This window comes from Algoriphagus litoralis (assembly GCF_003259255.1).
Taxonomy (GTDB): Bacteria; Bacteroidota; Bacteroidia; order Cytophagales; family Cyclobacteriaceae; genus Algoriphagus; species Algoriphagus litoralis.
Genome location: NZ_QGOL01000012.1, coordinates 1 through 57671 on the forward strand (window position 1 = coordinate 1; position 57671 = coordinate 57671).

The 57671-nt window shown below is 43.7% G+C and carries 52 protein-coding genes and 1 tRNA gene (1 of these 53 running past the window's edge); 21 read left to right on the forward strand and 32 right to left on the reverse strand.

The window, feature by feature from the left end:
* Positions 1-232 precede the first annotated feature (232 nt).
* Positions 233-1138 (reverse strand): nucleotidyltransferase family protein, encoded by a 906-nt coding sequence (locus tag DK188_RS14405; RefSeq protein ID WP_111671537.1) that lies wholly within the window; start codon positions 1136-1138, stop codon positions 233-235.
* Between the two features lie 270 nt (positions 1139-1408).
* Here DK188_RS14405 and DK188_RS14410 point away from each other — a divergent pair, with 270 nt between their 5' ends.
* Together DK188_RS14410 and DK188_RS14415 are read left to right on the forward strand one after the other, a co-directional pair.
* Positions 1409-1747 (forward strand): P-II family nitrogen regulator, encoded by a 339-nt coding sequence (locus tag DK188_RS14410; protein WP_111671538.1) that lies wholly within the window; start codon positions 1409-1411, stop codon positions 1745-1747.
* A gap of 33 nt (positions 1748-1780) precedes the next feature.
* Positions 1781-3022 carry an ammonium transporter gene (locus tag DK188_RS14415; protein WP_111671539.1) on the forward strand — a complete coding sequence of 414 codons (1242 nt, stop codon included), beginning with the start codon at positions 1781-1783 and terminating at the stop codon, positions 3020-3022.
* 71 nt (positions 3023-3093) lie between these two features.
* Here DK188_RS14415 and DK188_RS14420 read toward each other — a convergent pair whose 3' ends face one another.
* Positions 3094-3282, reverse strand: a complete 189-nt coding sequence (locus DK188_RS14420) for a hypothetical protein (RefSeq protein ID WP_111671729.1) — start codon at positions 3280-3282, stop codon at positions 3094-3096.
* A gap of 116 nt (positions 3283-3398) precedes the next feature.
* Between DK188_RS14420 and DK188_RS14425 the strand changes: the two genes are divergently transcribed.
* The 3 genes from DK188_RS14425 to DK188_RS14435 are packed head-to-tail and all read left to right on the forward strand — an operon-like array spanning position 3399 to position 7288.
* Entirely contained in the window at positions 3399-4844 is a 1446-nt protein-coding gene (locus tag DK188_RS14425) for a BatD family protein (RefSeq protein ID WP_111671540.1), read from the forward strand.
* A complete protein-coding gene (aroC, locus tag DK188_RS14430) occupies positions 4844-5929 on the forward strand; it encodes a chorismate synthase (protein ID WP_111671541.1) in 1086 nt (361 codons plus the stop codon). Before DK188_RS14425 ends, aroC begins: the two co-directional genes overlap by 1 nt.
* Before the next feature lie 12 nt (positions 5930-5941).
* Complete coding sequence (locus DK188_RS14435; RefSeq protein ID WP_111671542.1) at positions 5942-7288, forward strand: dicarboxylate/amino acid:cation symporter; 1347 nt, start codon at positions 5942-5944, stop codon at positions 7286-7288.
* 279 nt (positions 7289-7567) lie between these two features.
* On the opposite strand, the gene DK188_RS14440 is transcribed toward DK188_RS14435, so the two are convergent.
* The 6 genes from DK188_RS14440 to DK188_RS14465 form a co-directional block, all read right to left on the reverse strand.
* The gene (locus tag DK188_RS14440) at positions 7568-8137 is read right to left on the reverse strand and encodes a hypothetical protein (RefSeq protein ID WP_157963243.1); all 570 of its coding nucleotides are present in this window, start codon (positions 8135-8137) and stop codon (positions 7568-7570) included.
* A gap of 511 nt (positions 8138-8648) precedes the next feature.
* Positions 8649-9128, reverse strand: a complete 480-nt coding sequence (locus tag DK188_RS14445; RefSeq protein WP_111671544.1) for a DUF4252 domain-containing protein — start codon at positions 9126-9128, stop codon at positions 8649-8651.
* A gap of 30 nt (positions 9129-9158) precedes the next feature.
* Positions 9159-9695, reverse strand: coding sequence for a DUF4252 domain-containing protein (locus DK188_RS14450; protein ID WP_111671545.1), 537 nt, complete (start codon positions 9693-9695; stop codon positions 9159-9161).
* Positions 9692-10126 (reverse strand): hypothetical protein, encoded by a 435-nt coding sequence (locus DK188_RS14455; protein WP_111671546.1) that lies wholly within the window; start codon positions 10124-10126, stop codon positions 9692-9694. The genes DK188_RS14450 and DK188_RS14455 overlap by 4 nt, the downstream gene beginning before the upstream one ends.
* A complete protein-coding gene (locus DK188_RS14460) occupies positions 10123-10617 on the reverse strand; it encodes an RNA polymerase sigma factor (protein WP_111671547.1) in 495 nt (164 codons plus the stop codon). The genes DK188_RS14455 and DK188_RS14460 overlap by 4 nt, the downstream gene beginning before the upstream one ends.
* Positions 10618-10896: 279 nt before the next feature.
* Positions 10897-10969: transfer RNA gene (locus DK188_RS14465), tRNA-Phe, on the reverse strand.
* A gap of 102 nt (positions 10970-11071) precedes the next feature.
* Between DK188_RS14465 and DK188_RS14470 the strand changes: the two genes are divergently transcribed.
* The 4 genes from DK188_RS14470 to DK188_RS21810 all read left to right on the forward strand — a co-directional run bounded on the left by DK188_RS14470 (position 11072) and on the right by DK188_RS21810 (position 15886).
* Positions 11072-12406 carry a 4Fe-4S dicluster domain-containing protein gene (locus DK188_RS14470; protein WP_111671548.1) on the forward strand — a complete coding sequence of 445 codons (1335 nt, stop codon included), beginning with the start codon at positions 11072-11074 and terminating at the stop codon, positions 12404-12406.
* Positions 12407-12560: 154 nt separating this feature from the next.
* Entirely contained in the window at positions 12561-13352 is a 792-nt protein-coding gene (locus tag DK188_RS14475) for a (Fe-S)-binding protein (RefSeq protein WP_111671549.1), read from the forward strand.
* 76 nt (positions 13353-13428) lie between these two features.
* A complete protein-coding gene (locus DK188_RS14480) occupies positions 13429-13917 on the forward strand; it encodes a hypothetical protein (RefSeq protein ID WP_111671550.1) in 489 nt (162 codons plus the stop codon).
* 37 nt (positions 13918-13954) lie between these two features.
* On the forward strand, positions 13955-15886 hold the full coding sequence (locus DK188_RS21810; RefSeq protein ID WP_111671551.1) for an OmpA family protein: 1932 nt from the start codon (positions 13955-13957) through the stop codon (positions 15884-15886).
* A 145-nt stretch (positions 15887-16031) separates the two neighbouring features.
* Here the strand turns inward: DK188_RS21810 and dnaN are convergent, their stop codons facing one another.
* The 10 genes from dnaN to ccsA (DK188_RS14535) all read right to left on the reverse strand — a co-directional run bounded on the left by dnaN (position 16032) and on the right by ccsA (DK188_RS14535) (position 26116).
* Positions 16032-17156 carry a DNA polymerase III subunit beta gene (gene dnaN / locus DK188_RS14490; RefSeq protein WP_111671552.1) on the reverse strand — a complete coding sequence of 375 codons (1125 nt, stop codon included), beginning with the start codon at positions 17154-17156 and terminating at the stop codon, positions 16032-16034.
* 213 nt (positions 17157-17369) lie between these two features.
* Complete coding sequence (gldG, locus tag DK188_RS14495; RefSeq protein WP_111671553.1) at positions 17370-19052, reverse strand: gliding motility-associated ABC transporter substrate-binding protein GldG; 1683 nt, start codon at positions 19050-19052, stop codon at positions 17370-17372.
* Positions 19049-19768 (reverse strand): gliding motility-associated ABC transporter permease subunit GldF, encoded by a 720-nt coding sequence (gldF, locus tag DK188_RS14500; RefSeq protein WP_111671554.1) that lies wholly within the window; start codon positions 19766-19768, stop codon positions 19049-19051. Before gldF ends, gldG begins: the two co-directional genes overlap by 4 nt.
* A gap of 110 nt (positions 19769-19878) precedes the next feature.
* Positions 19879-20790: a gliding motility-associated ABC transporter ATP-binding subunit GldA gene (gene gldA / locus DK188_RS14505; protein WP_111671555.1), complete on the reverse strand. Its 912-nt coding sequence runs from the start codon at positions 20788-20790 to the stop codon at positions 19879-19881.
* Between the two features lie 146 nt (positions 20791-20936).
* Positions 20937-21392 (reverse strand): ribonuclease HI, encoded by a 456-nt coding sequence (rnhA, locus tag DK188_RS14510; RefSeq protein WP_111671556.1) that lies wholly within the window; start codon positions 21390-21392, stop codon positions 20937-20939.
* Between the two features lie 41 nt (positions 21393-21433).
* Positions 21434-22018, reverse strand: coding sequence for a MarC family protein (locus DK188_RS14515; RefSeq protein WP_111671557.1), 585 nt, complete (start codon positions 22016-22018; stop codon positions 21434-21436).
* Between the two features lie 70 nt (positions 22019-22088).
* The gene (ccsA, locus tag DK188_RS14520) at positions 22089-24608 is read right to left on the reverse strand and encodes a cytochrome c biogenesis protein CcsA (protein WP_111671558.1); all 2520 of its coding nucleotides are present in this window, start codon (positions 24606-24608) and stop codon (positions 22089-22091) included.
* A 29-nt stretch (positions 24609-24637) separates the two neighbouring features.
* Positions 24638-25054 (reverse strand): cytochrome c maturation protein CcmE domain-containing protein, encoded by a 417-nt coding sequence (locus DK188_RS14525; protein ID WP_111671559.1) that lies wholly within the window; start codon positions 25052-25054, stop codon positions 24638-24640.
* Positions 25055-25066: 12 nt separating this feature from the next.
* Complete coding sequence (locus DK188_RS14530; RefSeq protein ID WP_111671560.1) at positions 25067-25309, reverse strand: CcmD family protein; 243 nt, start codon at positions 25307-25309, stop codon at positions 25067-25069.
* Positions 25310-25441: 132 nt separating this feature from the next.
* Positions 25442-26116, reverse strand: coding sequence for a cytochrome c biogenesis protein CcsA (ccsA, locus tag DK188_RS14535; RefSeq protein ID WP_111671561.1), 675 nt, complete (start codon positions 26114-26116; stop codon positions 25442-25444).
* Between the two features lie 264 nt (positions 26117-26380).
* Between ccsA (DK188_RS14535) and rlmN the strand changes: the two genes are divergently transcribed.
* The 3 genes from rlmN (at position 26381) to DK188_RS14550 (ending at position 30718) form a co-directional block, all read left to right on the forward strand.
* The gene (rlmN, locus tag DK188_RS14540) at positions 26381-27445 is read left to right on the forward strand and encodes a 23S rRNA (adenine(2503)-C(2))-methyltransferase RlmN (protein WP_111671562.1); all 1065 of its coding nucleotides are present in this window, start codon (positions 26381-26383) and stop codon (positions 27443-27445) included.
* Between the two features lie 72 nt (positions 27446-27517).
* Complete coding sequence (locus DK188_RS14545; protein WP_111671563.1) at positions 27518-30190, forward strand: TonB-dependent receptor plug domain-containing protein; 2673 nt, start codon at positions 27518-27520, stop codon at positions 30188-30190.
* A 57-nt stretch (positions 30191-30247) separates the two neighbouring features.
* Positions 30248-30718: a hypothetical protein gene (locus DK188_RS14550; protein ID WP_111671564.1), complete on the forward strand. Its 471-nt coding sequence runs from the start codon at positions 30248-30250 to the stop codon at positions 30716-30718.
* Positions 30719-30763: 45 nt separating this feature from the next.
* On the opposite strand, the gene DK188_RS14555 is transcribed toward DK188_RS14550, so the two are convergent.
* The 4 genes from DK188_RS14555 to DK188_RS14570 are packed head-to-tail and all read right to left on the reverse strand — an operon-like array spanning position 30764 to position 34729.
* Positions 30764-31699: a rhomboid family protein gene (locus DK188_RS14555; protein WP_111671565.1), complete on the reverse strand. Its 936-nt coding sequence runs from the start codon at positions 31697-31699 to the stop codon at positions 30764-30766.
* Position 31700: 1 nt separating this feature from the next.
* Positions 31701-32492 (reverse strand): rhomboid family intramembrane serine protease, encoded by a 792-nt coding sequence (locus DK188_RS14560; protein WP_111671566.1) that lies wholly within the window; start codon positions 32490-32492, stop codon positions 31701-31703.
* Position 32493: 1 nt separating this feature from the next.
* Entirely contained in the window at positions 32494-34332 is a 1839-nt protein-coding gene (mutL, locus tag DK188_RS14565; protein WP_111671567.1) for a DNA mismatch repair endonuclease MutL, read from the reverse strand.
* Positions 34325-34729 carry a DUF3784 domain-containing protein gene (locus tag DK188_RS14570; RefSeq protein WP_111671568.1) on the reverse strand — a complete coding sequence of 135 codons (405 nt, stop codon included), beginning with the start codon at positions 34727-34729 and terminating at the stop codon, positions 34325-34327. Before DK188_RS14570 ends, mutL begins: the two co-directional genes overlap by 8 nt.
* A gap of 333 nt (positions 34730-35062) precedes the next feature.
* Here DK188_RS14570 and DK188_RS14575 point away from each other — a divergent pair, with 333 nt between their 5' ends.
* A complete protein-coding gene (locus DK188_RS14575; protein ID WP_111671569.1) occupies positions 35063-38005 on the forward strand; it encodes a glycoside hydrolase family 3 N-terminal domain-containing protein in 2943 nt (980 codons plus the stop codon).
* A 34-nt stretch (positions 38006-38039) separates the two neighbouring features.
* Here DK188_RS14575 and DK188_RS14580 read toward each other — a convergent pair whose 3' ends face one another.
* Both DK188_RS14580 and DK188_RS14585 read right to left on the reverse strand, forming a co-directional pair.
* On the reverse strand, positions 38040-38279 hold the full coding sequence (locus tag DK188_RS14580; protein WP_111671570.1) for a VF530 family protein: 240 nt from the start codon (positions 38277-38279) through the stop codon (positions 38040-38042).
* Between the two features lie 37 nt (positions 38280-38316).
* On the reverse strand, positions 38317-38709 hold the full coding sequence (locus tag DK188_RS14585; protein ID WP_111671571.1) for a VOC family protein: 393 nt from the start codon (positions 38707-38709) through the stop codon (positions 38317-38319).
* A 77-nt stretch (positions 38710-38786) separates the two neighbouring features.
* Between DK188_RS14585 and DK188_RS14590 the strand changes: the two genes are divergently transcribed.
* Positions 38787-39938: a DUF4221 family protein gene (locus DK188_RS14590; protein ID WP_111671572.1), complete on the forward strand. Its 1152-nt coding sequence runs from the start codon at positions 38787-38789 to the stop codon at positions 39936-39938.
* Positions 39939-40018: 80 nt separating this feature from the next.
* On the opposite strand, the gene DK188_RS14595 is transcribed toward DK188_RS14590, so the two are convergent.
* A complete protein-coding gene (locus DK188_RS14595) occupies positions 40019-43663 on the reverse strand; it encodes an ABC transporter permease/M1 family aminopeptidase (protein WP_111671573.1) in 3645 nt (1214 codons plus the stop codon).
* A gap of 9 nt (positions 43664-43672) precedes the next feature.
* Positions 43673-44560, reverse strand: coding sequence for an ABC transporter ATP-binding protein (locus DK188_RS14600; protein ID WP_111671574.1), 888 nt, complete (start codon positions 44558-44560; stop codon positions 43673-43675).
* 342 nt (positions 44561-44902) lie between these two features.
* Here DK188_RS14600 and DK188_RS14605 point away from each other — a divergent pair, with 342 nt between their 5' ends.
* The 3 genes from DK188_RS14605 (at position 44903) to DK188_RS14615 (ending at position 48101) form a co-directional block, all read left to right on the forward strand.
* Positions 44903-46036 carry a VOC family protein gene (locus tag DK188_RS14605; protein ID WP_198673025.1) on the forward strand — a complete coding sequence of 378 codons (1134 nt, stop codon included), beginning with the start codon at positions 44903-44905 and terminating at the stop codon, positions 46034-46036.
* A gap of 107 nt (positions 46037-46143) precedes the next feature.
* Entirely contained in the window at positions 46144-47826 is a 1683-nt protein-coding gene (locus tag DK188_RS14610) for a DUF885 family protein (RefSeq protein ID WP_111671576.1), read from the forward strand.
* 59 nt (positions 47827-47885) lie between these two features.
* The gene (locus DK188_RS14615; RefSeq protein ID WP_111671577.1) at positions 47886-48101 is read left to right on the forward strand and encodes a hypothetical protein; all 216 of its coding nucleotides are present in this window, start codon (positions 47886-47888) and stop codon (positions 48099-48101) included.
* 371 nt (positions 48102-48472) lie between these two features.
* Here the strand turns inward: DK188_RS14615 and DK188_RS21495 are convergent, their stop codons facing one another.
* From DK188_RS21495 to DK188_RS14630, 3 genes are read right to left on the reverse strand one after another with little or no spacing between them, the layout of a single operon-like run.
* Positions 48473-49252, reverse strand: coding sequence for a Spy/CpxP family protein refolding chaperone (locus DK188_RS21495; RefSeq protein ID WP_157963245.1), 780 nt, complete (start codon positions 49250-49252; stop codon positions 48473-48475).
* A gap of 27 nt (positions 49253-49279) precedes the next feature.
* Positions 49280-49603 carry a hypothetical protein gene (locus DK188_RS14625; protein ID WP_111671578.1) on the reverse strand — a complete coding sequence of 108 codons (324 nt, stop codon included), beginning with the start codon at positions 49601-49603 and terminating at the stop codon, positions 49280-49282.
* A complete protein-coding gene (locus tag DK188_RS14630; protein WP_111671579.1) occupies positions 49603-50085 on the reverse strand; it encodes an RNA polymerase sigma factor in 483 nt (160 codons plus the stop codon). The genes DK188_RS14625 and DK188_RS14630 overlap by 1 nt, the downstream gene beginning before the upstream one ends.
* Positions 50086-50221: 136 nt before the next feature.
* Here DK188_RS14630 and xerD point away from each other — a divergent pair, with 136 nt between their 5' ends.
* Together xerD and DK188_RS14640 are read left to right on the forward strand one after the other, a co-directional pair.
* Entirely contained in the window at positions 50222-51118 is an 897-nt protein-coding gene (gene xerD, locus DK188_RS14635) for a site-specific tyrosine recombinase XerD (protein WP_111671580.1), read from the forward strand.
* 112 nt (positions 51119-51230) lie between these two features.
* The gene (locus DK188_RS14640; protein WP_157963246.1) at positions 51231-51869 is read left to right on the forward strand and encodes a hypothetical protein; all 639 of its coding nucleotides are present in this window, start codon (positions 51231-51233) and stop codon (positions 51867-51869) included.
* Here the strand turns inward: DK188_RS14640 and DK188_RS14645 are convergent.
* Positions 51866-52543, reverse strand: a complete 678-nt coding sequence (locus tag DK188_RS14645; RefSeq protein WP_111671582.1) for a peptidoglycan DD-metalloendopeptidase family protein — start codon at positions 52541-52543, stop codon at positions 51866-51868. The genes DK188_RS14640 and DK188_RS14645 overlap by 4 nt on opposite strands.
* A 303-nt stretch (positions 52544-52846) precedes the next feature.
* On the opposite strand from DK188_RS14645, the gene carB reads away from it, so the two are divergent.
* Both carB and DK188_RS14655 read left to right on the forward strand, forming a co-directional pair.
* Complete coding sequence (gene carB, locus DK188_RS14650; protein WP_111671583.1) at positions 52847-55666, forward strand: carbamoyl-phosphate synthase large subunit; 2820 nt, start codon at positions 52847-52849, stop codon at positions 55664-55666.
* Between the two features lie 24 nt (positions 55667-55690).
* Positions 55691-55948: a DUF4834 family protein gene (locus tag DK188_RS14655; protein ID WP_111671584.1), complete on the forward strand. Its 258-nt coding sequence runs from the start codon at positions 55691-55693 to the stop codon at positions 55946-55948.
* Between the two features lie 13 nt (positions 55949-55961).
* Here the strand turns inward: DK188_RS14655 and DK188_RS14660 are convergent, their stop codons facing one another.
* Both DK188_RS14660 and DK188_RS14665 read right to left on the reverse strand, forming a co-directional pair.
* On the reverse strand, positions 55962-57149 hold the full coding sequence (locus tag DK188_RS14660; RefSeq protein ID WP_111671585.1) for a class I SAM-dependent methyltransferase: 1188 nt from the start codon (positions 57147-57149) through the stop codon (positions 55962-55964).
* On the reverse strand, positions 57149-57671 hold the 3' portion of the coding sequence (locus tag DK188_RS14665) for an aspartate-semialdehyde dehydrogenase (protein ID WP_111671586.1). The gene runs 467 nt beyond the window's last position; 523 of the gene's 990 nt are visible here — the last part of the coding sequence; its start codon lies off the right edge, out of view; the stop codon is at positions 57149-57151. The genes DK188_RS14660 and DK188_RS14665 overlap by 1 nt, the downstream gene beginning before the upstream one ends.

Consider the following 57671-nt stretch of genomic DNA (forward strand, 5'->3'; position numbering starts at 1 on the left):
AGGGTATTTTTTAGTGGTTTTTGAAAAAAATAGAGTCAAAATTGACTTTTTCAGTATTCGCTGATCAGCACATCTGCAGGAATCTTTTGTTTTTCATTAAGCTTTCAAATTATCCCAAGGCTTAATTTCCTTTACCTAAAAATGGAATTCTAAAATTAGAAAACTCACCAAGGGATTTAGAACCCTTGGATGGTTGCTGTTCCAAAAAAAAAAGAGGCCGAAGCCTCTTTCATTATTTCCACAAATCAGCAGGATAATCACCTGCCTCGTGCAGCTTTTTCAGTGACTCGATCACCACAGGTCGGTCTTCCGTGTAGGTCACTCCAAACCAAACTTTTCCACCGGGTAAGATTTCAAAAGCAGCATCTCCAGCCTTGATCAGGTTATTGGCCACAGTTGGGATATAGAATTCAGATTTCAGATTAGTCAAGTTTGCGGGCAAAAACTCATTCCACATCTTCTCAATATCAGCGAATACATCTTGGTGAAAACCCCAGAAATTCATGCTCACGGGGGTATTTTCTGCAATTTCAAGCACTTCATTTTCACCTTTGCTTAGGATTTTGTCACCTTCTCTGGCGATGGATGTGCGCTCAGTCATCCCGGTTAGTTGACCTTTCTCATTCGTTTCGCAGACTCCACGGCTGACGGTGCCATTTTCAGAAAGTACGTTTTGAATCGCATAGCCTACCATTGCATGGAGGTCAGGTCTAACTTCTGAGGAAAGGAATTTACCTAATACTTCAAATGCCTCTTTTCCATAAAAATCATCCGCATTGATTACTGCGAAAGGTTCTTTGATCGCATCCTTTGCACAAAGTACAGCATGTGCTGTCCCGAAAGGCTTCACTCGATCTGCCTGCTTCAGTTCCGCTGGTACAAAGCTCTCAAGTGACTGAATCACCCAATCCACTTCGATTTTACCTTCCAGCTTGGGAAGGAATTTTTCTTTGGCAATCTCAAGAATTTCATCCCGAACGATGAATACCACTTTGCCAAATCCAGCCCGGATGGCGTCAAAAATAGAGTATTCCAGAATGGTCTCGCCGCTTGGGCCAAATCCGTCTATTTGTTTGTTTCCTCCGTATCGGCTTCCCATTCCGGCAGCCAATACCAAAAGAGTTGGTTTGTTAGTCATAATTCCATTTTAAAAACGCTGGCAAAATTAAGTTTTATTACTGGGTAGCCAAATCGGGATAGTTGAAGTTCGCCGGTTTTAAAAAACACTGAATCCTAGAGATTACCCTATTGATTTTATGAAGTAGGATTTAAAAAATGTCTCTTTTTTAATTTTCAGCATCTTTTTCGATTAAAAGTGGTCTTTTTTTGCACTTCAATCAGAGAAAGATCAATTTTTCTCTTACTTTCATGCCATAATTTCAAGGAATCCTTAAACCTATTGTGAAATATGAAAAAAATAGAAGCGATCATTAGAACTTCTCGCTTTGACCAAATCCACACTTGTGTATCCAAGCTCGGGGTCAAATTTCTCTCTTTCTATGAGATCAAAGGGATGGGGTTTGAGCATGCCCGCCAGGAAATGTACCGGGGTGTGTCTTATGAGCCAGCCTACATCCCCCGCACCAAGTTAGAGATCGTTGTTCCAGACGATCTGGCCGAGGGCGTCATCAATTGCATCCTCTCTGAAGGGAAAACCGGAGAGATTGGTGACGGAAAAATCTTTGTCTACGATGTCAAAGAAGCTTACCGGATCCGAAACAGCGATACCGGAGAAGCTGCACTTTAATTACCTATTAAAAACCACACCTATTTAGACCTTATGCAAGAACCTGTTCAAGACCTATTTACGGTCAATAATCTTTGGATGATGATTGCCACCATTTTGGTTTTCATCATGCACCTTGGCTTTGCCACGCTGGAGGCGGGACTTACCCGCTCCAAAAACACGGTCAATATTCTCTTTAAAAACACCATCATTCCGGGAATCGGGCTTTTGACCTATGCTTTAGTAGGTTTTAATTTGATGTACCCTGGAGCTGATTTTGCTGGAAGTTTCTTCGGATTTGCGGGGTTTGGACTCAGCTTGCCTGAGGGCTGGGATTCCAGTAACTACAATGCAGGATACACCTATTTCACTGATTTTATCTTCCAGGCCATGTTTGCAGCTACTGCGGCAACTATTGTCTCGGGTGCGGTAGCTGAGCGAGTGAAATTGGGGCCATTTATTACGTTTTCCATACTCTATGTCGCCTTCATTTATCCGATAGTGGGCATGTGGAAGTGGGGTGGAGGATTCCTCAATACCCTTGAGACACCTTTCTATGACTTTGCAGGCTCGACGATCGTTCACTCTGTGGGCGGCTGGGGAGCATTGGTAGGGGCGTACCTTTTGGGGCCAAGAATTGGCAAATACACCGCACAGGGCATGAAGGCAATCCCAGGACATAATATTCCTATGGCTACAATCGGCGTATTTTTGCTTTGGTTTGGCTGGTTTGGTTTCAATGGTGGATCAGTCTTAAGCGCTGCTCCGGGTATCGTTTCCAAGGTTTTTGTGACTACTTCGCTTGCCGCAGCGGCAGGCGCATTTGGTGCGTTGATCGTTTCCTACTTCAAATTCAAAACCTATGACATCACTATGGTGCTCAATGGTATTCTTGCCGGATTGGTAGGAATCACCGCAGGTGCGGATCAGATGGGCGTTTTGGATTCGGTGATTATCGGATTTGTTGGTGGAGGATTAGTGGTTTTTGGTGTGGTGCTGTTTGACAAAATAAAAATCGATGATCCAGTCGGTGCTATTTCAGTTCACTTGATTGGCGGGATTTGGGGCACACTTGCAGTCGGTCTTTTCGGAGACTTGGCTGGAATGAATCAAGTTATTTCTCAATTGATAGGAATCGGAGCAACTGGGGTATTCTGCTTTGGAGCAGCATGGCTTATTTTCTTTACCCTGAAAAAGACCATCGGAATCCGTGTCGATGAAAAAGAAGAAGTCGAAGGACTGGATATCAATGAGCACAGCATGCGTGCCTATCCGGATTTTATGACAAAAGATTAAAAACAGCCAAACAAATCAACCAAAAAGCCCCGAAGCGTAAAATCCTCGGGGCTTTCTTCATTTGTGAAGTATTAATAAGCTGGTCTAAAATAACGGTTGAGTATGGGCTGGTGGCTCAGCCCAAAAGTGGCATAACACCAATCTTTAAACTCCTCTAGCTCAGTAGGCATCAAATATCTCATCCCTTTTTTCAATTCCCGCTCAAACAAATAGGCGTTGAAGCTGACTTTCTGCAAAATGGTCTTCACATATTCTAGCATGGCTGTCTTCATTTGGGTTTATTAACTGATTTTAAGGTACGATACGAGGGCATTTCCAATGTTGTTACGTTATTTTTGAAAGTTCGAAGTTTAGAATAATCCCTATTTTCGCATCCATGTTCAAAACGGTAATCCAGCTCGCTTTCGTATATCTTTCTTTTTTGCTTGTGAATTTTTCACAGGCTCAGGAAGTTCAGATCGATTTGGGACCGGACGAAATTGGGCTCAATGAGACTTTTACCATCAAAGTCACCCTATCCAACGATAAGATCAAATCCTACGAGCAGTTCCCTGAAATTCCAGGTTTTCAGAAGCAGGGGATCTCCCAGTCTTCGTCAATGAATATTATCAATGGACAGATGAGCAGCTCCAATAGCATTATCCAGTATTATAAACCGAGCCGAAAGGGGCAGTTTACTCTTGGAGCATTTTCCGTTTTGATCAATGGGCAATCGTTCGATTCACCCGGGAAGCGGATCACCGTCACCGAACCAGTCAGTACACAGGGATTTGGGGGCAATCAGTCAGATCCATTCAATGATTTTTTCGGTAGGGTGACTGAAGAGCCCGAATACATTGAACTGGAGGACGATGCGTTTTTTTCGGTCTCTGTAGACAAAAAGGAAATTTTTGCAGGTGAGGGGTTCAATATGAACGTGGCCTTTTACATGTCGGAGCAGAATCAGGCTCCATTTCAATTTTATGAGCCAGGAAGGCAATTGGATGCCATTCTGAAGAAATTAAAACCAGGGAGTGTCTGGGAGGAGAATTTCAACATTACCAATATTGAGCCGGAAGTGGTAACCATTAATGGGAAAAAGTGGATGCGCTACAAAGTCTACGAGGCTTCATTTTTCCCCTTCTCAGAAGGTACTATCGAACTTCCCCGTGTCCCCTGGGAGATGATTAAATACCGCGTGGCGAAGAATCCATCGTTCTTTGGCGCCAATCGACAAGAAGATTTCAAAACTTTCTATTCCAACCCACAAACGATCACCGTAAAGCCGCTTCCACCACACCCACTGAAAAATGAAGTCAGTGTAGGAGTATTCCAACTTAGAGAAAACATTAGCAATCTGGAAGTTGAGACGGGTCAAGGTTTTGAATATAATTTCGGGGTAAATGGTGTGGGAAATATCAATGCTGTCTCTCCTCCTAAACGTATGGCTGGTGCCAATCTGAATACATTTGATCCAAATATCCGGCAACAGATCAACCGAGGGTATGGTCGAGTCTCCGGAATTAAAGAGTTCAATTACTACATCACCATCAATGAAGCTGGAGATTATGAATTGGATGATTACTTTCAGTGGATCTATTTTGATCCGGTAAGAGCCGTTTATGATACGCTATCTCCTTCGGCCAAGGTGGTTGTCACCGGAGAGAGCAAAGTAAATCAGGCGCTTTCTGGTCAGCGATTAGGCGGTATTTACGACCGGATCGACACCGAGAGCAACCAGTTTTCAAACGAGCAATATAAATACTACTTTACGACCGTAATTAATCTGCTTCTGCTCGGAGCAGTAGCCCTACTCGCGGTTTTGATAATCAAGAAAAAATAATGGGAAATTCATTTGGAAAGCTTTTCAGGATCACCACGTTTGGTGAGTCACACGGAAAGGCTTTAGGTGCTATTGTGGAGGGTTGTCCAGCTGGATTAACCTTGGATGAGGATAAAATTCGGCTGGAAATGCAACGCCGCAAGCCCGGTCAATCCAAAATCACCACACAGCGCAAAGAGGAGGACGAATTTGAAATCCTTTCTGGGGTATTCGAAGGTAAAACGACGGGAACGCCCATTGGGATAGTCATTCAGAACTCCGACCAGAAGAGTAAAGACTATTCCCATATTGCTGACAAATTTCGTCCCTCGCATGCTGATTATACCTATTTTGAAAAATATGGGATCAGAGATTACCGTGGAGGCGGACGATCAAGTGCACGGGAAACGGCTGCCCGGGTGGCAGGAGGTTCTATTGCAAAGCAATTTCTGGACACCAAGGGAATCAGCATACAGGCATTTGTGTCTCAAGTAGGCGAGCTCACTTTGGATCCGGACTACTCCAAATTCAATTTGGAAGTAGCTGAGGAAAATATCGTCCGATGCCCCGATCCTGAGCTAGCCGAAAGAATGATTTCACTCATAGATACTGTCCGACTGGATCGGGATACCATAGGAGGAGTGGTGACTTGTGTGATCAAAAACACCCCTCCGGGTCTCGGTGAGCCAGTTTTTGATCGGCTTCACGCAGAACTGGGAAAAGCGATGCTCAGTATTAATGCTGTGAAAGGCTTCGAATACGGGAGTGGATTTGACGGAGTAAAGATGAGAGGCTCTGAGCACAACGATACTTTTGTAAACGAAGGTGGAAAAGTCCAAACCCTCACCAACCACTCCGGAGGAATCCAAGGAGGAATAAGCAACGGAGCTGACATTTATTTCAGAGTGGCGTTCAAACCTGTGGCGACGATTATGCAAGATCAAGAGTCATTAAATGAGGCAGGAGAGGCAGTCACTGTCAGTGGAAAAGGTCGGCATGATCCCTGTGTCGTCCCTCGGGCAGTCCCGATAGTGGAAGCAATGGCTGCCTTGGTCATAGCCGATTATCTTTTGTTGGCAAAAAGCAATAAACTCGCAGATATTTAAAATCCTGCCTACATGCGGAAAAAAATACCTTTACATACAAAAATCATCGCCGGATTGGTTCTGGGTTTGATCTTCGGATTGGTTGTCATCAAAACATCCATCCCCAATTCCTTTACCCTGGACTACATCAAGCCTATAGGGACTATTTTCATCAATGCTTTGAAAATGATCGCGGTGCCGCTGGTGATGGCATCCTTGATTGTTGGGGTTTCTAACCTGGGTGATATATCCAAGCTAAGCCGTATCGGGGGGAAAACCATCGGAACCTACCTCGTTACCACTGTTTTGGCCATTACGATAGGCCTTGTTTTAGTGAATCTTTTTCAGCCCGGAAAAAGCCTACCGGTGGAGACCCGAGAAAGCCTCTTGGCCTTATATGAAGGTGATGCAGGCTCCAAAGCTGGAGTGGCGGCAGCGCTTCAAAACCAAAGCCCTTTGCAGCCGGTGGTTGACATTGTGCCACAAAATTTCTTCTTAGCTACGACTGACAACGGAGCCATGCTTCAGGTGGTCTTCTTTGCCATCATTGTGGGGATTGCACTACTCCAGATTCCGAAAGCAAAAGGGAGTCCGGTGATTGCTTTTTTCGATGGGTTTAATGACGTGATCATTCAGATCGTGAATTATATCATGATGATAGCGCCTTATGGTGTCTTTGCCTTGATGGCTTCCTTGATCGTTGAGATTGCTGGAGATAATCCAGATTCTGCGCTCCAGCTACTCATGGCACTTCTGAAATACAGTTTGGTGGTGTTGGGAGGTTTATTTGTTATGGTATTTTTGGTGTATCCTTTGATTTTGATAGCATTCACCCGGGTGAAATACCTGGATTTTTTCAAAGCTATCCGACCAGCGCAGCTGCTAGCCTTTTCCACAAGTTCTAGCTCTGCTACACTTCCAGTGACTATGAAGCAGGTAGAAGAAGAGTTGGGAGTGTCGGAAGAAGTCTCAAGTTTTGTGCTTCCGCTGGGAGCTACGATCAATATGGACGGAACCAGTCTTTATCAGGGTGTGGCGGCAGTTTTCATTGCACAGGCACTGGGGATGGATTTGACTTGGACGCAGCAGCTGATGATAGTGCTTACGGCAACTTTGGCCTCCATTGGATCTGCGGGTGTTCCTGGTGCAGGGTTGATTATGCTGATCATCGTTTTGGAATCTATCAACGTGCCTGCGGCCGGTATAGCACTCATCATAGCGCCTGACCGGATTCTTGATATGTTTAGAACGGTAGTCAATGTGACCGGAGATGCTGTGGTGACTACTGTTGTAGCAAGTACAGAAGGGGAATTGCCAGATGGATTGATCCGAAAGAGCAATCCTTTTACCGCTGATGAAAGTGTCCAGGAAGAATCCTGATCATGTAAAACTCAGAAACTGATTCGAAAGGCCTCCAAAGAAGTTGAATTTTGGAGGCTTTTTGCTGTCTTGAGTTTAAGGAATTACCTTTTTGAATCTCTGATCCAACCTCATGAGGCAAATCCCGAACAAATGAAGGTGTTCGGATTTCTAATTTTTTTAAAACCCATCAGGTGATCGCAAGTGATGTCTGATAAAGACGTCCGAAGATTGGATACACAAAAAAGAAACCCCAGCTGAGGAGACTCAACTGGGGTTTTGACTGATAAGTTGGTTTAGTTAACGGGCAGCCACATAAGCTTCAAATCCGCTTGCTGTGGTTACCTTGAAGCTGATTCCTTCTGGAGTGCCAGGATTGTCGATAGTATAGATTTTATGAAGGCCCTGAGGATTATCGATCATTTCAGTGTGGATCAATTTGTCTCCGTCATAGATCTGTACTGTTACTTCTTTAGACTTGAGGTTAGATACCAGTAGTCTATACTGATTGTCTCCCATTGCAGTCACTCGAGAGTATACCAAAGGTTTTACTACCACTTCTGTGTTGAAAGTTGCAGTTCTCAACGTGCCATTGGCATCAGATACTTCTACAGAATAGTCTCCTACAGGCAGGGCGTTAAGGTCATATCTTTTTGCAAACGCCTCATTCTTTGTAATTCTGTCGCGCAAAACCAGTCGGTTTTCAGAATCTGTGATTTTTACAGTCAATGTTCCGTTAGGAGCATCATTGACAGCTACCATTACTTTTGCTGCTTCTGTTTGTCTGATTTCTACAGACTTCTCATCATTGTAAGCGAAGGCTCCTGTTGCGATCCCCGCAACAAAAAGCATAGTGAATAATTTTCTCATTTTACTAGTTGGTTTAAATAGGTTAACAATTGATTCGATCCTCGATATAAGGAATCGGTTACTTCTGTTTTTGATAGGTTCTTGATTTGATGTAACCTCTGGATAGACTGTTTCTATCAGGGGGCGATTTTGGGTTACAGGGTCTTCGATGCAATTCGAATTACATGACAAAGATAGCTAACGGACAGTTAATTACAAATGTTTCAATGAAATAATAAAAATATTTCTGAATCGTTAATAAAAAGTCTATAATATTGAAAATAACATAAATTACTCCCGCTAACGATTGCGAAACTCAATTAATAGGGTAAAATCAGGCTAAAACAGAATATAATTCTGAAATAGGTAAAAATAATTCACAAATGTTGGTACATCAATCATGAAATTCATGCTTTCGCAATCGATTGTATAAGAATCAATTTTTTCACTTCTTGATATTTATCAAACAAAAAAATGCCCGAATTTCTCGGGCATAGGTGCAAAAATTTCAAAATCCGGTTTAAATCTTCAATCAAATACTGTTTTTAGTGACCTTCGAAATCGCCTCTTGGGTGAATTTCCCCTTGAGTTCGATGACCATAAGATTCCCATCTTTTTCGTCACCTACCAATATGACTACATCTGATATCAAATTGGATCCTTTAGAAAATACGAGTACTCCGCTTTTACCTTTTGAGCTTTCCATCAATAGGTCATAGCGTTCCCGATCAAGCCCTTTTTGCAGGGCTTTAAATTCCGCCATTCCTTCGGAGCCATTTGGTAGCGTGAAGAAATTCAATTTTTCGATTGATTTGGCCACAGTTGCCATATCGTTTTCGTCGATATCAATCTTGAAGCCTTCGGCAAAATTCATAAAGTTCCCCCCTAATTCGAGTTGGAAGAAATCGTCATTCGATTTGTACTTGTCTTTGAGTGCGGCGACACTTTTGCTCTGTGCGTTTGCAGCAATTGTGCATGCGCAAAGGCTTAGGATGAAGATGAGTTTTTTCATTTGTACAGGTGGTTTAGTTTTAGATGAATGTTATTTTGGTCCTTTGCTTCCCTTTCCATATTGATCCATGCCGGGGATGTTGGTTTTTTCAGCCAGCATATTCAGATCATCGTAGGTAAAGGCGCCAAGCATGGAGAGTATGGTGAAACTTTTGGATTCGCCGGTGATCATCATCAGTTCACGGATCAGGCCGCCTTCTTCACGGACCATAAATTTCACACTGCTGCCTTTTTCTTGGACGTCCATCAGCTCCTCGTACAGGTTTCGGTTGAGGGTGGACATCGCTTCTTTATATAAAGTCATTCCATCGACTTCATCCGACGACAGGATTCTAATTCCTTTTACTTTGGAGATCAATGACCCAAGTTCCTGAGCTTCTAGATCTCCGTCTGCATTATTTTTCAGAAAGCCTCCAGCCATCTGCATCATTTTGGGTGAAATGTAGACTCTGGAGAAGCGGTCGTCTTCCATGTATTTGCTGAAGAAAGTCTGGATCGCATCGTCTTGGGCTGAGGCAGACCAGGTGATTCCCAGTAGGAATAAGATCAGTATGGTTGTTTTTTTCATTTTGAATTTGGTTCTTCCAGCTGAAACAGCTGGTTGGGTGTGTTTAAGTATTTTAGATCATTCAAAGGCATCAACTGGTCCTGGCCCTTGGAAATATTGGATTGGATCAAAGAAAATGCTTGCATAACTTCTTCATATGCTGCTCGTTCTGCTTGATTTTGCTCATAAACTCTCCATCCCCAAAAACTTCCTGCCAGAATCGTGACTGATGCCGCCCAACTGATCCAAGAGGTATTTAACTTTCTTGTTTGGGTGTTTGGCAGCTTCAAACTTTTCGGCTCTTCAGCTTTGAATTGATTCAGAGCTTTGAAGAGATTCTTTTCCTTTTGATACCCTTCGGATTCTAGGATCAATTTCCGAAGCTCAATTTCCTCACTTTGGGAAGTTTCAGCTGCCCAATATTTCTCCAACAGTTCTTCGATACGTGTCATGATCTGGTAATACCTTGGTTGATTAATTTTTCGCGCAGCGTTTTTCTGGCCCGGTGCAGATTCACCTTGACCTGCTCCAGACTGATTTCCATTTGTGTGGAAATTTCCTCGTAGCTCATTTCCTCCACTTCCCTGAGATGAAAGATCTCCCGTTGCTTTTCTGGAAGATTGGCTACCAAACCGAAGATGATCCGCTGTGATTCGTTCGATTCCAGCTCACTTGAAGCTTCGGTCACTAGCTCATTCATTTCCTCCAGCCCATCCAAGCGGTGATTTTTCCGATGATGCATTAGCACTTCATTTTTGAGGCTTTTGATCATCCATCCCGTGAGATTGGGGTGAGACTGGAGTTCCTTCTGACGCTCCACTGATTTTTCGAAGACATTCTGCAATACATCCTCGGCCAAGGATCGATCCTTGATCCAAAGAAAGACCAGCCGAAATAGCTTGCCTCGCATTGGCCAGATATGCGTCTCGAAAAATGAATTCATTTAAGAAGGTGATGCAGTTGGAGCAGAAAAGTTACAAGCTCAGTTAAAAAAATGAAGATTTTATTTTAGAAGCTGAAAACTGATCGCAAACCAAAGAGTTGAGGTAATGATTCCAGTCAAAACTTGACCAGTACTTGCATAGATTCAGTATAAATTTCTTTTCAAGATAGTATGCATGCAGACTATTTTATATTTTGCATGGATGATTATTCCGGCATTTTATCGAGGAAGTTCTGAGAAAAGGGCAAAAAAAATCCCGATCCGTGAGGATCGGGAGGGTGGTGATAAGTGGACTCGAACCACCGACTCACGGATTTTCAGTCCGATGCTCTACCAACTGAGCTATATCACCGACTCGTAAAGTGATGCAAAGGTAGAAATTTGACCTTTTGATACAAACGCTTTTTAGAAAAAATAAACCCAAATAAACGAAAAACAAGCTAATCTGATCACTATGAGCATTTTACCGCAACTCGTATTTGTCCTTATTTTAGGCGCTGCGGGGTATATCTTGAGTAAAAGGATCAAATTCCTACGAAGGAATATCCTTTTGGGGAAAAAGGAAGCTAGAAATGACCAACCCGAAATCCGCTGGAAGACCATGACACTGGTGGCATTCGGCCAGCAAAAAATGTTTGCCCGTCCAATTCCCGCTTTTCTCCACTTATTGATCTATGTGGGTTTTTTGGTGATCAATCTGGAAGTACTGGAATTTGTTTTGGACGGGATACTGGGTACACATCGCTTATTTGCTCCCTTCCTAGGTGGGTTATATACCACCGCAATCAATATGTTTGAGTTTTTGGCAGTGGCAGTGCTGGTTTCCTGTGTGGCATTCTTGATTCGTAGAAATGTCATGAAGGTCGAACGGTTCACCAAGCCTGAGCTGAAAGGCTGGCCGGGTCTTGATGCGAATTTGATTTTGGTGATCGAGATCATTTTGATGTTTGCTATCCTGACCATGAATGCAACAGATCAGCTTTTGGCTGCAAGGGGAGACGAGCATTATTTAGCATTGGGAACGCTATTTTTCAGCAGCTTGATTCAGCCGATTTTCCAAGGTTTATCAGACGGAGCTTTGATCCTTGTTGAGCGATTTGCTTGGTGGTTTCACATTGTTGGTATTTTAGCTTTTGCTATTTATGTGACTTATTCCAAGCATTTGCATATCTTTTTAGCTTTCCCCAATACTTGGTATTCCAATCTCAAGGCCAAAGGAGAAATGCAAAATATGCCTGAAGTGACCAATGAGGTAAATATGATGCTGGGAATCCCAGTGGAAAATCCCGCCGAACCTCCAGCTGAAATCGGTCGATTCGGGGCCAAAGATGTCAATGACCTCAGCTGGATCAATGTCTTGAATGCCTATTCCTGTACCGAATGTGGTCGCTGTACCGCTGAATGTCCTGCAAACTTGACCGGAAAGAAGCTTTCACCACGTAAGATCATGATGGATGTGCGAGATAGGGCCGAAGAAGTCGGAAAAAGTCTGGATACTGGAGGACCTGGTTTCGAAGATGGAAAGTCGCTTCTTGGCGATTATATCACCAAAGAAGAGCTCAATGCCTGCACCAGCTGCAACGCTTGTGTAGAAGCTTGTCCGGTGAATATCGATCCTTTGTCCATCATTCTTCAGATGCGTCGCTACGTCGCCATGGAAGAATCCGGTACGCCTGCGCAGTGGAATGCGATGTTCCAAAATATGGAAACAAGCTTTTCTCCATGGAAATTTAGTCCAACTGATCGCTTCAACTGGGCGGAAAAGGTCAAGGAGGAGAGTGATCAGTAATCAGTATTCAGTTTTCAATTGATTTTGGCTGAATAGTCGTAATTAAAATTAAGTTTAGAACGAGCAGTTAAAAAGTGTCGAGTTCAAAAAGTAAAATGACTTCAACTCTGATAAAGCCCTCGTAAATCGTAATTCTTAAATTAAAAATCCCAAGATGTCTACATATAAAGTCCCAACTATGGCCGAAATGGCCGCAAACAGCCAAGCTCCTGAAGTGCTTTTTTGGGTGGGTTGCGCTGGTTCTTTTGACGAGCGATACAAAGCCGTAACCCAGGCCTTTGTGAAAATATTGAATAAAGTAGGTGTGAGTTTCGCAGTACTTGGTCCAGAAGAAGCCTGCACCGGAGATCCAGCAAGAAGAGCAGGAAACGAATTCCTTTTCCAAATGCAGGCGGTCGCAAACATTCAGGTGATGAACGCCTACGAAGTGAAAAAGGTCGTAACCGCCTGTCCACATTGCTTCAATACCATCAAAAATGAATATCCTGCTTTGGGAGGAAACTATGAAGTGATTCACCACTCTCAATTTCTCCAGCAACTGATCAATGAAGGTAAAGTCCGCCTTCAAGGTGGTGGGGAGTTCAAGGGGAAAAAGATCACGTTTCACGATTCCTGCTACCTCGGTAGGGCAAATAATGTCTATGAAGCTCCCCGTGAGGTAATCAAAGCCTTGGATGTAGAGTTGGTAGAGATGAAACGTTGCAAGACCAAAGGACTTTGCTGTGGCGCCGGTGGGGCTCAAATGTTCAAAGAGCCTGAGCCGGGCAAAAAAGACATCAATATCGAGCGAACTGAAGAAGCTTTAGCAACAGGTGCAAGTGCGATTGCAGTAGGCTGCCCATTTTGCCTGACCATGATGACTGATGGAGTGAAAAATCAAAATCGCGAAGCCGATGTCAAAGTATATGATTTGGCGGAAATGATCGCCAAAGACATGGGGATATAATTTCCAAATTTGAATCAATTGAACCCTTTTTGCCGTTATGCAGAAAGGGTTTTTATTTGTGTTTAAAACAATCCGTATGTACCTTCCTTTTGATCAAATGCCAGATTATTCCCGGGTTTGGGTATATCAGGCAGACCAAAAACTTTCTGAATCAGACGAGAAACTGATCCGCAATCGAATGAGGAGTTTTTGCGAAAGCTGGAATACCCACGGAAATCTGATGCCGACATCCTTTGAAATAGTCGATGAGCAGATTTTGATTTTGGCAGTCGATGAAAGTAATCTTGGCGCAAGTGGTTGTTCGATTGATAGTTCCGTCCGAACTCTTCGTGAGTTGGAAAGCCAATTGAACATCAATCTGACTGATCAAGGTAAAATTAGCCTGAAGAGACCAACTGGAGAGCTGCAAGTGATCGCGGCTTTGGGAGTGAAATCCAAGGTAACATCAGGTCAAATAGATCAGGAGACTGAAGTGATAAACCCGATGATCCGAGTCAAAGCCGATCTTCAAAATCTCTGGCAGCCCGTCCGAAATAGTTGGCTTAACAAGTATTTTCCAAATTAATTAGTAATATTCAGCATTGACCGACAATCACTTATCGATGAACAAGTATTTTTTATGGATTTGTACTTTGGTTCTTTTAGCCTTCACAAGCTGCAAGAGCCTTCAGGAAAAAGGGAATGATCAGTTCCTCTCGGGACAATATCAGTATGCGATCAATACCTTTTCTCAGATTTTAGATCAAGACTCTTCTAACCTTGAGGCAAATCAGGTGATCGCCGAGAGTTATAGACTTTCTAATAGAATTGAAAAATCAGCTCCATACTACCGGCAGTTAGTTGAGAAGGAGCCAAGTTTCAACAACTACTTCTTTTTGGGACAAAGTCTAAAAGCCCAGCAAAAAAATGTGGAAGCCAAGGAAGCCTTTGAGAAAGCAAAGGCCTATACTTCTGATGAAGCACTTTTGGCAAGAAATCAGCGGGAAATTGAAGCCATCAAACTGGCCGAAGGAATTGAAGATTATTGGCCCAACCATGTTTTGGTCAATTACAAAGAATTGAATACGCCCGGGGCTGATTTTTCCCCAGTATTGAGTGAGGACTTTCTTTACTTTACTTCAGGTAGGCAGGCTAGTATTTATCCCGCGACTGGCACACCGTATTTAAAGCTTTTTCGTGCAAGAGCTGATGGGCTAAAAGTGGATGTGGGAGCAGTCCAACCATTACCAGAATTTCGAAATGAGGAAGGCCTAAATCAAGGTTCCATTGCTATCAGTCCGGATGGAAACACCATCATTTATTCCCGAGGAAATTCGACTTCACCAAAAGATTACCCGGAGACAACATTGTTTGCCTCTTATTTCAGAGGTGCAGGTTTTACGCAGCCTATCTGGATGCCGGTCAATGAAGATGAGACTTGGTGGAATTCCACACCGGCCTTTAGTCCAGATGGAGATGAGCTTTATTTCGCATCCAACAGACCAGGAGGTTATGGAGGAATTGACATTTGGAAAGCAACTCGACTAGCCAACAGTGATTTCGGAAATGCGGTAAATCTAGGCCCGACAATCAATACCCCAGGAAATGAAATGTTTCCCAGAATGACTCCTGATGGCAAGTTCTTTTTCTCCTCTGATGGCCATCCGGGATATGGGAAATTAGATTTGTTTGTAGCTGAAAAAGACGAATCAGGCAATCAAGTGATCCGAAACCTTGGCGAAAATTTTAATAGTAAAGACGATGATTTCGGAATTTTCTTTACTGAATATCCAAAGGCCGGATTTATCTCTTCCAACCGTGAAGGTGGAGTTGGGGACGATGACATCTACTTCTTTGAAGACAAAACTCCTAAGCCAAAAATCGTCAATGTATTGCTTAACGTCTACACAAAAGAAGCGAAAGGCGACGGGTCAGAAGCAGTTTTGCCGCAGACTCGTGTGGTGCTTTACGGATCTGATAACAAGCAACAGGGCGGAGATTTCTCCAATACCAACGGTCGCGTGAGATTCACAATGACACCTGATTCGGATTACACGATCATCGCATCCAAAGGAGGCTATTTCTCCAAGTCCATACCTTACACCACTAAGGGGAAAACTCCTGATCCTGCTACCTTGATCCAGGAAGTAACCAATGTCACCTTGGATACCACCATTGTATTGGATCAATTGATTTTAGAAAAATCGATTGTACTTGAGAATATCTACTACGATTTGGATAAGGCTGAGATCCGTGCAGATGCTGCAGTTGAATTGGATAAATTGGTGAAGATTTTGGCCGATAACCCTGCGATTCGCATCGAACTGAGTTCACATACAGATTCCAGGTCCAGTGATTCGTATAATCAAGACCTATCCCAACGAAGAGCTCAATCCGCAGTGGATTACATTGTCTCCAAAGGTATCGCAGCCGATCGATTGGTGGCAAAAGGATATGGAGAAAGTCAATTGATCATCAAAGACGCACAAACCGAGGAAGAGCATCAGGTCAACAGACGTACCGAGTTTAAAGTGATCGAGATTCGGGAGGATTGAGCTTCCTGATTTAGAAATAGCAAAAAAGCCTGTCTTGATTTATTCGAGACAGGCTTTTTCGGTTTAAGATGGACGCTTTTCCCTTTAAGACACAAAAAAAGTCCGAATCAACGACCCGGACTTTAGTTTATGGTTTTGGTTAAGGTTATACGTAGTTGTTGAGCATTACCGGCATGACGAGCATCAGGATATCCTCGTTTGCATCCTGTTCTGCTGGTAGGATTAATCCGGCTCTGTTTGGAGCGCTAAATCTTAAGCTGACTTCTTTGCAGCTTAAGTTATTGAGCATTTCTACCAAGAATTTCGCATTGAATCCGATCTCGATGTCCTCACCTTCGTGATCACAAGAAAGACGCTCATTTGCCTCATTGGAGAAGTCAAGGTCTTCTGCAGAGATCATCAGTTCGCTTCCTGTCAATTTCAATCTAACCTGATGCGTGGTCTTATTTGCATAGATTGCGATTCTTCGAAGCGAACCCAAAAGCTCCAGACGATCGATGTTCATTCGGTTTGGATTGTCCACCGGAATCACATTTTCATAATCAGGATAGCGCTCGTCGATCAGACGGCAGATCATTTTGATGTTGTTAAACTTGAAGTAGGCGTTAGATTGGTTGAATTCTACTGTTACAGGTACATTTTCACCTGGCAAAGTCGATTTCAGAAGGTTAAGTGCTTTTCTCGGAATGATCAAGCTTGCGCTGTTTGGCGAAGCAATATCCACTCTTCGGTATCTGATCAATCGGTGACCGTCAGTGGCGACAAACGTAGTGTTGGTGTCACTCAAATTGATGTAAACACCAGTCATCGCAGGTCTGAGCTCATCAGAGCTTGTTGCAAAGATCGTGTTTGAAATTGCTGATGAAAGGACTTCTGTAGACATGTCCACAGTGGTGGCGTTGTTTACAGTTGGGATTTTTGGAAAATCCGTAGCATTCTCACCTGCAAGTCTGTATCGGCCGTTGTCCGAGCTGATTTCTACGGCGTAAGTATCGTGATCGATGCTGAAAGTTACCGGCTGTTCGGGTAGGTTTTTCAACGTTTCGATCAGGATACGCGCAGGAACTGCAATATTTCCATCTTCTTTTGCCTCAACATGGAGCTGAGTCATCATAGAAGTCTGCAAGTCAGAAGCAGTAATCGTCAATTCGGAGTCTTTGATCTCGAATAGGAAGTTTTCCAAGATGGGAACAACCGGGTTGGTGGTCACGACCCCGTTGATGGAAGTGAGCTGCTTTAAAAGTGCAGAAGAGGAAACAATAAATTTCATATGAATATAATTTTTCTTTTAAAGGGTATAAAATCCTCAATGATCTAAAACCCATTTTCATTTGAGCTTTTACCTCACACTTGATTTTATATCCGAGGGCTTAGGATTACTTTTAAATCTAGCGGGGTAAATTTATAAATAAAATGCTAATTCGATGGGTCGAAAAGACCTTATCCCGAAAATTTATCTTCTATTTTTTAGAATAAAGCCAAGTTAGGTTCTGGAGTAGGTTCGCTTCCTAAAATAAAGAATTATTCCTCCCAAAAGGCTTAAAATCAGAACAGGTAGGATCACATTTACCCCTTGCCAGAACGTTTTTTGTTGAGAAACTTTCACCTTGTCCAATGGTCGGATCTGAAGGGTGCGAGTCCTTGATGCAATGATTCCTTCGGGATCACTCAGGAATTGGACCAGATTCTGAAGCAGTTGTCGGTTAGCATAGGTAGTTTGGGCAAAAGGATCCTCGCCCAAGCTTAGAGGTTGGGCTCCTTGGAGGCTTTGCTGGCTTTGAAAAACCGATCCATCTCCAAACACGACTACTTTTCCACTTCCGGATTCTTTAAATTCAGCATTGCTGAAACCATCCGGAATAAATCTATTCTTGAAAAGTGAGGTAAATTCACCTTCAAGAAGATAGGCCAAAGGAAGATTTCGGATGTTAAATTCCTCGACTTTTGGAGCTTGCTCCATATCTGAAAATGCCACTCTGGAAGGTGCAGGAATGATTTTTTCATTTTCTGAGCCAAAGATCAAAGGGGTCTTGCTGACTCCATCAGCTTTGACCGTATCCAGACTACTCGCAAACCGAAAGTTGACCTGATCCAAAGCTTTGGTGATCGGATGAGTCGTAACCCTACCTGCGTTAAAATAATAGGGCCAAGGTAATGGAACTAGCTGTTCCTGATTTCCAAAATTCCCCCCAAGTACAGGAATGTAACTGAGGTTGAGATCTTGGATTAGGTCTTTGTTGATCCGGACTCCATACCTGAAAAGAAGGCGATCAAGCTCATTTTCAAGGGGAAAAGAAAAAGTGCCTTCTCCACCGGCTGCCGCCAAATCTACATCGACTCCTTCTGCTGCAACAACCAGATTTCCACCCTGCATCACATATTGATCCAAAAGATAGAGCTCTCGATCGGTGTAAGATTGCTTTGGTCCGACTATAAAAATCGTCCCAAAATTCATCAGATCCTGTACTGCCTTCGCCTGATCCAATGGTACTTTGAATACCTCATATTGTCCATCGAGGGCTTCCACGATTCCATATCCCTCATCTTCGGAAAGCTCCCCGTGACCAATGATCATCGCAATAGCTTCTTTTTCAGGATTGACCAGTTTTCGAATGGCATTGCTCAGTTCAAATTCCAGATTTTCGATGGAGGTATTGAGAATCTGATCAGGAGTCATGCCTCGCTCACCTTTCAATACCAAGGCTCCGGTCTCGTATTCATCATCAGCCACCAATATTCCTGGAAAAATCAATTGACTTTGTTGACCGGCGTTTTGGTTGGAAAAGACGTTGGTTGGATTAATTCCGTAATCGACCAGGGTAAAAATGAATTCCTCCTGAAGCGAATCAGTCACCGAAAGGGGATCGAAATAAGAAAAGGTGATTTTTTTTGAAGAATAGGCATTGAAAGTTCGGACTGTTTCTTCGATGGACTTCTGAAGTCTCCGCATGCCTCCGGGCAGATTTTCGCCAGTCAACAGAATGTCAACATGAAGGGGGCGGTCAAGACCTTGGAGCAATTCCACGGTGGCAGGATGGAGAGAGTATCGATTTTCCTCCGTCAGGTCAATTCTAAATCGGACGAGTTGCGCCAAAAGGAAAAAGAGGAGTACACCCCCGAAAAGGATCAAAAAAGGCTTGACGGTATGGAGCGCTTGATTTTTCATTTGTTTCTCAAAACCAAAACAGAAGCTCCTAAAAATACCCAGATCATTCCAAGTAAAAAGAAAATGTCTCCGCTGTTAATGACCCCTCTACTTAGGCTGATGTAATGATAGCTCAAGCTCAATTCCTCTGCAAAATAGGCGAATTCTCCGGTCAGCAGTTCAGCGAGCGCGGTAAACCCAAAGTATAGAAGGAAGCAAAGAAATACTCCCAGTACAAAGGCGACGACCTGCTGCGAAGTCAAGGCGCTGGCAAATAGTCCCACTGCGGCAAAGGTGGCTCCGATCATGATCAGCCCGATCCAGCTTCCAAAAAAACCAGCCAGGTCCAAATTTCCAACCGGATCTCCAAGCTGAACAATACTGTAGGCATACAATAGTGTGGGTAAAACAGCCAACAAAACCAAGGTGACCAGCGCAAAGTATTTCGCCAGAAGAATCTGTACCAAAGTAAGCGGGGAAGTTCGCAGAAGTTCCCAAGTACCGGTTTTTCGCTCCTCTGCTATCAATCGCATCGACAGTGCCGGAACCAAAAATGTGAATACAAAAGGGGTGTATGTAAATAGCGCTTCCAAATCAGCAAATCCATAATCCAACACGGAGCTTTCAGGGAAAACCCATACGATCAATCCCAACGCTATAAGAAATAAAGCCAATACCAGATAGCCTGTCAAGCTACCAAAAAAGGCATTGATTTCTTTTAGGAATAAACTTTTCATGTGATTCTCTTCTGGTTTTCAAAGGCCACACCTGCCTTTGCCGGCAGGCAGGTGGAACCTCGCCTTTCGGCAGATCTTCAAACTGATAACCTTTTGAGCCATCCTTGATTTCATTTCGAATTGGTTATTTCTCGGAATAGCGTTTCCAAATTTTTAGAAGTTTGACTCAGGTTACTCAAATTGAGTCCGCGGTCCCCGATGATCTGAAGAAGCACTTTTCGGCTTTCAGACGGTTCATTGGTCTCAATGACTATCTGCTTTTTCCCTTTGACTCCAAACTGTACCTTTTCAAGTTTTTCAAACCAAGTTAAGTCTAATTCTTCCTCAGTTTCCAAGACTAATTCGATTTTGCCAGTGCCGGCTTTTAAGTCAGAAAGTGCACTTGCAGCCAGGATTTGACCCTTATTGATTATCACCACATCCTGACAGATAGCTTCCACTTCCTGCATGATATGGGTGGATAGAATGACCGTTTTGTTGGATGCAACCTCCTGGATCAACTGGCGAATTTCCACCAGTTGATTCGGATCAAGACCTGTGGTGGGCTCATCCAAAATTAAAACCTGAGGGTCGTGGATCAAAGCTCTGGCCAACCCTACCCGCTGCCGGTATCCTTTGGAAAGTTGACCGATTTTCTTGCGCTGTTCAGGCGATAGTCCTGTTTTCTGAATCAAATCTCCTACTCTATTTTTGGTTTCAGCGGTAGTCAATCCATAAAGTCCGCCCGAAAATTCCAAGAATTCCCGAACGTACATATCTAGGTAAAGTGGATTGTTTTCCGGGAGATACCCAATTCTGGAACTGACCCGTTTGGGGTTTTCCAGGGCATTTTCACCCATCACACTTACTTCACCTGAATCTGCCGAAAGGTAGCCCGTGATGATCTTCATCGTGGTGGTTTTTCCCGCACCATTCGGCCCCAGAAAACCCAAGATTCTTCCCGGCGTAGCTGAAAAACTGACGCTATCGAGCGCTTTTTGGGTTCCGTAAAGTTTACTTAATTGGGAGACTTGAAGTGACATAGGTAGGGAATGACCTAAAAGAAAATCAACGCCGAATGAGGTAAGAGATTGCCTTTTAAATGGTCTCAGGCAAAAATATCAAACCCAAGGTGAATGCCAACTTTATTTGTGTTTTTTGGCTGGATATGAATTTGCAAAAGCGAGTGTTAATTCAGGCTTTCTTCGTAGCCCGTGTCAACTTTCAGTCCAATTCCTTCTGCAGCTGCCACGGCCAGTTGGTCGCACCGCTCATTTTCCGGATGCCCGGCATGTCCTTTTACCCAGAAAAACTTGGGCTTGTATTTTAAATGCAATGGAATGTAACGGAGCCAGAGGTCTGGATTTTTCTTGTCCTTGAATCCCTTCTTTTGCCAACCCCAAAGCCAACCTTTTTCGATCGCGTCCACGACATATTTGCTGTCAGAATAGATGTGAACAGGAAATTCGGTGGATTTCAATTCTTGCAGGGCACGAATTACAGCGAGCAATTCCATCCGGTTGTTGGTAGTCAGGCGGAATCCTTCAGAAAGTTCTTTTCGGTGCTGACCGAATTTCAAAACTGCTCCATAGCCTCCTGGACCTGGATTTCCTTTGGCAGCGCCATCAGTGAAAATGATAATCATGGAGTAAAAATCGGGAAATTCACAGGAATTTCTCCTATTATTTAGTTGATAACCTCAATAGGGAAGGCATTTGTCTTGAAGATTTTCACGGCTATCGAAAGCAAAATAATTCCGAAAATTCGTCGCAAAACATCCAATCCAGTCTTTCCGAGTTTGCTCTCGAGCCAAGTCGTACTTTTCAATACAGCATAGACAAAGATCAGATTCAGCAGGATACCGATGGCGATGTTTACCTGTGCAAATTCTGCTTTTAGTGTTAAAATCGTGGTGAGGGTGCCTGCTCCAGCGATCAAGGGAAAGGCAATCGGAACTATCGAAGCACTGGATGTCGCATCCGGATCAGGTTTGAAAAGTTCTATCCCAAGAATCATTTCAGCGCCGAGCGCAAAAATGATCAAGGCTCCAGCAATGGCAAAATCACTTACCCCGATACCAAAAAGGCGTAAGATCGATTCTCCTACCAAAAGAAAAGCTAGCATTAACAAGCCAGCTGCCAGGGTTGCTCGTTCCGATTTGATGTGGCCAACTTTCTTTCTCAGATTGATGACAATCGGGATAGAGCCCAGAATATCGATCACAGAAAAGAGGATCAGAGAGACGGAGAGTATTTGCTTGAAGTCCAACATTCCGCAAAGCTAGGCAATTTCAGAGCTTTGTGTGGAATCCAATTTCAAATCGCTGATTTCTATTTTCAAATCACTCCAATCCTTTGTCCCGCATTTTCTGAAATTCGTCAAATCTCCTGAAAATCGCGACCGAGAAACCGATCAACATGATAATCGTGCCGATCCAAAGTACATTGATGTATGGCTTGACGATGGCTTTCATCACGACATAGTCTTTCTGGTATTGATTGACTTTGAAGACAAATTTGTTTTGCTCTGGAAGAATATTTTCCAAGCTCACCTTCAGCCCAAGTTCAGTATCGATGACCGGTAATTTACCGACTTGATTGTTACGTATGATAAACGTTGGCTCGAGTAGTTTCTCCGTGTCATAATCCAGAACCCGAAGCTTGGCTTTTACAGCGACATCGCCTTCCTGCAACTGGTACCCTTCGATTTCTTTGAGCACCTCTGCTCCGTCAAAGTAGGTAACAAAATCAGCGATGTGAAATTGCTCACCTGGAGATACCTCATAGTTTTCATCTTCTTTCCACTCCGGATCTTCATAATCATTCATTGCAGCGACATAGGTGTACAAGTCTCTGTTGAGATAGATTTTTGAATCAGGGGAAGATATCAGCCCGCCCATGCCTTCATTAAATTGGGACATCGGACTGAGTGAGAATTTCAGGGTTTCATTCTGGAGATAGTCGATTTTGAAGTAGTCATTTTCTTCCAAAACGATCTTGACCACATCGCCTTTTTTGAAGTGATCTTTGAAATCCTCCAAGGCGATAGCTTCATTGACGTTTCCAGTCGATTCGAGGATTTTAGCAGGCACGTATTCTGGCACGCCTACCACTTTTTTCTGCCTTCCCCGGTAGATGACCGTGTAATCTTTCATCTGAGTCGGTTTGTTGATCCAGAGTAGGACGTGCTCCTTATTCATCTCATCTTCCCAGCTGTTGCTATAAGTAAGTCCTGACATATTGATGGAGATCACATCCGAATAGCCCGAGCTGAACATGATCCCGATGAGAATCATGCCCAAACCAATGTGTGCCAATGAGCCCCCCGCAAGTTTAAATGTGGATTTTTTGAGAATTTTGGCTAGAATCACCGCGTTTGCCACGATGGTAAAAGTGCCGGCAAGGACAATGATGATGTATTTCCAGTCGTAAACTTTTGCCAAAACAATAATCGCCGCAGAAATCAGCACCGAGACGATGTAGGGGGTAACTAAGGCTTCCTTCAGTGCTTTTTTGTCAATTTTCTGCCACCAGAAAAACTGTCCAACCGAGGTCAAAAGTGCAATCGCTACAGCAAACCACAATTGGAATTTGGTGTAAAACTCCACTTGGTCTGCCGGAGGCGCCATATTTGAGATGCCGCCGAAGCTTTCCACCAATGCATTCCAAGCGGGAATTGATGTCGGAAGAATCACTTGGAATGCCATCAACCCCAAGGTCACAGCACCAAGAAAAATCCAGAACTCACGGGAATACACGTCAGCTTCTTTTTCTGAAGTGGGTATGTGTTTCCAAGCTCTGGCTGCCAAAAACACAGCAATCACCAAGAAAAACAGCATGTAGATCAGCAACTGACCGGAAAGTCCAAGATCGGTAAATGAGTGTACGGAAGCATCTCCCAACACCCCAGATCTCACCAAGAATGTAGCATAAAGCACCAGAATAAAGCTCATAATCACCAAGACTATGGAAGTCTTGAGCGCAGTAGCGCTCTTCTTGAAGGTGATCATGGTATGAATCGAGGCGACCAGAATCAGCCAGGGAACATACACGGCATTTTCTACCGGGTCCCAATTCCAATAGCCGCCAAAGTTGAGCGTCACATAGGCCCAATAGGCACCCATGATAATTCCCATTCCCAAAATCATGGCTGAAAAAATGGCCCAAGGAAGTGCCGGACGAATCCACTCAGAATATCTTTTGGTCACCAATCCACCGATCAAAAAGGCGAAAGGAATCAACGTGGAAGCATAACCAAGGAAAAGTGTTGGTGGGTGAATCACCATCCAGATATTTTGCAAAAGTGGATTGAGGCCGGTTCCATCCTCAGGAACAAAATCGGGATTGAGCTCGAAAATCGGTGCTTGAGTTGCATCTCTCAACAACATAAATGGAGAACTGCCGATCTTCAGATCTCCGATCACCACACCCATAATCATTGAAATCAAAAAGGCCTGAACCAAAGCGAAAACAATCATCACAGGCGCTTCCCAGAATTTATTGGTGTGGATTAGGATTACACCTAAAATTACATTCCAAAATGCCCAGAGGATGAATGCCCCTTCCTGTCCTTCCCAGAAACTGGAAATCATATAGTGGACAGGAAGTGCTTTGGAGGAGTGAGAATAGGCGTAAAAATACTCGTATCGGTGATTGTAGATGATTTCAAAAAGTGAGAAAGCAATCATCACGGTAGAAACCGTGTGGATGTAAAAACTGATGCGGCTGAACCGTCTCCAGCTTGCTTTTTCAATTTCATTTGCCCTGAAATACTGAAAATAGGCATAAGCAGTAACCAGTGCACTGACAAAGGCCACGATCGTCATCAGATGGCCAAGATTACCCACAAAGGTATTAATCATGATTTTTTAATTGGGATAGCGTTTCAACTTCACATTCCTGCCGCCTGCACATCTGTCTCCTGATATTTGGAAGGGCACTTCATCAGGATTTTATCTGCTACAAATATTTCTTTGTCTCGATAAGATCCGATTACGACTACCTGCTCTGAGCGCTGAAAATCAGCTGGCACCGGTTCGTTGTAAAATACTTTTTGCTCTGTACCATCATTGTCTACCAGAAGGAAAGTAAATGAAGTTTTGTCTTCCCGTACCTCAATCCCTGACACCTGTCCGGTAGCGTCTTTTTTCAACTGACCCACGACGTGAATCGCTTTGTCCTCACCGTCTTCTTTCATTTCCCATGCGGTATTAAAGCTTTCGTAGCTACTGGCATCTCCGATGGAAGTCATGATGATTACGATGGCGATTGCTATGATTCCTAGGCCGATGATGTGTCCTTTTTTCATATATCGAGCGGTTTATGACGTAATGTTTTTTTCGAGTTTGGAGATTTTTCGGTCCGTATTTACCAGATAAACTGTGATCCCGATGAAAATGATTGCAATGATTCCCACCAAAACATAAATTTTTCCGTCTCCACGCAGTTGATCCGCCATTTCTACGGTACTGTTGGAGTAGTCGGATTCGGTTACCGGAATTTTTTCCTGAGCTAGAGCGCTCAGTGAGAATAGTAGCAGGGCAATTGTCAAGAATTTTTTCATGTGTTTGTAATTTGTTTTTAGCAGACACACCTGCCTTTTCCGGCAGGCAGGTGGAATCTTCTCGCCTTCCGGCAGGAAGATGCATTACAATCATCCCTTTGTGTATCGACTTGGGTCATGCTCGATTTCATCTCAGGAATTTAGAAATCTGTCCTCCAGCACTCGTTCCACTCTACGGATTCTCACTCGGACCGTTGCCATCCAAGCTCCCAAAAGGGTCCATCCTAGAATTGCTGGATAAAATACCAGGCGGAGTTTGGAATCAAGATCGTAGGCGTTGAACCCAGGATTCCCTCCGTTACCAGGATGAAGACTGTCTGTTAACCTTGGCAAAACGAAGATCAGGGGAATGAAAGCTGCAAAAGCGAAAATATTATAGACTGAACCTATCCGAGCTTTCTGCTGTGGATCTGTGATGCTGCCTCTGAGAATGAGATAGGCAAAGTACATGAGTAAGCCTATAGCGGCGGCATTTTGCTTGGGATCACCACTCCAGTAGTCTCCCCAGGTAAACCTCGCCCATAGCATCCCGGTGACAATACCCAATACGCCAAAAAGAATAGCGGCATTAGTGAATTCAATCGCCATGTCGTCATGCTCAAGGTTGTTGGTTCGCAAATATTTAATGCTGTAATATACTGCCACTATCAGCATCAGAATCATCCCAAACCACATGGTCACATGGAAATGTAAGGCACGGATGGTTTCATTCAGAATAGGAAGTCGAGGGACGTCCATCAGCAATCCGGCAGTGAGTGTGTACAGCAAGAGTCCGATTGCAAGGATTTTCCACCAGGATTGGCGCATAGGGTAATTTTGCTTTTTCAAGCGCAAAAATACGTCATAAGTTCCTGAATCCCGTGCTTTTTTCTGATAAAAGGAAATGGGATTTACGATTTAAGAAGTACCAATTACGAGGTCATGTTCGATATCAATCCGGCGAGATCCGACGAAATTTGAAATCCCCGGGACTAGATCATTTTTTTATGTTATCAACAAAGACACCCAAAACCATTCTTCCTATTTTTCAATTTTAAAATATTTCAATTTTCCAATCCTTACCTTTGTCCTGTGGAAAACCAAAAGATCGACATTCGAAAATTAAGTCTGACCGAGCTGGAAGACTATTTTTTGGCAAAAGGGGACAAAAAATTCCGGGCAAAGCAGGTCTATGATTGGCTTTGGAATAAGTCCCTGAAAAACTTCGATGACATGAGCAATATTTCCCTGTCCACCCGGGAAATGCTGAAGGAAAACTTCATCATCAACCACATTCAGGTCGATCTGATGCAGCATAGCAGCGACGGCACCATCAAAAATGCTGTAAAACTCTACGATGATAAGATTGTCGAATCTGTACTTATTCCTACCACCAAGCGGATTACTGCATGCGTATCCTCCCAGGTAGGTTGTAGTCTGGATTGTAACTTTTGTGCAACTGCGAGGCTTAAGCGTATGCGTAACCTCACCCCTGGTGAGATTTACGACCAAGTCGTCGCCATCAAAGAAGAAGCAGAGACCTATTTCCAGCGGCCCTTGACCAATATCGTTTTCATGGGGATGGGTGAGCCTCTGCTCAATTATGCCAATGTGATCGAGGCCATTGATAAAATTACTTCTCACGAAGGACTTGGAATGGCTCCGAGAAGGATTACCCTGTCTACTGTAGGGGTGACCAAGATGATCCGAAAGATGGCAGACGATGAGGTTAAATTTAATCTTGCCGTTTCGCTCCACTCGGCGATCAATGAAACGCGCTCCCGTCTCATGCCGATCAACGATTCCAATCCGATCGAGGAACTAGCTGAAGCTTTAAAATACTGGTACCAAAAGACCAAACGAAAGGTGACTTACGAATATGTGATCTGGGAGGGAATCAATGACGATGAAAAACACGTACGTGCACTTGCCAAATTCTGTAAAATCATTCCTTCAAAGGTAAATCTGATCCAGTACAACCCGATCGATGAAGGGGAATTTCGTCAGGCAAAGCAGGAAGCAGTGGATATGTATGTGCGGATTTTGGAGCAAAATGGAATCATCGCCAAAGTCCGGAAATCAAGAGGACAAGACATCGACGCTGCGTGTGGGCAGCTGGCTAATAAAAACGAAGTAGCACAATTATCAAGGATTTAATATTTTTTTTCTTGTATTTAAAGCAAGTAGTAGTTTTATTACTTGCGTTTTTGATAACCAACTATTCTACTCATGAAAACCCTTTTTTCAGGGATGCTTTTTGTTGCATTCAGCTTCTTTGTTTTACCCATTCAGGCACAGGAAACATTACCTGATCAGATTCAAAACTATTTTCAGAGCATCCAAAAAGAATTTCCTACGGAGAAAGTTTATCTGCACCTGGATAAGCATACGTACACTCTGGGTGATGACGTATGGTTCAGTGCCTATCTCCTTGCAGGGAGTAGCCAGATTCCCTCTCCGTTGAGTAGCACCTTATATGTGGATATTTTTGATGGGTCTGGCCTGCTGTTGGAGCAGCGCAAAGTGAAAATCGAACAAGGCCGTGGTGCGGGGGACTTTAAAATTCCAAGATTCGGAAAAACAGGTAAATACCAAGTCAAAGCCTACACAGCATGGATGCGAAATTTTGGTGAAGAATATTTTCTTACCACTTCTTTTGTAGTAGTCGATGGTGCAGGGGGGTCATTTCTTCCAAAGGTTAACTTTAGCGAAATCAGTACCTCTACCGGGAAAGTAAAATACCAAGTAGAAATCGATGCAGTTTCCAGTAGTGGAAATCCATTGTCCAATCAACCTTTGGAAATTCGAGCACTTGCCGGCGAAACTGAATTGTACAAGCAATCTCTTGCCCTGAATGCACAGGGTCAAGCTTCTTTTTCCTTCACTATACCCGAAAAAGACAATCCCAGTCAAAGTCTGGAAATGACTTACTATGAAAACGGGGATTATCCCGTGACTCAGACCATCCGCCTGCCATACGCTTTGAGTTTGGCAGATGTACAGTTTTTGCCTGAGGGAGGACATATGGTGATTGGCAAAAAGTCAAATGTGGCCTTTCGTGCTGTGGATCCAGATGGAACTCCTTTGGATATTCAGGGTACAATCGAGGGACAGCCTTTTGCCACCCGTTTTGGAGGCATGGGAAAAGTGGAATTGACGCCTTCCAAATCAGATTATTCAGCGGTAATCACCAACCCAAAAACAGGTGAAACCAGAACTGTTTCCCTCCCCAAGGCGGATTCTGAGGGACTTGTCGTCCAAGTAGTCAATAATCCTGGTGCTGCATTTATCACGGTTTTTGTACAGGGGCAGTACGACCCAAATTCCTTGCTGTTGGTTTCTCAGACTCGTGGGGTGATCAATTACATGATTCAGGGTGCTTTGGCCAATGGAGTTTGGGGAGTTAGGATTCCAAAAGAAAACCTCATCTCCGGGATCAACCACATTACTGTACTGAGTACTGAGGGCAAGCCGCTTTTGGAGCGTTTGATTTTTGTTCAAAAAGATGATTTTCTCAAGCTTGAACTAGCCAACTCCGGTCCACTCAGCCCTCGGGGAAAAGTAGCGTTGGACTTTACAGGGACTTTCAATAATCAGCCTGCCAAAGGTTCTTTTTCCATTTCTGTGACTGATGCAGATCAAGTGAGTGATGAGTCAGATGAGTATGGAACCATTTTCTCGTCCTTGCTCCTGACTTCAGACCTTCGTGGCAAAATCCATCAGCCAGGAATTTATTTCAAAGATCAGGAAGCAGAGACATTGGAGCTGCTTGATCTAGTCATGTTGACTCATGGATGGAGACGGTTTACCTGGGATGATGTATTGGCCAATAAGCTTCCTGAGATTGCTAATTTCATCGAGCGTGGAATTAATATTGAAGGACAGATTACAGAGCAGCAAGAAACCAAAAAAGGACTTGGTGGTGGAAAGGTAAGTGCTGTAATTGGGGATGGAATTGAGATTATTTCTTCTGAATACGGCCCAAATGGGCGGTTTATTTTAAGGGAATTGGATTATCAGGATTCGGTCACAGTGACCATCACCGCTGAGGATAGCCGTGCAAGAAATTTCGTGGATGTGAGTATCATCAAGCCTGAGGCAGTATTTACTCAGATCAATGGGGTCTACCCCACCCAAATCCAATGGCCTGCTGCCTTAGCAGAAAGTTTCGAAGCAAGAAACTTGCTTCAGCGACTCAATGAAGATCAGGATATTTTGGATCTGGAAGGAGTGACTGTAGAAGCCAAGACGATTCAAAAAGAAGAAGAGGAAGTCAGAAAAATATATGGAACAGGTGATGTGACAATCAATCCGGATAAAATCCCGGGGAATGTTGCTTATACAAACGTCTTTCAGCTGATCCAAGGCAGAGTATCCGGAGTTCAGGTTTTTGTTTCGGGTTTGGATGTTCAGGTCCAGATCAGGGGAGTAGGCTCGGTTAACTCCGGAACAGGTCCATTGTATTTGTTGGATAATTTCCCTGTGGATGCCAGCACCTTACTTCAAATAAATCCCCGGGATGTATCCAGTGTGGATGTTTTTAAGGATCCGGCCAGAGCAGCCATTTTTGGTTCGCAGGGTGCAAATGGGGTCATTGCAGTCTACACCAAAACGGGTGCTGGGATCAGTAATGTAAGCGTTGGGGGGACCTTGGTGACCCAATATGGAGGGTATGATTCTCCGAGGGAATTTTATTCGCCCAAATACGATGAAAAATCAAACGCAAATGCTACTACGGACAGCAGGGCGACACTTTATTGGAACCCAGCAGTAAATACTGATGCCAATGGCAAAGCACAAATCCAGTTTTTCAATTCTGACACTGCAAAACGCCAACTGATCATTCTAGAAGGGATGGACGCTGAAGGTAGACTGGGCAGGACTGTAAAAATCATCCAATAGTCCACACTTGCAAAGCTCAGCAAAGGCGCTTACCTTTTTTAGAAAAAAGCTGGATCTATGAAAAAAGCACTTTTGTTTTTTGTTCTGATGGGAGCCTTGGTCATTCAGTCTGAGGCTCAGGAAAAAGGTGATGCTAGACTACATGCCTTGGCAACCTATGGATTACGGTTTGGTGAATTTGGAGCCGGAGCCGGAGCTGAGTTCTTTTTTGCAGACAAGTTTGCTTTGATGCCGAGTTTTGTGAAATATTTTCCCGAAGTGGGTAATTCCAGCAACCTGAGTTTTGACCTGCGGTATTATGTGACCGAGGGACCATCACAGCTCTATTTTATGGCAGGATACAGCCAAACTTTTCAAAATAATCAACCCGGACAGCCTGGGGTCAAGCAAAATTATGTTGGAGCTAATGTCGGCGTCGGTGCCTATATCGTCCTCACGGAATGGGTTGGCCTGAGTACCGAGTTCAAATTTCAAAGTCAATTTAGGCAGGAACCCGGATTCAGAATTGGGTTGGCTTTTCCTCTTTAGTCCGTTTGAAATCTATCTCGAAAATGAGGTCAGGATAGGCCGTTATTACTTTTTGCTGAATTCAAAAAGCTTCCTTTTTTCTTCTTTGCTAAGTGCATCGTATCCTTTCTCGGCGATTTTATCCAGGATCATGTCGATTTCTTCCTGTGTAGCTTCTTGGTTTTTTGCTATCGTGGAAGGATTGGATTTGGAAGAAAAGCTCCCAAAACCACCACTGCTCGTAGTTTTTGCTTTGCGGTAGCTGACTTTTACTTTGCTTTGATTTCGGCTAAATAGATTTTCAAAGAAAATTCCCACTTTCTGCACGGGCACTCCCCAGTCGTTCCCTTTGCGGAGCTGAGTGATGTAGAGGTAGCCGAGCAGTGCTCCTCCCAGATGGGCAATCTCCCCGCCAGCGTTGGCACCGATGGAGTTGGCAAAAGATAGAATTACATAGAATGCCGCAATGTAAACGATCTTGACAGGACCGATAATGAGTAGAAAAAACGTGGTATTTGGAGTGAGTGTCGCTGCGCCTACGACAATGGCAAAAACGCCTGCACTCGCTCCCAACATCATAGAAGTTTCTACAGATTGGCTGAAATAGGGAGCAAGGTTGTAGATAACCACATAAAACAAAGCACCGAATAGTCCGCCCAAAATGTAAAGATTGGCGAGTTTTCTACTGCCTAAGTACTGGTGAACCAATAAACCAAACCAGTACAAAAACAGCATATTGAAGAGAATATGAAAAACCCCTTCGTGCAGGAACATGTAAGTGAACACCGTCCAAGGCTGAGTGGCAAGTTTGGGCAGGTAAGCAGGCATTGTCAGATGACTTAAGGCAGCTTGATAAATGTCTCCCAATCCACTGATGGTGAGCAGTACGCGGACAATCAGCAATCCAAAAAACACCAGAATATTGATCGCAATCAGCTTATAAAGGCTGTTGTCGCTGTGCCTGAAGGCATTTTTCAAATTGTCCCAGAAACCTCCGTACATATCAATAGAAACTTTTTCTGTCCTTTTTCCAATAATAAACCAATATCGCCCCGATCACCAGTCCGCTCAAATGCGCAAAATGTGCGACATTATCGGTAGGGCTGTTTAGAAATACGTTATAAATCGTATAAAGGGCATAAACTCCCACCAAATATTTTGCTTTGACAGGCATGGGGGGGAAAAGCAGGAAGAGTTGAGTATTTGGGAAAAGCATACCAAAAGCTACCAAGATTCCGAAAAGTGCGCCAGATGCACCCACCATGGGTTGATTAGAGCGAAGTCTAAGAATAGCCTCAAGGGTCTTTTCTGCTCGCTCTATATACATGGGGTCTTCAGGATTTCGACTGTATTGATCCACAAAATCAAAAACTTCCGGTGAGAAGTAGCCCCTGTTTTCCAATACAAGGCGGTTGAAGTATTCAGGATCTGGACTGCTTTCAAAAGCCAGTACTTTGTCTTCAAGCGTTTTATATTCATACATAGAGTAGCCTGAATAGAGTACTCCTGCACCGATCCCACAGACCATCCAAAGGATAAATAATTTTTTAGGACCCAAAAACTGTTCAAGCAGGGGACCAAAAATTAACAATCCAAACATGTTGCTGAATAGATGCCAAAAATCGGCATGCATAAACATGTAGGTTAAAAATTGAAATGGTTTGAAGTAGGTACTTTGAAGGTAATACAAGGCAAACCACTCATTCAATACTGGAAATACAAAATTCGCCACCACAAAAACGACGATGTTGATCAGGAGGAGATTTTGTACGACCGGGGTGATATTTCTAAACATGCTATTTTCCGAAGAAGGAGTGAATGTTATTTAAATCCAATTTCACGAATGTTTTGTTCCCTGCAGGGGAATAATTGGGATTTTGACTGGCAAAAAGCTGACCAACGAGTGTCTCCATTTCTTGGGAATTGAGTTTTTGTCCTTTTTTGATGGATGCTCTGCGCGAAAGTGATCGGGCCAAGTTTTCCCGCTTATCGAGTGAAAGTTCGTTTTTGAAGTTTTTAAACTGCTCCAACAGACCTTCGAAAAGCTCTTTCTCATTTTTGACCTGCACATCTGCAGGTACTCCTTGGATCAGGACTGTGTCTTTGCCGAATTCTTCCACCACAAACCCCAAACTGTGAAGCTCAGCAAGCATATCCATGACCAAGGCAAAATCTCCGGCATTCAACTGAACGGTAGGCGGGAAGAGGCATTGCTGAGAGGCGCCTTGTGCAGACTGAAGCTGTCGGAAATATCGGTCATAAAGTATTCGCTCGTGAGCCGACTGCTGATCCACGATGAGCAGACCTGTAGACATCTGTGCAATGATATAGCTCAATTCGACCTGAAAAGTTGTGCCTGTCGCTTCTGTCTCTTGCGATGGGATCATCAGCCTGGATTCATCCGAACTCGCCCGACTGGGAAATGTCAGGATCTCATGGTCTTCATCCGTACTGTGGGAAGGTGAAGACTGAGACGAATTTCCTTCAAAAAGCCGCTCCCAGCCTGACACGGAAGACTTTTTGAATTCCGGTGTGTTGAATGTTTTGTAGCTATACTCCCGATCGACTTGGACTTTGGTGTCGGGATTCTTTGTCCAATTTTCCTGATAGTTTACATCCAGCGAAAAATCGAGTGAAGGCATCACATGATGAGCTCCGAGTGCTTGCTTGACTGCCGATCGAATGACGGCATAGACTGTGCGCTCGTCATCAAATTTAATTTCCGTTTTGGTAGGGTGAACATTGATGTCAATGTGTGCAGGATCAATGTCCAAAAACAAAACATAAAACGGGTATTGGTCATTTTGAATCAGTCCGTCAAAGGCTGAGCTTACCGCATGGTGGAGGTAGGAGCTTTTGATGTAGCGGTTGTTGACGAAGAAAAACTGCTCTCCGCGGGTTTTCTTAGCATTTTCAGGTTTGCCGATGTAACCTTTGACATTTAAGTGGGGAGTTTCCTCGTTGCAGGGAACTAGCTGACCTTGGTAGTTTTTTCCAAAAAGACTGACAATCCGCTGACTCAGCTTTCCCGCAGGGAGACTGAATACTTCCAAATCCTGCTGGAACAGTGAAAAAGCTACCTCAGGATAAGAAAGCGCCACCCGCTGAAATTCATCCACAATGTGACGCATTTCTACGGGATTGGATTTTAGGAAATTACGGCGGGCAGGTACATTGAAAAACAGGTTTTTCATGGCCACCGAGGTGCCTACAGGTATAGCGACGGGTTCTTGTTTTTTGACCTCTGATCCTTCGATCTGAATCAGTGTGCCTAGTTCCGTATCGGACTGTCTGGTCTTAAGTTCTACCTGAGCGACTGCAGCAATGGAAGCTAGCGCCTCTCCTCTAAATCCAAAAGTACGGATGGAAAATAAGTCCTCGGATGTGCGGATTTTGGATGTGGCGTGACGTTCAAAACTCATGCGGGCATCGGTTGCAGACATGCCTTTTCCATTGTCAATGACTTGGATGAGTTGTTTTCCGGCCTCCTTGATGACTACTTGGATTTGGGTCGCTCCGGCATCTACAGCATTCTCCAGGAGTTCTTTGAGTGCAGAAGCAGGACGCTGTACTACCTCTCCTGCCGCAATTTGATTGGCGATTGCATCCGGGAGAAGTTGGATGATGTTACTCATCTTTTGAGCGGGGTTTTAATCTGACCACGAAATAAATCCCAGCGGCAACCAAACCAACATATAACAAATAAGTAAAGACATCCGGGCCGATGTATATGTATCCGAAAGCCAAAAATATCATTCCTAAAAACAACATGGTTCGGATCATAGCGGTGGAGCTAAATAAGCTGGTCTCCCGCGGTTTGATTCCCTTGTACTGGGAAAAGGATCCTTTAATGCCTGCTCCATACCCCGACAAATCAGACTCACCATCTGGTCCAAGCAGACCTTCACTCTCTAATTCTTTTTTGATTCTGGAAGTGCGCTGTTCGATTTCCTCTTTGACAGGATCGTAATATCTGGGCTTAATATCATACCTCATTGGGCTGGCGGTACGAAATATGGAAGGGAATTTCATGGTTTTATAAGTTTTTTAGCAGTGGTCTGACATTCTCTTGCTGGGGTTTTTATTTCCAGGGTATTAAGTAATTGACCTGCTCGAATCATCTTCAATCGGTTCAAGCTGCGATCAACCTGACAAACTATAACTGCATTAAATGCTGAATATACCGTAAAACACTTAATTGCGTTTAAAACAACAAAGCCTACTCAATGTTGCCTAATCTTTGCTATATTGATTTTGGAGTCTCATTCTGGTAGTTGTGAAGTAAATGGAGACTATTGAAAGTTTGCGCTTTCGCTGCCTTCACAATGCATTTTTAAAGGTAAGTATAAAAAATTGATCTCGATAATGAATAGGAAGCTTTGGAGACTGTTTTCACTGGTAATACTTCTCGGAATATTTACCTCGGGAAAAGTAGATCCCTTTGTCTCAAATCATGACCCACTGATCAGTGAGGACCGAATGGAGCAGGAAGCATGGGTGGACAGTGTTTTTTCAGCCATGACTTTGGATGAGCGCTTGGGTCAATTGTTCATGGTGGCTGCTTACTCTAACAAAGATCAAAAACACATCGATGAAATAAGCAATTTGGTCAAAACTGAAAATCTGGGAGGGTTGATTTTCTTTCAGGGTGGGCCAGATCGCCAGGCTAGATTGACCAATTACTACCAGGCCCAATCAAAAACACCACTCTTTATTGCAATGGATGCAGAGTGGGGGATCGGGATGCGATTGGATTCAGTGTCAAACTTCCCAAAAGCAATGACGCTGGGAGCAATTCAGAATCCAGATTTGATATACGAAATGGGAGCAGAAATCGCCCGACAATTCAAGGAATTAGGGATGCACATCAATTTTGCCCCAGTGGTCGATGTCAATTCCAATCCCGATAATCCAGTAATCGGATACCGGGCTTTTGGAGAGAATAAAGATGTGGTCACTAAAAGAGCGGTGGCGTATATGAAGGGACTTCAAGATAATGGGGTCATTGCCAATGCCAAGCATTTCCCCGGTCATGGCGATACCGAAAGCGACAGTCACTATACCTTGCCTGTAATCAAGCATGCAGAGAAGCGGATTTGGGATGTGGACCTTTATCCGTATCAGGAACTTTTCAGGGAGGATTTGATGTCAGTGATGGTTGCTCACCTCAATGTCCCAAGTTTGGATAACGGACTAAACATCCCAACAAGTCTATCTAAACCTGTGGTGACTGATTTGCTTCAAAATCGAATGAATTTTCAGGGATTGATCTTCACAGATGCGCTCAACATGCGGGGCGTTGCTAATGTCAACAAGCCTGGTGAAGTGGATCTCAAAGCCCTACTTGCTGGCAACGATGTACTCTTGTATTCTCAGGACGTACCTAAGGCAAAAGCCTTGATCAAGGAAGCCATCGAAAATGAAAGTATCAAGGAATCTGAAATCAATCGGAGGGTAAAGAAAATTCTGAAGGCAAAGTATTGGGCTGGACTGGATAGATACAAGCCTATCGATACCTACCGGATTGTCGAGCGCCTAAATACACCAAAAACGGCTGAAGTGATCGAAAAGCTCTATGCTGAATCGATTACGGTGGCCGCCAACAAAGGAGATATTCTTCCTTTCAAAAATCTTGATCTTCAAAAATTTGCCAGTTTAACAATCGGAGATGATGGGAAGGTATTCCATGCCTATTTGAAAAATTATACTAGTGTCGATCACTTCACTATTGAAAAAGCCGCCGGCGAATCTGCACATTACAACCTGATGAAGCAGCTGGAAGACTATGATGTGGTAGTCATCGGCCTGATGGGGGTGACTAACAGTCCCAAGCGTGCATTTGGAATTGCTCCAGGAGATATTCAATTGATCCGAAGCCTTGAGAAAAGACAAAAAGTTGTCACGGTGCTTTTTGGGAATGCTTATGGAGCAAAGGCACTGGAAGGGATGGGAAATGTGGTTTTGGCCTATGAAAACTCAGCTGAGACTCAAAAACTAGTTCCGCAGGTTCTTTTTGGAGGCAGACCAGGCCAGGGCATTTTGCCAGTTACGGTCAGTGGTCAATATTCCCATGGGGTAGGTGGATACCTCAGCGACGCCAAAAGGGTCGCATACGGGACGCCTGAAAGTGTCGGACTTAATTCAGAAATTCTGGATAAAATCGATGAGGTCGCAAACCGAATGATACAGATCCAAGCGGCTCCGGGAGGAAATGTGCTGGTGATGAAAGATGGAAAGGTTGTTTTCGAGCGATCCTATGGTTACCTGGACTATAAAAAGACCGCACCAGTTACTCGGGAAACCGTCTACGATTTGGCTTCGATCACCAAAGTCCTTGCAACGACTCAGGCAGTCATGTTTCTCCAGAGTCGGGGAGAATTGGATATGAATCGAACTTTGGGTGAGTATTTGCCCGAGCTCAAGGGTACCAATAAATCTGGCCTTGTACTCAAAAATGTAATGGCACATGAAGCTGGACTGAAAGCATTCATTCCACACTATGTCAAAACTGTGGAATCAGGACAATGGCGAGGAGATTATTACAAAGCCTCCTTAGAGCCGGGATTCAGCCGGCCGGTATCCAATGACATGTATGGAAGGGATGCACTTCGGGATAGTATCTGGAATTGGACTGTGAAATCCGAGCTTTTGCCCCGGCCGCACAAGTATGTTTATTCGGATTTGACCATGTATTTCATGCAGGCTGTAGTAGAGCGGATAGTCAACCAGCCCTTGGATGAATTTCTCGATCAGAATTTTTACGCACCTCTTGGTTTGAAGACCTTGACCTTCAATCCGTATCTCAAGATGCCCTTGGATAAAATCGCTCCGACAGAGAATGATGTCGCTTTCCGAAAACGACAGGTTCAGGGTTTTGTCCATGATCCAGGTGCTGCGATGTACGGAGGTGTGGCCGGTCATGCGGGACTTTTTGGCACAGCCAATGATATCGCAGTGATGATGCAGCTGATGCTGAATAAGGGGACTTACGGAGATGTGACCTTATACAAACCTGAAACAGTGGATCAATTTACGAAACGTCAGTCTACCCTGAGTCGTCGAGGTTGGGGATGGGATAAACCTGAGCCCGAAAAAGGCAAAGGTGGATCTGCGGGTAAACTAGCTCCGAAAAGCACCTTCGGTCATACCGGATTTACTGGTACATGCGTGTGGGCTGATCCGGAAAATCAGTTGGTGTATGTTTTTCTTTCCAATCGTGTCTATCCCGAAGCAGAAAACAACAAATTATTGACAGAGGGTATCCGGACCAAAATTCATGACATCATCTACGAGGCCATGGAAAAGTAAGGGGCAGAGCTAGGGAGATGTCCTTTAGACAGAGTTACTCTGATTTTTTCTTCTTTGCGTCACGGAGTGATTTGAGGTAGAGCCCTTCTACCCGCTCCCTTGCCCAGGGTGTTTTTCGTAAAAATTTTAGGCTTGAATTCACAGAAGGATCGTGGGTAAAGCAACGAATTGTAATCCGCTCCCCGAGCTCTTTCCAACCATAAACTGACACAAGATGCTCGACGATTTCAGCTAGTTTTACGCCGTGAAGGGGGTTGTTGGGTTGAGGTTCCATAGATGCTAGAATGCTGAATACTGAAAACTGGGGCTGGTTACTGTTCTCTGGGTTCGATCAAGTCCCACAAGTTGCCATACAAATCCTTGAATACGGATACCGTTCCATACGTTTCTTCGGCAGGTTCACGGATAAACTCTACGCCTCGAGCGGTATACCTTCTATAGTCTCTCCAAAAATCATCGGTGTAAAGGAAAAGGAACACTCGTCCACCAGCCTGAAGTCCAATTTGAACTTGCTGGCTTTCGTTTGCTGCTTTGGCCAAAAGTAAATGGCAAGCAGATCCGGGAGGTGATACCCTCACCCAGCGCTTGGTCTCACTCATTTGGGTATCTTCCAAAAGCTCAAAGCCGAGGATTGCTGTGTAGTAGTGAATGGCTTCGTCGTAATCACTGACGAGTAAGGTGAGTTGGCCGAGTTGCTGTTTCATATTAAAATTTTAAAAAACGATATTTTTATTTCATAGTTTAATAATTGAATTTAGTTTAATTGTCTAAACCAATTTTCATGTACAAGTTTACCTCAAAAACACTAGTTGCCGGTCTTTTTTCAGTGTTGATTTTTTCCTGTCAGGATAAAAAGGAAGAGCAAAAGTCTTATAGTCTCTCGGCATCAGGTGAAAAAATAATTTTACCGATCAACGACTCGACTTCCAATATTAGTCCTGGCCTGCAATACTTTGAAGGAGGCAAACCGTACCTTTTCAGCGCAAATTGGAACACGAATTCTCTTCAAATCTATGACTTAGAAAATCAGGTTTTAGAGAAGGAGTTGGTTTTCGAGCGTGAAGGAGATCAGGGAATTGAGTGGAATTATTTTCATGTGCAAAGCTTGGACAGCATTTTCCTTTTTCCACCATTTGGTAATCGTTTTGCAATAATCGACACTTCGGGAGTGATCCAAAACCGGATTCGATTTGAACTTCCCACTGGCTATTCGACCATTTTTCCACATAATAGCTACTATGTCTCACCACCAACGGTAATTGGAAAAGAGTTGATTGTAAAAGTCAGGGGGGATAAAAGGCTAACCGAATACACTCAAAGTAACTTGGATAGCATGTCACTTGAAGCAGCTATTAATTTGGAAACTGGTGCTGTTCGGATGTTTCCGCCAGGCTTTCCCAATGACTATCTCAGCTCAGGAAGTAAGCAATTGGAATACAGTATTGTAAATACAAGTGGGAAGAAATTTGTATCGTTCATAGGTGATCACCGCCTCTATTCTACGGGTCAAAATTCAGAAGCTTGGACCGTGATAGACGCGAAAAGCCAGTTTTTGGATAATCAAATGCCTAAGATTCCAAAAGATGTCGATAGCAGAGGAATGAGCGAATATGCTTTTTCCAAGTCGCGTTATGAATCGTTGGTTTACGATTCTTTTCGTAAGGTGTTTTATCGATTTGGGTATCCCCCTGTTGTTTTTGAGACTGATGAGGAATTGAGAGCACTGCGAACTAGCCCTTCAGCTTTTGTTGTGATGGTTTTCGATAAAGAACTTCAGCTCCTCACAGAAACTAAATTCGAAGCGGGCACCTATTTTCCTACCAATTTCTTTGTGGGGGAAAAGGGCCTATACCTTTCTCTCAGCCATCCGAATAATCCAGAAATCAAAGAGGATGAAATGGCTTTTGAGTTAATTAAGCTAGAAGGGAATTAACTTGATTTTTCACCAATGATCTTAGATCAAAAGGAATGAATCAAAAAAAAAAAGCCCCGAAGAAATTCGGGACTTTTCGTTTAGTTGATTTCCACTGCAATCGTATTATCATCTGGTAATCTATCAATCAGTTTATTGTAAGGATCGATTCCTGCTTTGACAGGTTCGCCCTTGACTTTGAAAGTGATCGTCGATTCTCCGGGCTTGATTTTATACTTTTGGATATATAGCGGATTGACGCGAGTTCTGCCATTTTCGTCTTTGTCCTCCGCTGCAAACACCCCAATATCAATGTAGTCAGCGACATATGCTGCATTGGATTCCTGACCTGTTTCATCGGCGTATAGCTTTTGGGATTTGACTTTTAGCGTGATTTCATATTCACCCGATGTGATGCGTTTGGCCTGGACTTCTTCTGCCTTGTTGTCATACAGCGTTATTTTGTTCCAAGTGTCATCCAAATAGTATTTCAGGCTGTCCGGCGTGACTGCATCCAGGTGCCTATAGAGGTCATAACTTCCAGGAAATGGTGGAGTTTCTTTGAGTCCAAATTCCTGATTAAACGCATACAATGCCGAATCCATCGCATCCTGACCGATTAAATCCTGTAATCCGTACAGGATCAAGCTGCCTTTGTAGTACCACTGATAAGCTCTGTTGCAATTGATAAACGTGTTCTCTTTCTTGCCTTCATTCGATCTGCCAGATAGGTAGTTGTCCAGTTCCTCTTTTAGGAATCGCTTCATGTTGTCTTTTCCATACCTTCTTTCTGTAAGGACCAGCGCAGAATATTCTGCCAGGGCTTCTGAAATCAGATTGGACCCTCGGGTATAGTTTGGAGCGATCTGATGCCCCCACCATTGGTGAGCAAGCTCATGGGCAGTGACATAGTAGACGTAATCAAAATCATCCGGATCCTTGAAATCGGCTACCCAACCGAAACTCTCCGCAAATGGAACGGTGTTAGGAAAGGATTGAGCAAAGCCTGCATACCTTGGGAATTCCATGAGACGCATCTGGCGAAACTGGAAGTCGCCATAGGTTTCAGAGAAATAGGTAATTCCATCTTGGTATGCACCTAGAAATCGATCTAGGTTATACTTATGCTTGGGATCGTGAAAGATTTCCAAGTTCACCGTTGAACCGTCAGGCATCACTGCTTTATCTTTCAACACCTCATATTCGGCTGAAATGAAGGTGAAAAAGGACTGAATCGGCGTATCCTGAATGTAGTGGAAATAGCGTCTTCCATTTTCTTCCCATTCTTTCTGCAGATATCCTGGCGCCACAGCGATTTGACTAGGGATAGTGCTGACGATTGCTTCAAACTGGATAAAATCAGCATCATCTGCGAAAAGCAATGTTCGTTCCCCATAGGGATCCCGATGTTCGGGTAGATCCTCTGGTTTGGGAGGAAGTCCATATTTTTTTCGGTCTTCATCACTGTTCATTTCTGCATTGGCAGAATAACCTATCTCAGGAACTCCCCCGCTGAAGAAGGTGCCGTTGTAGACGAGCTCACGACCATATCCTGCATTAGGGAATCCTTCATTGATTTTTTTGCTAAAGATGACAAAATCGAGTGTGTCTCCTGGCATCATGGGATCAGGTAGTGCGGTGATTTTGTACCATTCCTGCTCTGGTTTTGCGACAAAAAGCTGAAATTTTCTTGGCTTGTACTTAAGTGGGAATCGATAGTCCAGAGTGTCCCCATCCAGGAGTACCGTAAAGTCCGACAAGTCTGAACTATTGAAATGGATGGAATCAATAGGACTGTCGGTTTTATTTACCAATTGAACCTGGGCTTCGAAATAGGCATCCCGTTCCATGGGGAAAAGATCCGCTTTGATGGTGATCTTCGTCGCTTTTGGCTGAGGAATCCGGTCATATTTTTTAAGCTGTTGTTCATACGCAACAGCCCTTTCTTTGCCTTCATCGTCGGTTAAGTAGCCATTTTCATAGACTACAGAGTGGTAGATGTAAGCTCCGGAGAGCAGAGCGATAGCCAGAAATGCAAATGACAATTTTGGGGCAGGATTCCCAAGCCTGGATTTGGCGGTTTTTAGTCTGCTTTTCCATGAATTCTCGGTTCCTCTGCTGAAAAAGATACTGAAAAACAGCACTAGGAAAATCCCCCATGCAGTCCAATAGATATTGAACCAAACCAAAGGCTCTGCAAAATGACCAAGCCCATTCATGTCGCTCCAGGTATAGCCTGGCTTGTAGCTGAAGAAGAACAGATTGAAATCGTATCCTGCAAAACTCCTGAGGATAATCATCACCACCCAGATCCCAATTGCCGCAGCATGTCCGGCGAATTTATTGTTCACCACCAGATGAACTGCAAAAACCAGCATCACCATCTGAAGGAAATCCGGTAGCGTGATCAGGTAGCTGTCAATCAGGTAAATCGGGAGGTTGAAGTCAAAATAGCCTTTTAATACCTGGACGATCAGACCGACAACGATAGGAAGGGTGGTCAAAATCACACAAATGACTGCCATTCCAAAAAACTTCGAGGCGATCACCACTCCATCCTTTACCGGGAACGTATCATTGATCACCGAGTAGCCGGTTGACTTATCGCGGTGCAATGCCTCCCCAGTGAAGAATACGATGATGATAAATACAAAAAGCAGGTAGTCGTACCCCTTGTATTCCATCAAAAAGGAGGTGGTGGGGAAATTGGAAACACTATAGAGTGTGTTTCCGATCCAAAAATCCAAAATCAGAAATATCACCCCTCCGAGTAGAATAGATCTGAAATAGACGTCTCTCATCACATTTTGGATCTCGATCTTGGTCAGTGTGAGAAAGCTTTTCCACTGATAATCTGCTGTGAAGTTGGGCAAAACTCGCTTGAGTAGGCCTGAAGGAGCAGCCTCTGGGTCTTTTTTCTCAGAAAGCTTCTTCTGTGAGGTTTGAAAAAAGTAGGTAAAGCTAAATCTGAAATAAGACGCTAAAAAGAAAAACAATCCGACTCCGACCCAAATGATCCTATTCCAAAGCAAATTGCCTGTGACCGAGAGCAAGAAATTATTTTGCTCAAATGGAGTCAGATATCTTGTCTGCAGGTCGAAGGAATTCAACGCAAAAGGATCAATCAACTGCACAAGATCCTTGTTTTCAATATCCTGTGCGAGGAAGTTGGAAAGAAGGTATCCGATGAAAATCACAATACCACCGGAGTAGATCGACCGGATATTTCGGGTGAAAATAATTAAGGCGAAAAACAACGAAGCTGCCAACCAGAGATTGGGCACGATCAAGGTCAGCCACGGGTGGAGGTAGTTGATCAGGGAGTTTGGGCCATACCGCTCTGCATCTGTACCAAATAGCGGACCGAGAAGGCTTCCTAGGTAAATACCGACCAAAGCTCCCAAGGAGATAAAAAGGAGCACCACAAAAGAACCCCAAAACCTCCCCATGAAGTAGCCGAATTTGCCGATAGGATAGCTGAAAAGAAAGGTGCCAGTCTTGTGTTCCAAATCCCGGTACAAGGGCACGCCCATAATCGCAGATGCGATCAGAATACCGAATAGTGAAACCAAAACTAAAAGGTTGGCGATGACGATCGGAGCGTTGTGATAGACTTTTTCAGAGGCGGGGGTATTCCCGAAACCGATCAGCAGTAGCGGGACTATCAAAAGCAAAGCGAAGTAGATCCAGGTGGCTGGTCGGCCAAACCTGTATTTCAGCTCAAATAAAAAGATGTCTTTAAACATGGCTTAGGTTTAGATAGTGATCGGATCTACTTTTTTGGATATAAAACTGAAGTACACATCCTCCAAATCTGCAGGTGTCGGTACAAAACCATTCCCAGGATCTTCTTCGCTCTCTATTCGTAAGCTGAGTTTTCCTTCGGTCAACTTGGTCGAGATCACGTGGTAGTCTTTTCGGTATTTTGCCAAATCACTTTTCTCAATTGACTTTTTGTAGATTTTGCCTTGGACGATCGAGAGCCCTTCTTTGGGTTTGCCCTGCATCAGTACCTCACCGCTGCAGATGATGGCCATATTCGAGCAAAGGGTATTGACGTCTTCCACGATGTGCGTAGAGAGGATTACGATGGTATTTTCTCCGATTTCTGAAAGCAAATTGTAAAAACGGTTACGTTCCGATGGGTCCAAACCTGCTGTTGGTTCATCCACAATGATCAGCGAGGGACTGCCCACCAAAGCCTGGGCAATACCAAACCGCTGCCGCATCCCACCAGAGAATGTGCCGAGTCCTTTTTTCCGGTCTTTAAAAAGATTTACTTTTTGCAAGAGCGAGGCCACGAGTTCCTTTCGCTCAGACTTATTGCCGATCCCTTTCATTTGTGCGATATGGTCCAGCATCGTTTCCGCATTGATCCGGGGATATAGCCCAAAGTCCTGAGGCAAATACCCCAATCGCTCTCTCACCGCTTGTTTGTCTTTTAAAACATCAATTCCATTGAGTGATATGGTACCAAAATCCGCATCTTGAAGTGTGGCGATGGTTCGCATCAGGGTGGATTTACCGGCACCGTTTGGCCCGAGTAATCCAAACATTCCCTGAGGAACAGTCAAAGAAATATCATTCAGTGCTTTCACTCCATTTGAGTAAGTTTTGGAGAGGTTTTTAATCAGTAATTCCATAGATAAAAGGGTTAAAGGTGCTGGAGTTGGAAAAGGATACAGGATAAGCAACCAATTGAATTTTCAATTTTTGCATTTTGAATATAAGAAATTGATACTAAAGACTTTTCTTAAAAAAGGATAATTGCAGTCTACTAGCTTTAGATGCAGAATTTCCTCCAATGGTCACAGGGAATTAAAAAAAAAATCCTAACTCGATCTTCAGGAGTTCCACCCGTACTTTGGATTAAAATGTCTTTTATGAAGTTTAATTGGATTGCAATTGTTTGCTGCCTCTGTTTCGTTTCCTGCACCCAAAGGGATTTTTTGAAAGAATCGGGTCAGTTGGAAACCTTTGCCGAAATGGTCAAATCGGGAGTAAAACCTCTTGCATTGAGCCCACCTTTACCTACCGAAGAGATGGACCTTTTTATAGCAGAGGCCGAAAAGATTGCAGGGCAATACGAAATTGAACTGTTTCGGGAAGCAGATTTGATCGAAACGGATCTGTTTTCTGATTCGCTGGTTGTTGGTAAAGAAGTGCTGATTCTATACAAAGGAAATGGTCTGCGCTCCTACCAAGCTCTGAAAACCGAAATCGAGGAGGCGAAATCAGCAGGAAGCTACTCGGGAGATCAAAAGATTGCCTTTAGCAGAAGATTTGGGCGATTGTTGGGGTATCCGGTAGAGCGAATTAATGCGTTGCTTGCGGAGAACTCTGACTTTAGAGATCTGCAGGATTTTGGAATAAAGGGATTGGAAACCCACTGGTTTTATAAAGATTTGAATGCTGCGCGGGATTTTTATACAAAAAAACTGGGGCTAAAAATCCAATCAGATTCTGATTCCTTAGTGGTGCTGGGCATCGCCGGTGACGCTAAACTCGTCTTGCGGGATCTTTCCAAATCCACCTATTCGTCCACCACACCCAAATCCGTGGCGCTGGCATTTCTTACTGAGGATCTACAGGGGTGGTATGATCACCTGCTTGCCAAAAATGTTCCCATCAAGTATTCGCTGAAAGTAAAGCCCGGTGGGCCGCACGATGGTTTTGTGGCAGTAGATCCGGAAGGCTACCTGCTTGAGTTTGAAACTTTCTTTCAGCACCCCGAAAATGAAATTCTCATTCCCGAGCTATCCCAACTCCCTGCTGAACCAACCGCACTTGATGTAAACCTCAGTCTTCAAGGGTCCATTACTTGGCTTTACTACAAAGACATGCTTCCTGCACAGCTCTTTGTGGAAGAAAATGTTGGCTTGACCCTGAGTGCGGATCAAGGTTGGGCCAAAATCTACCGCCTGTCGACGAACAGCTACTTAGGTTTGGTTGATGGGCTTCGTGGAATGAATGCCTTTTCCGATCAAAAACTCGTCGAGTTAAAACTCGATCTGGCAAGACCAGAAGAATGGGGTACTTACCTTAAAACCAAATCATCAGATTCTACTCAGGTTGCTGGATTTTTCCGTGATCCGGGATTCTACCGCTATACTTACTAAGTAAATCACCTTCCTAAGAAATCGAGCATGACCAAGGCGTTTCACACTTGGATGATTAGAAACCTTGCGAGATTTCATAGGACCATTGAAAAACATATTAAAATCCTATGAAAAAGTTGTTTTTGATTCTATTTCTTGGACTGATCTCAATAGGGGCGTATCCCACTGAGCTGGTTTCCATGATCCAGACGTATCAGGCAGATCGTGGTGCACTGGCCCGATTATACACCAATCGGCTCTCCGCAGAGTATTTTTCACGAATGGAATCCTTCAACCAGGATTACCTGAAAAGCCTGCAAACTCAGAACTATGACGCACTCTCCGAAGATGGAAAAATCGATTATGTCCTTTTTCGAAATTATTTGGAAAAGGAACTGGCGACATTGGATTTGGATAAACGCGCTTTCCTGGAAATTCAGCCTGTGGTCGCTTTTGGAAAACAGCTTGAGGAGTTTGTCCTCGCTCGCCGGAGAGCCAAGCAGCCCAATTCACAAGAATTGGCAGCCATCTGGAATCAAGTCTCAAAAACCATTGATGCGCAATTGAAAGCTTTACCCAATTCAGCAAAATATGATTCTTGGCAAAAAGCGGACTTAGCGGCCTCTGCGGTGGAAAGTCTAAATCGTGTGACCAAAGAAGCCTACGATTTTTACTTCGATTACGATCCGGAATTCACTTGGTGGATGCCCGAGCCTTGGAAAAAGCTGGATGCTAGCATGAAAGCGTATGCCAAAGGATTGCGGGAGCACTATACCAATTCTGTCAAAGACGACGGCAGCGGCATTATCGGTAAACCGATTGGCCGTGAAGCACTGGAAAAGCAATTGGCCTTTGAAATGATAGCCTATTCACCTGAGGAACTGATCGCCGAAGCAGAGAAGCAGTTTGCTTGGTGCGAAAAAGAAATGCTCAAAGCCTCCAATGAACTGGGTTTTGGAAATGATTGGAAAGCTGCCCTGGAAATGGTCAAAAACACCTATTTGCCTTCTGGAGCTTGGCCGGAGGAAGTGGCGAGATTGGGGGAAGAAGCCATCGAGATCATGGAGAAAAATGACTGGATCACAGTTCCTGAATTGGCAAAGGAAACTTGGAGAACGACCATGATTTCTGCCGAGCGGCAGCGCGTGAGCCCGTTCTTCTTAGGTGGTGAGGTGATTCAGATATCCTATCCAACCTCCGAAATGAGCCATGAGGAAAAAATGATGTCCATGCGCGGAAACAACCCACATTTTTCCCGAGCAACTGTTCAGCACGAATTGATTCCGGGTCACCATTTACAGCAGTTTATGAATCAGCGCGTGATGACGCATCGTCGGATGTTCGGAACACCCTTTTGGACCGAAGGCTGGGCGCTGTACTGGGAGTTTGTGCTGTGGGATCGGGATTTTCCCCGCGATGCCAAAGATAAAGTCGGCATGCTCTTCTGGAGAATGCACCGCTGCGCACGGATTATTTTCTCCCTGAATTATCACTTGGGGAAAATGACTCCTCAGGAGTGCATTGACCTGTTGGTGGACAAAGTCGGGCACGAATACGCCAATGCTGAGGCGGAAGTCAGACGATCATTTGAAGGAAGCTATGGACCGCTGTACCAGATCGCCTACATGATCGGTGCTTTGGAAATCTACTCGATGCGAGCTGAAATGGTGGATTCCGGGAAGATGGGCGAAAAGGAATTTCATGATCTCATTATGTCCCAAAATGCGATGCCGATTGAAATCTTGAGAGCTAAAGTCACTGGCAAACCTTTGGACAAAAACCATAAGGCAAGCTGGAGGTTTTTGGATTGAATCAGCTTTGAAGAAAAAAACGTAAATTCGACTACTTCTCAATTTTAAATGGTAATCCTGTGAACGCAGAAAAACTCAAGCTTAATCTTATCCAACGAGTGATGAGGATTGAAAAAACCGCAACCTTGGAAAGGATTGAGGATTTAATGATCCAAGAAGAAATGGAGGCAAGATTCCAAGAATCTTTGGAGGATATTAAAGAAGGGAGAGTTCATTCATTGGAAGAATTTAAACAAATGAATGAAAAATGGTGGAAGGAACGAGATATGAAATAATATTCACGCGGTCGGCCATTTTAAGGTACCAAAACGAAGTTTATCCATATCTAAATTCAAACTTTAGTCGGAATCGATTTTCGAGATTGACTTTGAAATTTTTGAGAAAGTTGGAACGCTACAACATCAACCGCATCGTACTTCAAGGGAGAAGACTTTTGTCGAGGATCCAAAAAAAGTAAGGTTTTTGCTATATCGAGCTTCTAGAAATTTTGAACTTAAGATTTTATTTTTTGTAGATGAATTAACTAAAAAAGTTACTGTTACCGATTTTTTCCCGACAAAAATGAATCCCACAAGAATCAAATCATAAAAAAAAAGAGGGCCGAATCAGCCTTCTTTTTTTGTATAAACTTAACCAATATGAAGATTTAGAATTCTGTAGGGGCTTCTTCTTTTTTATCTTTCAGGGTAATAATGATCACGCCGTTTTTGCCTTTTTCTCCAAATTTAACTGTGGCTGATTCCCCTTTTAGCACCTCGATACTTTCGATATCATTGGGATTGATGTCTTCAAAGCTTGAAAATTCCTTTAGCCCATCTTTTGTCTTTAGAAAATATAGAGGCGTCGATTCTGTGGAGTTTGGACTAGTTTGAATGTAAACACTTGATTTTCCTGATCCAGCAAGAGATTCTTTTACCATTGCATTGTGGGTTACGTGACTGGGATCCTTACCAATTCGATATGAGTTGCTAGGAATAGTCAGGGCTGTTGCGGTGCCTTTTGGAGCATATTCCCATGAAGTTACTCTTCCCAGAACTTTGGTTTTACCTAACTCACTAATCTGATTTTCTGTCAGCTCATTTTTGATCGCCACCAAGGTGGAAAGTTGCTTTTTCTTCAACTGATTTTCCAGATTCAGGACAAGGTCCATTTGTTTGGTGACTGCCGCAGGATCAGGTTTTGTTTGAGCCAAAAGCTTCTCCAGCTTAGCGGTTTCTGCATCCAAGTCCCATTTTAAAGTACTGAAATCAGCTGCATTGGCACTGTGGATTTTCTTGATTTTGGTGGCCTGATCATCAGTCAAAGAGATCTTGTCTCGATTTTTCATGATCAGGTCAGCGGAGTAGAGGTGTTCCTGAAACATATCTTGTGCATTGGCAAGATTTGCAGTCAGAAAAAGGAGCAGGAAAAGGGACTTTTTTACCATGGATAAATAGGTTTAGTTCGAGTTGGTTTAGTATTCAGCGAGTAAGGAGGAGGTAGGGGATTCCCAAGTCTCCAAGTATGTCTTTTCTTCAATGAGAATCTGAAGTTCATGATTTTCATCTTGTTGGAGTGTAATGATGATGACCTCTGCTGGTGGTTCGGCGATGATTTCCTCCTGTGGCATAAGCAAATACCCAAGCATCAGGGTGGCTGCTATCCCAACAGGAATCCACCACTTAATGGACCTGGTTATTACCTTTTCAGGGAAAACAGGAATGGTCAAATTTTGATCCGCTGCTTTCATCTGATCAAAGAAGGCCCGTATATCTTTTGTTGATTCGTTGTCTTTCATTATTTCTCGATTCTCAGTCTTTCAATCCATTCTTTCAGTCTTTTTTTTCCCCGGTCGTAATGCGTGCGGACGGTGCCGATGTGCAATTGCATCACCTCTGCCGTTTGCTCCAAAGTCATGTCATGATAAAACACCATCAGCAGAACCTCCTGCTGCATTCTTGGAAGTCGCTTGACCAAGGCTTCGTAGTTAGTCTCCTCCGATTCTGTTTCTTCAAGGACTATTTCAGGTTCATTTTCGATACTGCTCCATTTTCCTGCTTTCCTCAATTCATCGATGGCCGTAAAACGAATGATCGAAAACAACCACGTTTTTGCATGATGATCATGGTTGAGTTTTGCTTTGCCTTCCAAAACTTTCAGATAAACCATCTGAACCACATCCTTTGCCATCTCTCCGTCAAACCCACAGCATTGTCTTGCCCACAGGTAGGCTTCTCGATGGTGCTGTCGGAGTAAAGTTTCGAGTTGGCTTTGATTCATTTACACTACTTAATCGAGATAGTGATTGATTTATATGACAGGGACTTCAAAAAAAGTTGGAATGTTGTAAAGTGGAAAGGTTGATAGGTTGGGGCAACTTTGCAACTTTGCCACATTACAACTTTGCAAATCCTCCATGTGGCAGCAACTCATCAGGCAATTTCGACATTATCTCAAATTGGAACGCTCGCTCAGCGAAAATTCTATTGAAGCCTACTCCCGGGATGTGGAGAAGTTGGCGGCTTTTTCTGAGATAGAATTTGCCGGAAAAAGTCCCTTGGAACTGGAACTGGAGCATCTTCGTCGCTTTGTCAATGCTTTGGCGGCTTTGGAGATTTCCCCTTTTTCACAAGCAAGAATTATCTCTGGGATCAAGGCTTTTTATCGATTTCTCGTGTATGAGGATAAGATCAAAGAAGATCCTGCCCAACTGCTCGAAGCCCCAAAACTTGGGCGCAAACTTCCTGACACCCTCAGCTTTCAGGAAATCGAACTCTTGTTGGAAGCTATTCCGCTTGGAGAACCAGAGGGTCACAGAAACCGGGCGATGCTGGAGATGCTTTACAGCTCTGGTTTGCGAGTCAGTGAGTTGGTGGAACTTAAAAAGAGTCAAATTTTCACTGAAATCGGCTTTTTGAAGATCGTAGGGAAAGGAAACAAGGAGCGGCTGGTGCCAGTGGGAAAAGATGCCCTGAAGTATCTCAAAATCTATCAGGAGGAAGTTCGGGTACATCAGACTCCGACCAAAGGGCATGAGGAATTTGTTTTTCTCAACCGGAGAGGGCAAAAATTGACTCGGGTGATGGTTTTTCTGATCATAAAAAAAACAGCAGTGCAGGCTGGAATCAAGAAGAACATCAGCCCGCATACCTTTCGGCATTCTTTTGCGACGCACTTGATTGAAGGAGGGGCAGACTTACGTGCGGTGCAGGAAATGCTTGGTCACGAAAGCATCACGACTACCGAGATTTATACGCATTTGGACAGGGATTACCTTCGGCAGGTACTGACGGAGTTTCACCCGAGAAAATAAGGAATTACGGTTTCTTGCGCGTAGATGCTTCGACCGGCTCGGCTCAAATTTTGATTTTTTTTAGGGAACCTAATTCACCTATTGTCGTCTTTGATTAATTAAAATCAGATTAATGATAAAACTATTTCAAGCACTACTTGTACTGTCATTTTTTGCTTCCTGCACTTCGTCTAAAATTTTCACTGCCCGAACTTGTATGGTTTGCATGCAACCTGATGATGGGGTATTGGTTCTTCCTCTGGCTTGGGAGCCAAGCTTTCGTCAGCTCAGTGTCACTCAAAAAAATCAGATCGAAAGACAAATCCTGGCCCTGCTGAAAAATGAAGGATTTCAAAACGTTGAGCTTCTGGACCGCTTGGATTATGAGCTTTTAAGAGAAAGAATCAAAGACTTAAATGATCCGATGCAACGAGAAAAACTTTCTTCAAAATTGGGATACAGCTACCTTATTGGCTTAACTCTCGGGCCAACCCGTGTGGGAGAAACTTGGGGTTACCAAACTCCTCAAGAAGCCTATGAATTGGCTCCCGTCCCTGATATGGAAATCAGCTCAGTATTGCGAATGGTCCTGATCTCCACTGAAACGGGCCAAATCGAATCAGATTTCATCATTACCTCAACCAATTCTGGATTTAGTACCCGAGATAAAGAAGGCGGTATGGATTATCAAAATTATGCTGAGCTATTTGGAGTCATTCAGCATGGAGTGACCAAAGGAATCAAAAACTTGGTCAAAGGATGTAGGTGTTAATCGGGTTGAGGTTTGGTGGATATGAAATCCAAAATCAAATTCGGATCCGGACAGTTTTCCTTATAAAACTCCAAATCCTTTTCGGCTGCCACGCCGGGATAATCCCCCCAGTTTTCTCCTAAGTCCCACATCAATTGGAAGTGCAAATGAGGCGGCCAGTCTCCGTTTTCCGGAAAAGGCCCCACGTGGCACAGTATTTCTCCAGCTTTTAGCTTCATCCCAATTTCCAGTTTGGTTAAGTCAGTTTGAAAAAGATGTCCATAAAGGGAGAAAAGCTTTTTGCCGGCAAGGGAATGTTCTAAAATGATCGTCGGACCATAATTGCCAAATCCTGCATTATCCTGAAAGCTGTGAACTTTCCCTGCAAAAGGCACATAAACCGATGCCCCGGCTGCTGTCCAGATGTCAATACCGAGATGGATATTGCGAAAATCAGATGCAGCTGTCGCAAAAACTTCGCTTCTCCGATAGATCGCTCTTTTTTCCAGATAGCCACCGATTCCATATTTTTTATCCTTCAACTGGCTGAACACATACCGATTGAATGCTTCGGTATTGGATAGATCGACAGAAGTTAACGCATGATTCTCCGTAGTAAAATCGAGCGTTACCGTATTTTTTGTAGTAAGGATTTCTCCCATGACGGGGAAAAAGTCAAAGTCGGTCCAGTTCATAGGTTCAAAAGTAGGAAATGAACCTTCAGTCTCGGTAAGTAATTCCCAAAATTCAAAAAGAGAAAGTCAGAAATATAAAATTGAAAGTCAGAAATATAAAATTTAGCAACTTTTTGGTTTCTGAACTTTTCTTGCCCAATATGGCTATCTGCATGCTGCAAATGCCTGTTTTCAGAGTTTTTTGGTCAAGTCTTTCAGCTTTCTGTCTTTATACTTCTGCTTTTATCCTTTCCCCTTCGGATAATTTTTCTAATTTTGCGCCAATTTGGACGTAAGTATTTTCTCTCTCTATCCCACTTTATAATGCCTAAAGACAATAGCATCAAACACATTCTCATCATCGGTTCAGGTCCCATTGTCATCGGTCAAGCTTGCGAATTTGACTATGCAGGCTCTCAGGCCGCCCGCTCACTTCGTGAAGAAGGGATTACCGTGACCCTGATTAACTCCAATCCGGCCACGATCATGACTGACCCGGTCACTGCTGACAATGTGTACCTGCTTCCTCTGGACAAGAAATCCATCAAAAAAATCCTGACAGATCATCCGGATATCGATGCGGTTTTGCCGACTATGGGAGGACAGACTGCTTTGAACCTTGCTATTGATTGCGATAAAGCAGGAATTTGGAAAAATTTTGGTGTAAAGATGATCGGGGTGGATATCGCTGCGATCGATACGGCCGAAAACCGTGAAAAATTCAAGGCGCTGATGGAAGAAATCGGTGTTGGCGTCTGCAAAGGCGATACGGCTACCTCGTTCCTTCAGGGAAAAGAAATCGCTCAGGAGATTGGGTTTCCGCTAATCATCAGGGCTTCCTATACACTCGGTGGGGCAGGTGGAGCCTTTGTCGAAAAAGAAGAAGATTTCGAAAAACACCTAAGCGCTGGCCTTCAAGCTTCTCCGGTACATGAAGTGCTGATCGAGCAGAGCATTATGGGCTGGAAAGAATACGAGCTTGAGGTGATGCGGGACAATATCGGAAACATGATCGTGATCTGTTCCATTGAAAACTTTGACCCTTGTGGGGTTCATACAGGGGATTCGATCACTGTTGCGCCTGCGTTGACGCTTCCTGATACAGTGTATCAGCAAATGAGGAATCATGCGATCAAGATGATGAACAGCATTGGGAACTTTGCCGGAGGCTGTAATGTGCAGTTTGCTGTAAGTCCCGATAATCAGACCATCATTGGGATCGAGATCAACCCACGGGTATCTAGATCTTCAGCTTTGGCTTCAAAAGCTACAGGATACCCAATCGCAAAAGTTGCTGCCAAGCTTGCCATCGGGTACAACCTGGATGAGCTTAGTAACTCAATTACGAAAACAACTTCTGCATTTTTTGAACCTACGATCGACTATGTGATCGTGAAAATACCAAGATGGAACTTTGACAAGTTCAAAGGATCTGACCGCAGACTTGGACTTTCGATGAAGTCTGTTGGTGAGGTGATGGGGATCGGTCGCAATTTCCAAGAGGCGCTTCAGAAGGCCTGTCAATCACTTGAGATCAAACGAAACGGTCTCGGAGCAGATGGCAAAGAACTCAAGGATCAGGCACAGATTCTCTACTCACTGGCCAATCCAAGCTGGAATAGACTATTTCATGTCTACGATGCGTTCAAACTTGGAATTTCCTTCCGTACGATCCACGATTTGACCAAGATCGACAAATGGTTTCTCCGACAGATCGAAGAGCTTGTTCATCTGGAAGCTGAGATTTCAAAATACAAAATCGACACAATTCCATTTGAACTGATGGATTCTGCCAAGAAAAAAGGGTATGCGGATCGTCAAATCGCACACTTGGTTGACTGTCTTGAAAGCGAAGTATTCAACAAGCGCTATGAGGAAATGGGAATCAAGCGTGTGTATAAGCTGGTTGACACCTGTGCAGCTGAGTTTAAGGCGAAGACTCCCTATTACTATTCTACTTTCGGAGATGAAAATGAATCAGTTAAGTCCGATAAGAAGAAAATTGTGGTTTTAGGTTCGGGCCCCAACCGAGTGGGTCAGGGTATTGAGTTTGATTACTCCTGTGTCCATGGAGTTTTGGCAGCCAAAGAATGCGGCTACGAGACGATCATGATCAACTGTAATCCTGAGACCGTATCGACAGACTTTGACATAGCGGACAAGCTTTACTTCGAGCCGGTTTTCTGGGAGCATATCTATGAGATCATCCTTCAGGAAAACCCAATTGGGGTCATCGTTCAGCTGGGAGGTCAGACTGCTTTGAAACTCGCTGAAAAGCTGGATAAATACGGCATCAAAATCATCGGGACTAGCTTTGAAGCCTTAGATTTGGCTGAAGACAGAGGACGGTTCTCTACACTCTTGAAAGACATAGGAATCCCTTACCCAGAATTTGGTACTATTCATAACACCGACGAAGCGCTTGAACTTTGCAAGACGATCGGATTCCCGCTGCTGGTTCGGCCAAGCTATGTATTGGGTGGTCAGGGCATGAAAATCGTGATCAATGAGAAAGAACTCGAGCAGCACGTAGTCAATGTATTGCGGGATATTCCAAACAATGAAATCTTGCTTGATCATTTCCTTGAAGGAGCCATTGAAGCAGAAGCAGATGCAATCTGCGACGGTGAAAATGTGTACATCATTGGAATCATGCAGCACATCGAGCCTGCCGGTATTCACTCTGGAGATTCTTACGCCGTATTGCCTCCTTACAATCTAGGCGATCTGGTGATTCGTCAGATAGAGACTTATACCCACAAAATTGCCCTTGCGCTCAAAACTGTCGGACTGATCAATATTCAATTTGCGATTAAAAACGACAAGGTTTACATCATCGAAGCAAACCCGCGGGCTTCCCGCACAGTGCCGTTTATCTGCAAAGCGTATCAGGAACCTTATGTCAATTATGCCGTAAAGGTGATGCTAGGAGAGAAAAAAGTTACCGACTTTGAATTCAAACCTTTCAAAAAGGGTTATGCTATCAAAGAACCTGTGTTCTCTTTCCATAAATTTCCGAATGTCAACAAGGAACTGGGACCAGAAATGAAATCTACAGGCGAAGCGATCTACTTTATCGATGACCTGATGGACGATTATTTCTTGAAAATCTATTCTGAGCGAAATATCTACTTGAGTAGATAATCCAGTCCAAAAAACGAAAAAGCCTTGGTTAAATTTCTCATCATTATTCTCGGAGTGGGTTGGCTTTTAGGCCAACTCATCCGCTATTTTCTTCGGACCAAACTCGCCAAATTTGCCCGGCAGGTAAATGAAGCAGCAATGGAACAGCAGCGTGCGCAGCAGCAAGCATCACGACCAAAGAATTCAGTAAATGTGGATTTTATTCCCAGAGAGGAACTCGAAAAACGAAAAAAGGACATTGAAGGCGGGGAATACGTCGATTATGAAGAAGTGAAGGAGTAATTCTTCACTTTTTTTATTTTATCCTTTTACACCAAAAAACCTTGAATCCACTTCCTGTTTTAGTTCCAATCAAAAAGTCCTCCCCACCGTCTTTCAAACCAAGTTTCTTCTTTAGTTCTTCTGCACCAGTGACATAGTTGCGGCAAATAACATTTGCTTTTCCTGAGGGAAAAAGCGATTTGATTTCCAGCTTTTTAGGAGAAATCTCTTTGATAATTTCAAAGACACGTCCTGGGATTTCATCAGGTATCAAATGTCCCGTGTAGAGATGGCTGTTTTTGTCCAGCTTTCGAAGTCCAAACCGTTCTCCGAAAAGCGAAAAAGCTCCGGCTTTCAATATCCCACTCAAAGGTTCAAACAGGTATTGTTGGGCTTCGCCAAACATGGAACTTGCATTTTCTTCTTCTTTTAGGCTGAATTCAAATCTTGGAGCATCACTTTCCAGATCGACTACTTCTATTTTTTTCGTTTCGCTGCCATGAGCTTTTTGCCAATAAAGTAAAATCTCTTTCACTTCATTTTTCACTGAGACCACGGTGATTTTTTGAATGTCCGGCAATTCACTCCAGGCCTGAGTGAGGTCAAGCATCGGTGAAACTTTGAGTAGAACTTTATCGGCTTTCTGTTTCAACAGCGGCCAAGCACTGACTACATCCGGTTCACAGTCCTGAAGCTTGTAGAGCTTTTGATTGCCGATTCCTCTTCTAGCCGGATCGGCATAGATCAGGTCAAAATACAAGTTCGTTCCTTTTAGAAACTGTACCCCGTCTCCTTCATGAAATTCAAATTTTCCAGGATTTAAGAGTTCCAGATTGTGGCTGGAAAGCTGAAAAAGCTCGGTTTGCCTTTCGCAGTAAATGGCCTTTTCAAACCCCTGACTCAAATAATGAACATCTACGCCAAATCCTCCTGTCAGGTCAATCATCAAGGAACCGGAAAGGTTTTCCGCTTTGTGTTTTGCGGTGATTTCAGAGGAACTTTGCTCCAAAGAAATGGAAGAAGGAAAAATCAATGAAGGATTGCCCGTCCACTCAGATAGTTTTTTGGTAGTTTTTTGTCTGGCAGAAATCTGCTGAACGGCCTCCTTTAAGTCAAAATTGACTTTGCCTTGGTATTTAAAAAGCAAAAGTGCAGGATCTTCGCTACGATGATCCTGCACAAATTTTCTGAATTCAGCGCTATTTACCTCGCTGAGGTCCATTACACTAATCCTTTTTCCAATAGGTATTCTGCAATCTGAACGGCATTGGTAGCGGCACCTTTTCTAAGGTTATCTGCCACAATCCACATGTTCAGCGTGTTAGCCTGGGATTCATCTCGTCTTAATCGGCCTACAAAGACCTCATCTTTCTTATGTGCAGTAATTGGCATCGGATAGACAAAGTTGGCAGGATCGTCCTGCACGATCACACCAGGCGCTGATTCCAATAAGGTTCTCACTTCAGCCAAATCAAAATCTTCTTTAAACTCCACATTTACCGATTCAGAGTGTCCGCCCATGGTTGGGATTCGAACCGTCGTAGCAGTCACATTTATGGTGTTGTCGGAAAAGATTTTCTTGGTTTCGTTGATCATTTTCATCTCTTCCTTGGTGTAGCCATTTGGTTGGAATACATCAATGTGAGGAAGGACGTTCATATCAATCTTATGTGGGTAGACCATTTGAGGGGTCTCTCCGGCACGTTCTGCCATCATTTGGTCCACGGCTGCCTTGCCGGTACCT

What these genes read in the sequence shown, in the direction of transcription:
- DK188_RS14405 (WP_111671537.1), bottom strand. Translation starts at nt 1,138, where the DNA reads ATGACTAACAAACCAACTCTTTTGGTATTGGCTGCCGGAATGGGAAGC.
- DK188_RS14410 (WP_111671538.1), top strand. Translation starts at nt 1,409, where the DNA reads ATGAAAAAAATAGAAGCGATCATTAGAACTTCTCGCTTTGACCAAATC.
- DK188_RS14415 (WP_111671539.1), top strand. Translation starts at nt 1,781, where the DNA reads ATGCAAGAACCTGTTCAAGACCTATTTACGGTCAATAATCTTTGGATG.
- DK188_RS14420 (WP_111671729.1), bottom strand. Translation starts at nt 3,282, where the DNA reads ATGCTAGAATATGTGAAGACCATTTTGCAGAAAGTCAGCTTCAACGCC.
- DK188_RS14425 (WP_111671540.1), top strand. Translation starts at nt 3,399, where the DNA reads ATGTTCAAAACGGTAATCCAGCTCGCTTTCGTATATCTTTCTTTTTTG.
- aroC (WP_111671541.1), top strand. Translation starts at nt 4,844, where the DNA reads ATGGGAAATTCATTTGGAAAGCTTTTCAGGATCACCACGTTTGGTGAG.
- DK188_RS14435 (WP_111671542.1), top strand. Translation starts at nt 5,942, where the DNA reads ATGCGGAAAAAAATACCTTTACATACAAAAATCATCGCCGGATTGGTT.
- DK188_RS14440 (WP_157963243.1), bottom strand. Translation starts at nt 8,137, where the DNA reads ATGAGAAAATTATTCACTATGCTTTTTGTTGCGGGGATCGCAACAGGA.
- DK188_RS14445 (WP_111671544.1), bottom strand. Translation starts at nt 9,128, where the DNA reads ATGAAAAAACTCATCTTCATCCTAAGCCTTTGCGCATGCACAATTGCT.
- DK188_RS14450 (WP_111671545.1), bottom strand. Translation starts at nt 9,695, where the DNA reads ATGAAAAAAACAACCATACTGATCTTATTCCTACTGGGAATCACCTGG.
- DK188_RS14455 (WP_111671546.1), bottom strand. Translation starts at nt 10,126, where the DNA reads ATGACACGTATCGAAGAACTGTTGGAGAAATATTGGGCAGCTGAAACT.
- DK188_RS14460 (WP_111671547.1), bottom strand. Translation starts at nt 10,617, where the DNA reads ATGAATTCATTTTTCGAGACGCATATCTGGCCAATGCGAGGCAAGCTA.
- DK188_RS14470 (WP_111671548.1), top strand. Translation starts at nt 11,072, where the DNA reads ATGAGCATTTTACCGCAACTCGTATTTGTCCTTATTTTAGGCGCTGCG.
- DK188_RS14475 (WP_111671549.1), top strand. Translation starts at nt 12,561, where the DNA reads ATGTCTACATATAAAGTCCCAACTATGGCCGAAATGGCCGCAAACAGC.
- DK188_RS14480 (WP_111671550.1), top strand. Translation starts at nt 13,429, where the DNA reads ATGTACCTTCCTTTTGATCAAATGCCAGATTATTCCCGGGTTTGGGTA.
- DK188_RS21810 (WP_111671551.1), top strand. Translation starts at nt 13,955, where the DNA reads ATGAACAAGTATTTTTTATGGATTTGTACTTTGGTTCTTTTAGCCTTC.
- dnaN (WP_111671552.1), bottom strand. Translation starts at nt 17,156, where the DNA reads ATGAAATTTATTGTTTCCTCTTCTGCACTTTTAAAGCAGCTCACTTCC.
- gldG (WP_111671553.1), bottom strand. Translation starts at nt 19,052, where the DNA reads ATGAAAAATCAAGCGCTCCATACCGTCAAGCCTTTTTTGATCCTTTTC.
- gldF (WP_111671554.1), bottom strand. Translation starts at nt 19,768, where the DNA reads ATGAAAAGTTTATTCCTAAAAGAAATCAATGCCTTTTTTGGTAGCTTG.
- gldA (WP_111671555.1), bottom strand. Translation starts at nt 20,790, where the DNA reads ATGTCACTTCAAGTCTCCCAATTAAGTAAACTTTACGGAACCCAAAAA.
- rnhA (WP_111671556.1), bottom strand. Translation starts at nt 21,392, where the DNA reads ATGATTATCATTTTCACTGATGGCGCTGCCAAAGGAAATCCAGGTCCA.
- DK188_RS14515 (WP_111671557.1), bottom strand. Translation starts at nt 22,018, where the DNA reads ATGTTGGACTTCAAGCAAATACTCTCCGTCTCTCTGATCCTCTTTTCT.
- ccsA (WP_111671558.1), bottom strand. Translation starts at nt 24,608, where the DNA reads ATGATTAATACCTTTGTGGGTAATCTTGGCCATCTGATGACGATCGTG.
- DK188_RS14525 (WP_111671559.1), bottom strand. Translation starts at nt 25,054, where the DNA reads ATGAAAAAAGGACACATCATCGGCCTAGGAATCATAGCAATCGCCATC.
- DK188_RS14530 (WP_111671560.1), bottom strand. Translation starts at nt 25,309, where the DNA reads ATGAAAAAATTCTTGACAATTGCCCTGCTACTATTCTCACTGAGCGCT.
- ccsA (WP_111671561.1), bottom strand. Translation starts at nt 26,116, where the DNA reads ATGCGCCAATCCTGGTGGAAAATCCTTGCAATCGGACTCTTGCTGTAC.
- DK188_RS14545 (WP_111671563.1), top strand. Translation starts at nt 27,518, where the DNA reads ATGAAAACCCTTTTTTCAGGGATGCTTTTTGTTGCATTCAGCTTCTTT.
- DK188_RS14550 (WP_111671564.1), top strand. Translation starts at nt 30,248, where the DNA reads ATGAAAAAAGCACTTTTGTTTTTTGTTCTGATGGGAGCCTTGGTCATT.
- DK188_RS14555 (WP_111671565.1), bottom strand. Translation starts at nt 31,699, where the DNA reads ATGTACGGAGGTTTCTGGGACAATTTGAAAAATGCCTTCAGGCACAGC.
- DK188_RS14560 (WP_111671566.1), bottom strand. Translation starts at nt 32,492, where the DNA reads ATGTTTAGAAATATCACCCCGGTCGTACAAAATCTCCTCCTGATCAAC.
- mutL (WP_111671567.1), bottom strand. Translation starts at nt 34,332, where the DNA reads ATGAGTAACATCATCCAACTTCTCCCGGATGCAATCGCCAATCAAATT.
- DK188_RS14570 (WP_111671568.1), bottom strand. Translation starts at nt 34,729, where the DNA reads ATGAAATTCCCTTCCATATTTCGTACCGCCAGCCCAATGAGGTATGAT.
- DK188_RS14575 (WP_111671569.1), top strand. Translation starts at nt 35,063, where the DNA reads ATGAATAGGAAGCTTTGGAGACTGTTTTCACTGGTAATACTTCTCGGA.
- DK188_RS14580 (WP_111671570.1), bottom strand. Translation starts at nt 38,279, where the DNA reads ATGGAACCTCAACCCAACAACCCCCTTCACGGCGTAAAACTAGCTGAA.
- DK188_RS14585 (WP_111671571.1), bottom strand. Translation starts at nt 38,709, where the DNA reads ATGAAACAGCAACTCGGCCAACTCACCTTACTCGTCAGTGATTACGAC.
- DK188_RS14590 (WP_111671572.1), top strand. Translation starts at nt 38,787, where the DNA reads ATGTACAAGTTTACCTCAAAAACACTAGTTGCCGGTCTTTTTTCAGTG.
- DK188_RS14595 (WP_111671573.1), bottom strand. Translation starts at nt 43,663, where the DNA reads ATGTTTAAAGACATCTTTTTATTTGAGCTGAAATACAGGTTTGGCCGA.
- DK188_RS14600 (WP_111671574.1), bottom strand. Translation starts at nt 44,560, where the DNA reads ATGGAATTACTGATTAAAAACCTCTCCAAAACTTACTCAAATGGAGTG.
- DK188_RS14605 (WP_198673025.1), top strand. Translation starts at nt 44,903, where the DNA reads ATGGTCAAATCGGGAGTAAAACCTCTTGCATTGAGCCCACCTTTACCT.
- DK188_RS14610 (WP_111671576.1), top strand. Translation starts at nt 46,144, where the DNA reads ATGAAAAAGTTGTTTTTGATTCTATTTCTTGGACTGATCTCAATAGGG.
- DK188_RS21495 (WP_157963245.1), bottom strand. Translation starts at nt 49,252, where the DNA reads ATGGTAAAAAAGTCCCTTTTCCTGCTCCTTTTTCTGACTGCAAATCTT.
- DK188_RS14625 (WP_111671578.1), bottom strand. Translation starts at nt 49,603, where the DNA reads ATGAAAGACAACGAATCAACAAAAGATATACGGGCCTTCTTTGATCAG.
- DK188_RS14630 (WP_111671579.1), bottom strand. Translation starts at nt 50,085, where the DNA reads ATGAATCAAAGCCAACTCGAAACTTTACTCCGACAGCACCATCGAGAA.
- xerD (WP_111671580.1), top strand. Translation starts at nt 50,222, where the DNA reads ATGTGGCAGCAACTCATCAGGCAATTTCGACATTATCTCAAATTGGAA.
- DK188_RS14640 (WP_157963246.1), top strand. Translation starts at nt 51,231, where the DNA reads ATGATAAAACTATTTCAAGCACTACTTGTACTGTCATTTTTTGCTTCC.
- DK188_RS14645 (WP_111671582.1), bottom strand. Translation starts at nt 52,543, where the DNA reads ATGAACTGGACCGACTTTGACTTTTTCCCCGTCATGGGAGAAATCCTT.
- carB (WP_111671583.1), top strand. Translation starts at nt 52,847, where the DNA reads ATGCCTAAAGACAATAGCATCAAACACATTCTCATCATCGGTTCAGGT.
- DK188_RS14660 (WP_111671585.1), bottom strand. Translation starts at nt 57,149, where the DNA reads ATGGACCTCAGCGAGGTAAATAGCGCTGAATTCAGAAAATTTGTGCAG.